The 57671-nt window shown below is 52.8% G+C and carries 59 protein-coding genes and 7 pseudogenes (1 of these 66 running past the window's edge); 46 read left to right on the top strand and 20 right to left on the bottom strand.

All coding sequences use genetic code 11. From position 1 onward, the window contains the following. Positions 1–38 precede the first annotated feature (38 nt). Positions 39–916 (top strand): annotated as a pseudogene (locus AP057_RS08185) (IS982 family transposase). On the opposite strand, the gene AP057_RS17855 reads toward AP057_RS08185, so the two are convergent. From AP057_RS17855 to AP057_RS08200, 3 genes are all read right to left on the bottom strand, one after another. Further along, complete coding sequence (locus AP057_RS17855; protein WP_235468507.1) at positions 913–1230, bottom strand: hypothetical protein; 318 nt, start codon at positions 1228–1230, stop codon at positions 913–915. The pseudogene AP057_RS08185 and the gene AP057_RS17855 sit on opposite strands and share 4 nt — an antisense overlap. A gap of 218 nt (positions 1231–1448) precedes the next feature. Beyond that, the gene (locus AP057_RS08195; RefSeq protein WP_055358489.1) at positions 1449–2300 is read right to left on the bottom strand and encodes a Cof-type HAD-IIB family hydrolase; all 852 of its coding nucleotides are present in this window, start codon (positions 2298–2300) and stop codon (positions 1449–1451) included. Positions 2301–2593: 293 nt separating this feature from the next. Next, entirely contained in the window at positions 2594–4159 is a 1566-nt protein-coding gene (locus tag AP057_RS08200; RefSeq protein WP_055358490.1) for a plasmid pRiA4b ORF-3 family protein, read from the bottom strand. A gap of 124 nt (positions 4160–4283) precedes the next feature. Here AP057_RS08200 and AP057_RS08205 point away from each other — a divergent pair, with 124 nt between their 5' ends. Further along, positions 4284–4697: an EamA family transporter gene (locus AP057_RS08205; protein WP_055358491.1), complete on the top strand. Its 414-nt coding sequence runs from the start codon at positions 4284–4286 to the stop codon at positions 4695–4697. 280 nt (positions 4698–4977) lie between these two features. Then, positions 4978–6096, top strand: a complete 1119-nt coding sequence (locus AP057_RS08210; RefSeq protein ID WP_055358492.1) for an acyl-CoA desaturase — start codon at positions 4978–4980, stop codon at positions 6094–6096. A 149-nt stretch (positions 6097–6245) separates the two neighbouring features. Here the strand turns inward: AP057_RS08210 and AP057_RS08215 are convergent. From AP057_RS08215 to AP057_RS08265, 11 genes and pseudogenes are all read right to left on the bottom strand, one after another. Continuing rightward, positions 6246–6629, bottom strand: a pseudogene (locus AP057_RS08215) (DUF302 domain-containing protein). A gap of 149 nt (positions 6630–6778) precedes the next feature. Further along, positions 6779–7561, bottom strand: coding sequence for a sulfite exporter TauE/SafE family protein (locus AP057_RS08220; RefSeq protein ID WP_055358493.1), 783 nt, complete (start codon positions 7559–7561; stop codon positions 6779–6781). A gap of 72 nt (positions 7562–7633) precedes the next feature. Beyond that, the gene (locus AP057_RS08225; protein WP_055358494.1) at positions 7634–8770 is read right to left on the bottom strand and encodes an MBL fold metallo-hydrolase; all 1137 of its coding nucleotides are present in this window, start codon (positions 8768–8770) and stop codon (positions 7634–7636) included. A gap of 48 nt (positions 8771–8818) precedes the next feature. Continuing rightward, positions 8819–9388 carry a sulfurtransferase TusA family protein gene (locus tag AP057_RS08230; RefSeq protein ID WP_055358495.1) on the bottom strand — a complete coding sequence of 190 codons (570 nt, stop codon included), beginning with the start codon at positions 9386–9388 and terminating at the stop codon, positions 8819–8821. A gap of 21 nt (positions 9389–9409) precedes the next feature. After that, positions 9410–9706 carry a rhodanese-like domain-containing protein gene (locus AP057_RS08235; protein ID WP_055358496.1) on the bottom strand — a complete coding sequence of 99 codons (297 nt, stop codon included), beginning with the start codon at positions 9704–9706 and terminating at the stop codon, positions 9410–9412. 12 nt (positions 9707–9718) lie between these two features. After that, positions 9719–10084 (bottom strand): rhodanese-like domain-containing protein, encoded by a 366-nt coding sequence (locus AP057_RS08240; RefSeq protein WP_050367406.1) that lies wholly within the window; start codon positions 10082–10084, stop codon positions 9719–9721. Positions 10085–10101: 17 nt separating this feature from the next. Next, positions 10102–10584 (bottom strand): DsrE/DsrF/DrsH-like family protein, encoded by a 483-nt coding sequence (locus AP057_RS08245; protein WP_020278578.1) that lies wholly within the window; start codon positions 10582–10584, stop codon positions 10102–10104. A gap of 51 nt (positions 10585–10635) precedes the next feature. Then, the gene (locus AP057_RS08250; protein WP_020278577.1) at positions 10636–10863 is read right to left on the bottom strand and encodes a sulfurtransferase TusA family protein; all 228 of its coding nucleotides are present in this window, start codon (positions 10861–10863) and stop codon (positions 10636–10638) included. A gap of 103 nt (positions 10864–10966) precedes the next feature. Next, positions 10967–11227, bottom strand: coding sequence for a metal-sensitive transcriptional regulator (locus AP057_RS08255; protein WP_013145015.1), 261 nt, complete (start codon positions 11225–11227; stop codon positions 10967–10969). Then, complete coding sequence (locus tag AP057_RS08260; RefSeq protein ID WP_055358497.1) at positions 11194–11586, bottom strand: hypothetical protein; 393 nt, start codon at positions 11584–11586, stop codon at positions 11194–11196. Before AP057_RS08260 ends, AP057_RS08255 begins: the two co-directional genes overlap by 34 nt. An 89-nt stretch (positions 11587–11675) precedes the next feature. Beyond that, positions 11676–12245, bottom strand: a complete 570-nt coding sequence (locus AP057_RS08265; protein WP_015375142.1) for a class I SAM-dependent methyltransferase — start codon at positions 12243–12245, stop codon at positions 11676–11678. A 439-nt stretch (positions 12246–12684) separates the two neighbouring features. Between AP057_RS08265 and AP057_RS08270 the strand changes: the two genes are divergently transcribed. From AP057_RS08270 to AP057_RS17860, 5 genes are all read left to right on the top strand, one after another. After that, complete coding sequence (locus tag AP057_RS08270) at positions 12685–13563, top strand: IS982-like element ISGsp1 family transposase (RefSeq protein WP_055358498.1); 879 nt, start codon at positions 12685–12687, stop codon at positions 13561–13563. A gap of 202 nt (positions 13564–13765) precedes the next feature. Next, positions 13766–14131 (top strand): helix-turn-helix domain-containing protein, encoded by a 366-nt coding sequence (locus AP057_RS08275; RefSeq protein WP_055358499.1) that lies wholly within the window; start codon positions 13766–13768, stop codon positions 14129–14131. Between the two features lie 501 nt (positions 14132–14632). Then, entirely contained in the window at positions 14633–15307 is a 675-nt protein-coding gene (locus AP057_RS08280; protein WP_055358500.1) for a GNAT family N-acetyltransferase, read from the top strand. A gap of 15 nt (positions 15308–15322) precedes the next feature. Then, positions 15323–15994 carry a hypothetical protein gene (locus AP057_RS08285; RefSeq protein ID WP_055358501.1) on the top strand — a complete coding sequence of 224 codons (672 nt, stop codon included), beginning with the start codon at positions 15323–15325 and terminating at the stop codon, positions 15992–15994. A 111-nt stretch (positions 15995–16105) separates the two neighbouring features. Next, a complete protein-coding gene (locus AP057_RS17860) occupies positions 16106–16426 on the top strand; it encodes a bis-aminopropyl spermidine synthase family protein (protein WP_055358502.1) in 321 nt (106 codons plus the stop codon). A gap of 396 nt (positions 16427–16822) precedes the next feature. Here AP057_RS17860 and AP057_RS08295 read toward each other — a convergent pair. The 3 pseudogenes from AP057_RS08295 to AP057_RS08300 form a co-directional block, all read right to left on the bottom strand. Beyond that, positions 16823–17113 (bottom strand): annotated as a pseudogene (locus AP057_RS08295) (6-phospho-3-hexuloisomerase); the annotation flags it as partial. Then, positions 17088–17276, bottom strand: a pseudogene (locus tag AP057_RS16260) (3-hexulose-6-phosphate synthase); the annotation flags it as partial. The pseudogenes AP057_RS16260 and AP057_RS08295, both read right to left, overlap by 26 nt. 60 nt (positions 17277–17336) lie before the next feature. Next, positions 17337–17408, bottom strand: a pseudogene (locus AP057_RS08300) (DUF4004 family protein); the annotation flags it as partial. 195 nt (positions 17409–17603) lie between these two features. On the opposite strand from AP057_RS08300, the gene ade reads away from it, so the two are divergent. The 6 genes and pseudogenes from ade to AP057_RS08330 all read left to right on the top strand — a co-directional run bounded on the left by ade (position 17604) and on the right by AP057_RS08330 (position 26346). After that, the gene (ade, locus tag AP057_RS08305) at positions 17604–19337 is read left to right on the top strand and encodes an adenine deaminase (protein WP_055358503.1); all 1734 of its coding nucleotides are present in this window, start codon (positions 17604–17606) and stop codon (positions 19335–19337) included. Positions 19338–19591: 254 nt separating this feature from the next. Continuing rightward, on the top strand, positions 19592–20698 hold the full coding sequence (locus AP057_RS08310; RefSeq protein ID WP_200910062.1) for a glycosyltransferase: 1107 nt from the start codon (positions 19592–19594) through the stop codon (positions 20696–20698). 110 nt (positions 20699–20808) lie between these two features. Then, entirely contained in the window at positions 20809–22089 is a 1281-nt protein-coding gene (locus AP057_RS08315) for an IS110 family transposase (RefSeq protein ID WP_055358505.1), read from the top strand. 379 nt (positions 22090–22468) lie between these two features. Next, positions 22469–23212: pseudogene (locus AP057_RS08320) on the top strand (PucR family transcriptional regulator); the annotation flags it as partial. A 285-nt stretch (positions 23213–23497) separates the two neighbouring features. Beyond that, on the top strand, positions 23498–24964 hold the full coding sequence (locus AP057_RS08325; RefSeq protein ID WP_055358506.1) for a CoA-acylating methylmalonate-semialdehyde dehydrogenase: 1467 nt from the start codon (positions 23498–23500) through the stop codon (positions 24962–24964). Positions 24965–24993: 29 nt separating this feature from the next. After that, on the top strand, positions 24994–26346 hold the full coding sequence (locus tag AP057_RS08330; RefSeq protein ID WP_055358507.1) for an aspartate aminotransferase family protein: 1353 nt from the start codon (positions 24994–24996) through the stop codon (positions 26344–26346). A gap of 222 nt (positions 26347–26568) precedes the next feature. Here AP057_RS08330 and AP057_RS08335 read toward each other — a convergent pair whose 3' ends face one another. After that, positions 26569–27156 carry a Uma2 family endonuclease gene (locus tag AP057_RS08335; protein WP_033011094.1) on the bottom strand — a complete coding sequence of 196 codons (588 nt, stop codon included), beginning with the start codon at positions 27154–27156 and terminating at the stop codon, positions 26569–26571. 193 nt (positions 27157–27349) lie between these two features. On the opposite strand from AP057_RS08335, the gene AP057_RS08340 reads away from it, so the two are divergent. Further along, positions 27350–28336: an acryloyl-CoA reductase gene (locus AP057_RS08340; RefSeq protein ID WP_055358508.1), complete on the top strand. Its 987-nt coding sequence runs from the start codon at positions 27350–27352 to the stop codon at positions 28334–28336. Positions 28337–28533: 197 nt separating this feature from the next. Here AP057_RS08340 and AP057_RS08345 read toward each other — a convergent pair whose 3' ends face one another. After that, positions 28534–29445 carry a LysR family transcriptional regulator gene (locus AP057_RS08345; RefSeq protein ID WP_033016617.1) on the bottom strand — a complete coding sequence of 304 codons (912 nt, stop codon included), beginning with the start codon at positions 29443–29445 and terminating at the stop codon, positions 28534–28536. A 167-nt stretch (positions 29446–29612) separates the two neighbouring features. Here AP057_RS08345 and AP057_RS08350 point away from each other — a divergent pair, with 167 nt between their 5' ends. From AP057_RS08350 to AP057_RS08365, 4 genes and pseudogenes are all read left to right on the top strand, one after another. After that, positions 29613–31049, top strand: coding sequence for a DDE-type integrase/transposase/recombinase (locus AP057_RS08350; RefSeq protein ID WP_055358509.1), 1437 nt, complete (start codon positions 29613–29615; stop codon positions 31047–31049). A gap of 517 nt (positions 31050–31566) precedes the next feature. Beyond that, positions 31567–32421: pseudogene (locus AP057_RS08355) on the top strand (methylmalonyl-CoA mutase); the annotation flags it as partial. Between the two features lie 119 nt (positions 32422–32540). Beyond that, the gene (gene rpoE / locus AP057_RS08360) at positions 32541–33101 is read left to right on the top strand and encodes a DNA-directed RNA polymerase subunit delta (RefSeq protein WP_055358511.1); all 561 of its coding nucleotides are present in this window, start codon (positions 32541–32543) and stop codon (positions 33099–33101) included. Positions 33102–33259: 158 nt separating this feature from the next. Next, a complete protein-coding gene (locus tag AP057_RS08365; RefSeq protein ID WP_044745379.1) occupies positions 33260–34891 on the top strand; it encodes a CTP synthase in 1632 nt (543 codons plus the stop codon). Positions 34892–34948: 57 nt separating this feature from the next. Here AP057_RS08365 and AP057_RS08370 read toward each other — a convergent pair whose 3' ends face one another. After that, positions 34949–35470, bottom strand: a complete 522-nt coding sequence (locus AP057_RS08370; protein WP_055358512.1) for a DUF2529 domain-containing protein — start codon at positions 35468–35470, stop codon at positions 34949–34951. 123 nt (positions 35471–35593) lie between these two features. Here AP057_RS08370 and AP057_RS08375 point away from each other — a divergent pair, with 123 nt between their 5' ends. The 27 genes from AP057_RS08375 to AP057_RS08510 all read left to right on the top strand — a co-directional run. Continuing rightward, positions 35594–35956, top strand: coding sequence for a response regulator (locus AP057_RS08375; RefSeq protein WP_033008416.1), 363 nt, complete (start codon positions 35594–35596; stop codon positions 35954–35956). 152 nt (positions 35957–36108) lie between these two features. Further along, positions 36109–36972, top strand: coding sequence for a class II fructose-bisphosphate aldolase (locus AP057_RS08380; RefSeq protein WP_055358513.1), 864 nt, complete (start codon positions 36109–36111; stop codon positions 36970–36972). 93 nt (positions 36973–37065) lie between these two features. After that, on the top strand, positions 37066–37707 hold the full coding sequence (gene fsa, locus AP057_RS08385) for a fructose-6-phosphate aldolase (RefSeq protein ID WP_033008413.1): 642 nt from the start codon (positions 37066–37068) through the stop codon (positions 37705–37707). Positions 37708–37809: 102 nt separating this feature from the next. Then, on the top strand, positions 37810–39096 hold the full coding sequence (locus AP057_RS08390; RefSeq protein WP_055358514.1) for a UDP-N-acetylglucosamine 1-carboxyvinyltransferase: 1287 nt from the start codon (positions 37810–37812) through the stop codon (positions 39094–39096). Positions 39097–39130: 34 nt separating this feature from the next. Further along, positions 39131–40093 carry a class II fructose-bisphosphatase gene (gene glpX / locus AP057_RS08395; protein ID WP_055358515.1) on the top strand — a complete coding sequence of 321 codons (963 nt, stop codon included), beginning with the start codon at positions 39131–39133 and terminating at the stop codon, positions 40091–40093. 721 nt (positions 40094–40814) lie between these two features. Continuing rightward, entirely contained in the window at positions 40815–42089 is a 1275-nt protein-coding gene (gene rho / locus AP057_RS08400) for a transcription termination factor Rho (RefSeq protein WP_049626037.1), read from the top strand. Positions 42090–42344: 255 nt separating this feature from the next. Then, positions 42345–42545, top strand: coding sequence for a 50S ribosomal protein L31 (gene rpmE, locus AP057_RS08405; protein ID WP_008880715.1), 201 nt, complete (start codon positions 42345–42347; stop codon positions 42543–42545). 158 nt (positions 42546–42703) lie between these two features. After that, the gene (locus AP057_RS08410; protein WP_055358516.1) at positions 42704–43327 is read left to right on the top strand and encodes a thymidine kinase; all 624 of its coding nucleotides are present in this window, start codon (positions 42704–42706) and stop codon (positions 43325–43327) included. Between the two features lie 54 nt (positions 43328–43381). Next, positions 43382–43822 carry a hypothetical protein gene (locus AP057_RS08415; protein ID WP_055358517.1) on the top strand — a complete coding sequence of 147 codons (441 nt, stop codon included), beginning with the start codon at positions 43382–43384 and terminating at the stop codon, positions 43820–43822. A gap of 94 nt (positions 43823–43916) precedes the next feature. Beyond that, positions 43917–44993, top strand: a complete 1077-nt coding sequence (gene prfA / locus AP057_RS08420; RefSeq protein WP_033008402.1) for a peptide chain release factor 1 — start codon at positions 43917–43919, stop codon at positions 44991–44993. After that, positions 44983–45855 (top strand): peptide chain release factor N(5)-glutamine methyltransferase, encoded by an 873-nt coding sequence (prmC, locus tag AP057_RS08425; protein WP_033017325.1) that lies wholly within the window; start codon positions 44983–44985, stop codon positions 45853–45855. The genes prfA and prmC overlap by 11 nt, the downstream gene beginning before the upstream one ends. Before the next feature lie 30 nt (positions 45856–45885). Beyond that, positions 45886–46773, top strand: coding sequence for a stage II sporulation protein R (gene spoIIR / locus AP057_RS08430; RefSeq protein WP_055358518.1), 888 nt, complete (start codon positions 45886–45888; stop codon positions 46771–46773). A 128-nt stretch (positions 46774–46901) separates the two neighbouring features. Beyond that, positions 46902–47963, top strand: a complete 1062-nt coding sequence (locus tag AP057_RS08435; protein WP_044745375.1) for an L-threonylcarbamoyladenylate synthase — start codon at positions 46902–46904, stop codon at positions 47961–47963. Positions 47964–48298: 335 nt separating this feature from the next. Then, entirely contained in the window at positions 48299–48850 is a 552-nt protein-coding gene (locus AP057_RS08445) for a manganese efflux pump MntP family protein (protein ID WP_033017319.1), read from the top strand. Positions 48851–48968: 118 nt separating this feature from the next. Next, complete coding sequence (locus AP057_RS08450; RefSeq protein WP_049626040.1) at positions 48969–49415, top strand: low molecular weight protein arginine phosphatase; 447 nt, start codon at positions 48969–48971, stop codon at positions 49413–49415. 25 nt (positions 49416–49440) lie between these two features. Beyond that, positions 49441–50730, top strand: a complete 1290-nt coding sequence (locus tag AP057_RS08455; protein WP_033008393.1) for a methyl-accepting chemotaxis protein — start codon at positions 49441–49443, stop codon at positions 50728–50730. A gap of 95 nt (positions 50731–50825) precedes the next feature. Continuing rightward, a complete protein-coding gene (rpiB, locus tag AP057_RS08460; RefSeq protein WP_033008391.1) occupies positions 50826–51269 on the top strand; it encodes a ribose 5-phosphate isomerase B in 444 nt (147 codons plus the stop codon). Between the two features lie 75 nt (positions 51270–51344). Beyond that, positions 51345–51923 (top strand): TIGR01440 family protein, encoded by a 579-nt coding sequence (locus AP057_RS08465; RefSeq protein WP_055358519.1) that lies wholly within the window; start codon positions 51345–51347, stop codon positions 51921–51923. A 92-nt stretch (positions 51924–52015) separates the two neighbouring features. Beyond that, entirely contained in the window at positions 52016–53254 is a 1239-nt protein-coding gene (gene glyA, locus AP057_RS08470) for a serine hydroxymethyltransferase (protein WP_033017313.1), read from the top strand. A 151-nt stretch (positions 53255–53405) separates the two neighbouring features. Continuing rightward, positions 53406–54035 carry a uracil phosphoribosyltransferase gene (upp, locus tag AP057_RS08475; RefSeq protein WP_033017312.1) on the top strand — a complete coding sequence of 210 codons (630 nt, stop codon included), beginning with the start codon at positions 53406–53408 and terminating at the stop codon, positions 54033–54035. 301 nt (positions 54036–54336) lie between these two features. Then, positions 54337–54549: a hypothetical protein gene (locus AP057_RS08480; protein WP_235468511.1), complete on the top strand. Its 213-nt coding sequence runs from the start codon at positions 54337–54339 to the stop codon at positions 54547–54549. A 463-nt stretch (positions 54550–55012) separates the two neighbouring features. After that, positions 55013–55231: an AtpZ/AtpI family protein gene (locus AP057_RS08485; RefSeq protein ID WP_033008425.1), complete on the top strand. Its 219-nt coding sequence runs from the start codon at positions 55013–55015 to the stop codon at positions 55229–55231. A 6-nt stretch (positions 55232–55237) separates the two neighbouring features. Next, on the top strand, positions 55238–55594 hold the full coding sequence (locus AP057_RS08490) for an ATP synthase subunit I (protein WP_033017477.1): 357 nt from the start codon (positions 55238–55240) through the stop codon (positions 55592–55594). Positions 55595–55624: 30 nt separating this feature from the next. After that, positions 55625–56338 (top strand): F0F1 ATP synthase subunit A, encoded by a 714-nt coding sequence (gene atpB / locus AP057_RS08495; protein WP_015376063.1) that lies wholly within the window; start codon positions 55625–55627, stop codon positions 56336–56338. A 67-nt stretch (positions 56339–56405) separates the two neighbouring features. Then, the gene (atpE, locus tag AP057_RS08500; RefSeq protein ID WP_011232830.1) at positions 56406–56624 is read left to right on the top strand and encodes a F0F1 ATP synthase subunit C; all 219 of its coding nucleotides are present in this window, start codon (positions 56406–56408) and stop codon (positions 56622–56624) included. Between the two features lie 120 nt (positions 56625–56744). Further along, positions 56745–57278: a F0F1 ATP synthase subunit B gene (locus AP057_RS08505; RefSeq protein WP_183084009.1), complete on the top strand. Its 534-nt coding sequence runs from the start codon at positions 56745–56747 to the stop codon at positions 57276–57278. After that, positions 57275–57671, top strand: the 5' portion of a protein-coding gene (locus AP057_RS08510; protein WP_033017479.1) for a F0F1 ATP synthase subunit delta. It continues 140 nt past the right edge of the window; only the first 397 of its 537 coding nucleotides appear in the window; its start codon is at positions 57275–57277; its stop codon lies beyond the right edge, outside the window. Before AP057_RS08505 ends, AP057_RS08510 begins: the two co-directional genes overlap by 4 nt.

Consider the following 57671-nt stretch of genomic DNA (forward strand, 5'->3'; position numbering starts at 1 on the left):
AATGAAAGTGCGACCTGCCATTCGAAAGGAGAATCCCCATGCAAGAGCACTTTCATTTTACTACAGATCGGGCCCAAGATTCAAAAGCAATATGCCGCCATTTTCGTTTTTGTTTCTGCTCAACTGTCATCGATTCAGATGTACCTACAGCGTCGCAACCGCCATTTGGTCAAACAGGAAGACGCCGTGGTCATCGCGATTCATCTTTTAGGAAAGTTGCTCGGTTTTACTTCTGAACGGGCGTGGCATCGTTTTGTCACGGGAAATTTGTTCACAAACGGCTCGTTTCTCGAACGTTCCCGGTATAACCGCCGTTGCCGGGCGCTTGGCTTCGCTATCAAATGGATCGCCGTCGTGAGCAAAACGYGGCCAACATCATGCCTATGCCGTCGTGGACAGCTTGCCGCTCCCATTGTGCCATACGGCAAGAATGCATCGCGTCAAACGGTTTCAAGAGATCGCCGACATCGGGTATTGCGCTTCCAAAAAGCAATGGTACTACGGGTTGAAGCTGCACCTTCAAGTGACCGATCAAGGGCTGCCAATGGGGTATGTGGTGACGGAAGCATCTTGCCACGATCGAATCGCAGCCGAAAGCGTGATGACCCAAATTCCCCACCCGTATAACTTTGGGGACAAAGGATTCATTAGCCGTGACTTGCAAAAAAGGCTGTACGAAGAATACCAAATGGCGCTTTGGACTCCGTCTCGAAAAAACCAGAAACATCGTGCGTCTGAGACATGGGAGCAGTGGATCCAACAAAAACGCAAAGTGATCGAGACGGTGTTCTCGGTTCTGGTTGACCACTATCGCATCACGGGGATCCGAGCCAATTCGATTATCGGATTTGAAGTGGCACTAGACGGTATATTGTTAGCTTATTCCCTGGTTACACTTGGGCTAGTTGAGCGCTAAAGCTCAACTAGCACCACGGGTATGAAAAAATAGTTTCCCAATCCCTCTGTCCGCTCTTTCCAATGGCAGAGCGCCATCACCGCATACCGCTTCACCCGGCGCACAAGCAGCGCCCATCCGAAACAAAACAATCCAACACCAAATGCAATAAACAGAGCTCCCGACACCTGGTACACCCCGCGGGCGAAAAACGCGGACACAATAAACGCTGACAGCGCTGCAGCTCCCATAGCATAGTGAACGGGGGCCGTCTCGACAAACTGGACCACCATATACAGCGCCACCGCCGCTGTATACACCGGCACCCACCACATTCCAATTCAGTCTTGAATGCGATCGTGCGTCATTGTTCTCCCCTTTCGTTGCCATACGTTGAGATGATGATGCGACTGTTGTCCATAAGCGGCGAAAACGATTCCCCTCTCCGACAGCACACATTCACGTTTCAGCAGACGGGGCAAGCACCGGAAACCTGAGCCTCTCTACATCCAAAGCGATGTGGTGAACGTCCAATCGAAAAAAACGGGTGCCGCTACACCCGTTTCGCAAGCAGCCGCTCAAGCCCCGCCGCCACCCCATCTTCTTCGTGGGAGGACGTCACCATGTCGCAGATGGCTTTCAGCTCCGGCTCGGCATTGTCCATCGCCACGCGATAGCCTGCGACCTTAAACATCGACAAATCATTATGGCTGTCGCCAAAGGCGACCGTGTCGCGCACATCGATGCCGTAATGGGCGGCGAGCTGTTTGAGCGCCTCGCCTTTTGTCGCCCGTTCGTTGTTCATCTCAATATTGTGCGGGTGCGACGAGGTGACCGTGACACCACGGAGTGCGGCGAATCGCGACGCTGCATCACGCAGCCGCTCGCGGTCGAGGGCGAAAATCAGCAGCTTATACATCACCGTCTGCGGGTCGTCCCACACCGTGCGGATGTCATCAACATACATCACCCGCGCCTGCTGGAACTGCTTGTTCACGAGCCACTTCACCTCTGGCGCCGCATCGGCCATCCCGGAAGCGAGCGCCTCCCATTGGGCGCGGTTGTGCAGGCCGACATAGACCGCATCGCCCGTGTACGTCTCGCAATACAAATCGGACTGTTCGCGCACCCACTCAAGCGTCGGACGGACGATTGTCCGCTCGAGCGGCGCCTCGCTGATGACCGTGCCGTCTTCGAGCGAAACGACCGCGCCGTTTAAGCTGGCAATCGGGCAGATAATGCCCGCCTCGCGAAGCGGGGCGAGCGCGTCTTTGCGCGCCCTCCCTGTCACGACGGCGACGATGTGGCCCTGCGCCTGCGCTGCGGTGATGGCCGCCCGGTTTCGTTCACTGATTTTTCCTTCCCTGTTTAATAGCGTTCCGTCCATATCGAGTGCAATCAACATGTTCATCCCTCTTTCTGCGTCGTGCAAAGCGCTCTTAGAAAAACGGAATCCTGGCAGAAGCAGCGGGCTAGTGGAAAGCCGGAAATTCCTGCGCTTTTCACTCCGTACCCCAGCGCCTGCCCCCATCATCTCCTGTTCGGCATCACGATCGGCTTCTTCTTAGAATTCCGGTGAAAAACAGTTGCCACGCGCAAATCAGCGGCATTTCACCAAAAAAGAAGACTGATTTCGCAAGGTTTTCTAATTAAGAAACAACCGGAACTAACAGTGTTTTCTACTAAATCACTAGACCTTTAGATCGCAAACTGTTCAAACAATTCCCTCACTTCATCGGAACGAGGGGTTGGGCCTGTGCTCATATTCACACCCAACTCGCGCAAAAGCGGGGCCAGCAGCGGACCGTGTTCCTTTGTGACGCGCACATGGCTCGGTACACGCCCGAGCGCGCGAGCAAATTCAAGAAAACTTTGTTGCAGCGTCTTCGCCTCCAGCTGGCCGCGAAACACTTGGTGATGCAAAATGACTCCGCTCGCTGCATCGGCAGCCAGCGCCAGCAGCGGAAAATACGGGCGCTCCCAGCGTCGCTCCTGAATCGGCTTGTTCACATAAGCGATCGAAAACTCCGCAAACAGCGGGGCGCGATCGAGCGCCTTGACCTTTTCCAACTCGTCCGTTCCGATTTCAAGCACCGGTGTTTCCTTTTTCTTCGCCTTCGGGCGCGACACCCAGCCGTCGCGCCAATGAAGCCCGTCTTCTCTCCGTTCGGCAATCCGGGCAAACAATCGGTTGCCGCGAGCGGACAAAGCTAGGGACAGCTCGCCATCGCGCAGCCGCTCGGCGACAACGACCGCTTGTTCCAATGCCATAGCCGCCCATGCCGCTTCCTGTTCCGAAAGAAACCATGGATAATATCCAGGGGCAAAACTGCGGAACATCGGCAACAGCTGTTTTCCACTCACAGGAATGTGATACTTCCGCAACATCGCTTTATCGTCTCTTTCCAAGTCGTTTCGGGGCGCGAACGACACGAGCAATGCGCGCTCTTTAAACACAGCGTCTTTTGGATGCAACGTTCCAGATAAAATATCTTGCAAGCATGCATACCCTTCCTCACCGATGTAAATGACAAGGTCGTACTCCTGGCCAAGCGCCCCGATCACCGTACAATACAACGATTCCCCATCAGGAGTCACCACGGCAAAAATTTGATCATCGTCCATCCATGTCCACGGGGCCAAGTCCCTGTAGGCGAGCGCTTGATCGAACAGCGTTTTCCATACATCCTGTTCCACTTCTTCGACTCTGCCTTTGCTTGCGGCTCGTTTCGTTTTTTTCGCCTCACCTTCTTCCTTCACCACTTTTCGTTGAAACGGGGCGAGCGCCACATTCACGTTCGCCGTCAGCTCCGCTGTGCTCATCTCTTCCTCTATGGCTTGCACTTCTCCCCAGCTGTCCTCTTTCAAACCCACTCGCACGGCCTTGATACAGCACGGATACAACGCGTCGGGAACTGGATCGACGATCTTTTCCAAAACGATGTCATGCTCCCACATATCTCCAAAATCATACACGTATTGGGCGCGGTCGCCTTCTTCGACAAACCATTGCCCAATCCTTTCCTCCCGCTCATCGTAATCGGCGCCGTCCCATCCAGCCGCTTCGTTGCCGATTTCAATGCCCAGCCGCGCCGTTCCGCCGACCTTTGTCATGTAAAACGTATGCAAATGTTGGTCCATCCAGCCGAATGCGGCTTGCAACACGCGATGCAGCTCGGCGAACGTCATCTCCCCCGGCACAAGCAACCGACGCCAAATGGGAGGGCGCGTATGCTTCAATTGCACTTTGAGTTGATAAATCATTCTCTTCTTCCTTTCTCATTGTCTTGTCCTCTATTATAACAGATCAACGGAAACATGATGAAATCTTCCCTCTTTTCGTAGTATAATAGATGAAAAAATTCTCAATGAAAGCGAAGGGGTGTGCATGTGGATCGTGTATGCTTTGTTGGCGGCGGTGTTTGCGTCGCTGACATCGGTGCTGGCGAAAATCGGCATTGAAAACGTCAATTCCCATCTCGCGACCGCTATTCGCACCGTTGTCGTGCTCGTGCTCGCATGGCTGATCGTCTGGATGACAGGCGCCCATCAAGGCGTCAAAGTGATCTCAACGAAAAGCTGGGTGTTTCTCTGCCTCTCAGGAGCAGCAACCGGATTGTCGTGGCTTTGTTTCTACAAAGCAATCCAAATCGGCGATGTCTCGCGCGTCACCGCCATTGACAAGTCGAGCTTGGTGCTGACGATCTTGTTTGCGGCGATGTTTCTCGGCGAACCGCTGTCCGCGAAAGTGGTAATCGGGGTGCTGCTCATTACCATCGGGACATTGATCATGATGTTTTAGCCAGCCGCCTTCTCAATCGTTTAGCCTGTTCTTCTCGAAATATTGCCGCCATACTCAATTTTGGCAGTTTTCCATCAAGCCTATAGACAGGACAATCCAAAAGATGTTACGATAAATTTTATAGTGACCTAGAGCTTTTCTCCGCCCTCCGCATCATTTCGGCATAGATGACAGCTTTTGGGATCACTTTATGAAATAAGGTCTTCGTTGCGACCAAGAGTGTGTGAATGGCTTCACCGCTGCTTGTCAAACGGAGAGTAGTTTGAAAGGAGATCACTGAATGAATGATTTTCACCCGTTCGGCTGGTACGCGGCGAAAATGGCCCCGCATTTGCCGAAAAAAGCGTTTCAACCCGTGAAGTCCCGCTTGTTTGGAGGTCTGGCTTATGTAGGGCTCGTCATCGCCGGCATCCTCGCTGTGTCCCTTTTCCACCTCCATCCTGTATGGAACCTCCTCATCTCGGTTGTGCTTGGTTTCAGTTTTGCTGCGTTAGGATTTTTAGGACATGAAATTTTGCACGGCACCGTCGTCCGTACACCATGGCTGCGCGATCTTCTCGGAGCGATCGCCTTTTGGCCGCTTTGCACCGGTCCGAAGTTGTGGAGAAAATGGCATAACGCCAGCCACCATGTGCATACCCAGCATGAAGAAAAAGACCCGGACGCGTGGCCAAGCATGGAGAAATTAGCGAAAAGCCGCCTGCTCTCTTGGGTATACCGCATCCCGTTTCCGATTCGCGCGTTTTTCTCGTTTAGCTCCTTGTCGGTGATGTTTACCCTTCATTCGGTGCGGATGCTTTTTTACTTTTTCAAAGACTTTCGCCGGAAGAACCGCGCGGTTGTCCTGTTTCAATTTTTCTTGCCTTGGGCGACATGGCTCGGGCTGTTATGGCTTGTCGGCTGGGAAAAATGGCTGTTCGCCTTTTTGCTTCCGCTGCTCGTCGCCAACACGATCGTCATGAGCTATATCGCAACCAACCATCGTCTCAATCCGTTAGTGCCGGTCAACGATCCGTTGGCGAACAGTTTGTCGGTCACCGTGCCAAAGTGGGTGGATATCCTTCACTTCCACTTTTCGCACCATACTGAACATCATCTCTTTCCAGCGATGAGCTCGAAGTACTACCCGCTCGTGAAAAAACACATCAAACAAATGTGGCCCGACCGCTACCACGAAATGCCGATGGGAAAAGCGTTGGCCGCCCTTTGGAAAACGCCGCGCGTCTACTACGAGCACAACGAGCTCATCGAGCCGAAGCAAGGCCATGTGTACGGCACGCTCGGCAATGGGCTCAACCCCGACCGGATTGTGCATCGCGAGCTGGAAACGGAAAAACAGCCGCGCGCAGCCAAAAAACGGGCAAAAACAAAAAAAGCGGCGGGGAAAGAGAATTTGTAGAAAGGATGGGCTTTGCGGCCGTCCGCCTCCTATGTGGATCAAATAGCAGCGAAGAGGGGAAAAGAGCGCTTTTCTTTCGGCAAACCTGCGTTTCCGTTTATATGTGCACAACCAAAAGGTGCCCCGTCTGCGGGACACCTTTTTCCTTTTCACTGACGGCATTGGTCAATGCAAGCGACCAACCTTTTCTCAATATCTTCCGAGATTTCCTTCAACGCCGGCTCGTTCACCATGCCAACAAGCATTGTCGGCTTCGGCATGCCGATTTTCGTTGTGCCGTTCTCTTGATAGACGAGTTTGCACGGCAAAAAGTAACCGACCAACAAGTTTTCATTTCACACCCGCGCCGCTTCTTGCGGGTTGTACACTTCGAAAATGACCATCGGCGTGGAAAAATCAAGCCCCTTTTCTTGCAGCTTTTCGGTCACGCTGAACCGCCAGAGCACGCCAAACCCTTCTTGTTTCAAGTTCTCTTCCAAACGCTCGATCGTTTCGTTCATGCCCGTTGACACGTCAACCGTGTAATGGAACATCGTTCCTTCTTCCCTTCGTTATGTTTTCCCGTTGTTTAGCATGCTCAAATCGATCGCTCACCATCACGCAGAAAACGGACGGCGACACATGATCAGTTCCAGCATTCACATGTCTTTTCCCGTGACCCGTCGCCTTTCAAGCGCTTCGATCATAAAATATCCACCCAAATTTTCACCGCCGTCGCCAAAATCAACACAGCAAGGATGACTTGCAGCACTTTCGTGTTTAGTTTTTGCCCCGCTTTCGCCCCTAGCGGAGAGGCAAGCAAGCTCGCGACGACCATGATGAGCGCCGGGATGTAATCGACTTGGCCGGTGGCGATTTTCCCGAACGTAGAGCCAATGGAGGAAATGAACGTAATGGCCAAAGACGTAGCGATCGTCATTCGCGTCGGGATTTTCAGGACCACGAGCATGACCGGCACAAGCAAAAACGCCCCCGCCGCCCCGACGATGCCGGACCCGACGCCGATCAGAAACGCCAAGGCGGCCGCCACCTCTTTGTTGAACGTCACTTGGTCAAGCGGAATGTCATCGATCCCTTTTTTCGGCACAAACATCATGATCGCGGCTAATGCCGCCAAGACGCCGTAAACGACGTTAATCGTTCCCTCGCTCATCAGCTTCGAGCCGTAACCGCCGACAAAACTGCCAACAAGAATGCTTGCGCCCATATAGAGAATGAGCGATTTGTTCAAATAGCCGCTTTTTCGATACGCCCACACGCCGCCGATCGTGGCGAAAAACACTTGCACCGCGGTGATTCCCGACACTTCATGGGCGCTGAACGCCGCCAGCCCAAACAACGGCGGAAGATACAGAAGCATCGGATATTTAATAATCGATCCGCCGATCCCCACCATCCCAGAAATAAACGAACCGACAAAACCGATGAAAAAGATGACAATGAGAAACGCGAGCGAAACATCCATCGATCATCCTCCCCTTTTCGTTTCAAAAGGGACGGGGCACGCCCCCGCCCCCTGTCAATCTGTGCCGCTTCTTTAGGCATGGGCATGATGCAGCGCGCAGCGGTTCGGGCCGATCTCAAGCTCCCGCTCTGTTTCGATATCCACGGTTTTGAGCCCGCGGTTGATGGCGACAATGTCTTCAAAGTTCGGCGGGGTTTCCGTCTTGGCGCTTTGGATGACAAGATCGATAAATTCGTCTTTCGGTTTGTTTTGCATCATCTCATTGCGGGCGCGAATGCGGCCCAACGTATCGCCGACATACCCCTCCGCGTTGATTTCTTCATCCAAGTTCGCGTAGTGCGCCGGCAAGACGATCACATCATCCGCCATGGCCGCCACTTTTTCATATACGGTGTGATACAAGTCTTCCGCCCATTCCGCCACTTTGCCGCCAAGGTCCGGCCGCCCGAGACCGCCGACAAAAATCGTGTCACCCGAGAACAGCCATTTGCCGTTGACAAAGAACGAGACGCTGCCTGGCGTATGGCCTGGCGTTTTCACGGCCAACACTTCCAAATGAACGTTTTCGAAGTCGATCGTGTCATGTTGCTCGAGCGGCTCGAAATCAAACACCGCTCCCTCGCTTTTCATCAAGTAGTACGTTGCCCCCGTTCGTTCGGCCAGCGCCTTGCCTCCGGAAAGATGGTCGGCATGCAAGTGCGAGTCCACGATATGCGTGATCTTCACCCCTTCTTGTTGGGCCACTTGTTCGTACACGTCAATAAACCGCAACGGATCGACGACAAGCGCTTCGCCGCCAGAGATGACCATATACGACAGGCATCCTTTGCCGACGCGGATGAATTGGTAAATTTTCAACTGATCATCTTCGTATACTTTCGCTTGATGGAGATGCTCGCTCCACGCCTGCATCCCGCCAGCGAGCGTATAAACGTTGTCAAACCCGGCTTCCGTCAGCTGTTCAGCGACAAACGCCGCTGATCCGCCCTTCGCGCACACGACGACGATGTCTTTGTCTTTCGGAAGACGGTCGACAATCGAGTCAACCCCATCAATCAATTCAAAATACGGCACGTTCAAATAGTCAAAGTTTTTCCCTTCGATTTTCCAATCGCGAAAATCGCTTTCGTTGCGGACGTCCAAGATGAACAGCGATTCTTTGTTGAACACCTTTTCCGTCATTTGTTGCACGGTCATTTCTTTCACCATATTAACATACCCCCTAACGTATATTTGATTGTTAAAAAAGGCCGCTCATTACGATTGAGCGGAATCAAGCGGCCCGTTCCATTGCGACATGCCGGGAACGACGTTGCGCACACGGTCAAATCCGTTTTCGGCCAGCTTTTGCGCAGCCAAATCGCTCCGTGTCCCTGTGCGGCACACGACATAAATCGTTTTGTCTTTCGGAAGTTCGGCCATCCGATTCTCGAGCTCCCCAAGCGGAATTGAAACGGCGCCCGGAATATGGCCAAACGCATACTCCGCCGGTTCGCGGACATCCAAGACAAACGAATCAGGATCGTGAAGTTTTTCTTGCAATTGTTCATTCGATACGACATGAGGGAATGCCGTTTCTTTGCGTGTTTCACTTTCTACTGCCTTGCGGATATAATGTTTCAAAACCCCATTTTCTTCAATCGTTCCTACATATTGATGCCCTGTGCTTTCCGCCCATGCTTTGATATCGGCTTTGGATCCCTTATCCGTCGCCTGCACTTCCAGCACTTGACCCGGTTGCAATTCATTGATCGCCTTTTTCGTTCGAACGATCGGCATCGGGCAGGACAGTCCTTTCGCATCAACGGTCATATCAACTTTAATCATGAACGAATCCCTCCTTACGGCTTATTCGACAGGCCCTTCCCAGGCGAGCATGCCCCCTGTCATGTTGACGACGCGGCAACCGCGGCTGTCAAGAAACTCCGCCGCACGGCCGCTGCGGCCGCCGGAACGGCAGACGAGAATGTATTCCTCATTTTTGTCCAATTCATGCATGCGAAACTCGATCAAACCGAGCGGAATGTTGACCGCTCCTGGAATTTTGCCTGCAGCGACTTCATCCGGCTCGCGCACATCGATGATATGAAGCGATTCTCCAGCTCGAAGCCGTTCTTCTACCTCTTTCGGCGTGATCGTTTTCATCATCATCCTCCTCTACTGCCAGGCGTTTAGGCCGCCTTTGACGTTCGTCACGTGCTGAAATCCCATTTTCTTTAACAGTCGGCTTGCTTTTTGGCTTCGCATCCCGCTTTGGCAAATGACAATCACTTCTTTCTCTTTCGATAGTTCGTGAGCACGGGCTGTCAATTCGTGCAGCGGGATGTTCCGAAACCCTGGCAGATGGTAAGACTGAAACTCCAAAGGGGTGCGCACATCAATATATTGCACCCCAGGTTCTTTCAACCGGCGTTTCAATTCCGCTGTTGTGATCATCCGCACCCCTTTCGGCGGGATGAAGCGGCTGGCAAAAAACCAAACAAGCAAAACAAACAGGATGATGTTGATGATGGTTTGCGACATAGGATTCCCTCATTTGATTAAATGAATAAGTTCACATTTCCTTCCGACGCATCAGCCAAATACGCGGCGACGCCAGCAAACTCAACGCCATCGATCAATTCCTCCGGCTTCAGCCCAAGCAAATCGACTGTCATTTGGCAAGCGACGAGTTTCACGCCTTGCTCTTTCGCCATCTCGATCAACTGCGGAAGCGGCATGGCGTTATGTTTTTTGATCACCTTTTTGATCAACTTCGGGCCGATGCCGGCAAAATTCATGCGCGACAGCCCCATGCGGTCCGCGCCGCGCGGCATCATTTTCGCGAACATCTTTTCAAGAAACCCTTTTTGCACGGGAACCGGCGCCTCTTTCCGCAAGGCGTTCAGCCCCCAGAACGTATGAAAGATCGTCACGTCATGGTCGTAGGCAGCGGCGCCGTTGGCGATGATGTAAGCCGCCATCGCCTTGTCATAGTCGCCGCTGAACAAAATGATCGTCGTCTTTTTCTTCGGCTGTGTCATCTGGCTGCCTCCTTCCTTTCATACCTGTATGGGTATAAAAATGTGCACACATTATCCTTTTTGGATCCAGAACATCAACACACCGTTGTCTTCTTTCATCTCAAGCACCGTATGGCCGCTCGCTTTCGCCCATGCCGGCAAATCGTTTTTCGCCCCTTTATCGGTCGTGTGCACCTCGAGCACTTGACCTGATTGCAATTCGTCCATCGCTTTTTTCGCTCTCACCACCGGCATCGGGCAGGCCAATCCTTTTGCATCCAATACTTTCGTTGCGTTCATTTTGATAACCTCCTTGATATCATACGTTTTATTACCATTACCCCTATGGGTATATTACTACGAGAAAAAGAACGTTGTCAACACCTTTTTGTTGAGCAACGCATTAACGGCTTTTCACAAGCAGTTCCACTGCTTCTTTGACAAGACTGTCTGTGCTTTCCCCTTTTTCCATGCTTTCACGAAGACAATGTTCCAAATTGGTGCTGACGATGACGGCAATGGCGCGGTCAATGGCATTGCGCGCCGCCGACAGCTGGGAAACGACGCTCTTGCAGTCTTTCCCTTGTTCCATCATGCCAAGGACGCCTTTAATTTGTCCTTCAATCCGTTTTAAGCGGTTTTTGATCTCTTTGTTATATTCCATCGGCTCGTTCGCCCCCTTTCTTGACAATCACAAGCCGTGACCGAATAGCTGTTCACCTCATAGCCATAGCGGCGCAACAGGCGGATGCCGACGTTTTTTTCGATGGCATCCTGGGCAATGATATGAAGCGGCTTTCGCGGGATATGCCGAACATGCCGTTTCAAATACGCCACCGGAATATGCAACGCTTGGCCAAATATGGAGCCGTTGCTTTCATTATAATCGCGCAAGTCAAGAAGAAGCAAGCCGTCCGGCACCTCTTCTACCGGAAGGCATGGGATATGTTTTACAGGATAGTAGCGTCGATACAACGCTGCGCCCAAAAGAATGAGAAAGAATAACAAACTGCTAACGATCAACGGTTCACCCCCTCTATTCACCCTATGCATGATCATTATATACCCTATACGGTATAATGAAAATAAGAAATATTTTCCTCAACAATTGGTTATTCCCAGCGAATCAAAAGACCATAGACAGCCGGGTGAAAACGGACAAGTTCCACGTTGCCCGCCTTTTGCTTCACATAGGAAAACAGTTCCTCCGACGGAATCCGCTCATGGAGCGGCGGCCCCATTTCGCTTTCCATCGTCTCCCATTCGATCAACAGAAACTGCCCGTTTGGCCTCATCACACGGCGAATTTCGTCAAGGGCGGCTTCTTTTTGTTCCACCTCATGAAAGACAAATGCCATGATCCCTTTGTCCACCGAATGCGAAGGCAAGGCGGTCGAAGCGACATCCGCCACCCGATATTCGATGTTGGTGACCGCTAGTTTCGCGGCTCGCTGTTTTAGCAATTCAATCATTTCTGGCTGCACATCGACCGCATACACTTTTCCGTTTGTCGCCTGCGCGAGAGGAATCGTGAAATAACCATTCCCGGCGCCAAGATCGACGACCGTGTCATCCGGTTTCACGGACAACATCGAAATGACCCGTTGCGGGTCGATCCATTCCTTGCGCTTCGGATCCAATAATCGTTCAGCATGTTCGTAATGAAAACGATGCCCTGTCATCCTTTTCCCTCCTATTCCTCACTTCCATTTCATTATACTCGCAAAGAGAGGAAAAAAGCCGGCATTGGAAAACGCCGGCTTTTCCCTACCGAACGGCGCACCGGTTTGGACCGATTTCCATCTCCCGTTGTTCCTCTTCCGTAGGATGCAATTTCCCCATGTTGGTCTGCCGAATTTCCTTGTAAGCCGGATCGATATAAGTTGCAATAAAGATTTTCCGATTGTTCGATTCTGTTTTCCTTCATAACAAGTCATTTTGATAGAATGCGGTGGGCGCTCTACTGGATGTAAAACAAAGTTTCAACTTATATAGTGTAAAAAAATATACTTAATGACCCGTGGTGCTAGATAAAACTCAGACAAGCATAAAAATAGCCCTTGCTGGCGGATCTCCAGTAGAATGAAAGTGTCACCCAACATTCGAAAGGAGAGATCCCCCATGCAAGAGCACTTTCATTTTACTACAGATCCAGCCAAACTTCAAAAACAATATGCCGCTATTTTCTGTTTTGTTTCTGCCCAACTGTCGTTGATTCAAATGTATCTTCATCGCCGCAACCGTCACTTGGTCAAGCAAGAAGACGAAGTGGTCATGGCGGTTCACCTTTTGGGGAAGCTGCTGGGCTTTTCTTCCGAACGAGCCTGGCATCGTTTTGTCACGGGAAATTTGTTCACAAACGGCTCGTTTCTTGAACGCTCCCGATACAACCGCCGCTGCCGGGCGCTTGGTTTCGCCATCAAATGGATCCGTCATGAGCTGGCGAAACGTGGCCAACACCATGCTTATGCGGTCGTCGACAGCTTGCCTCTTCCGTTGTGCCATCCCGYRAGAATGCAGCGCGTCAAGCGATTTCGAGGGATCGCGGATATGGGGTATTGTGCTTCCAAAAAGCAATGGTACTACGGTTTCAAGCTGCATCTTCAAGTGACCAATCAAGGGCTGGCCATGGGCTATGTCGTGACGGAAGCGTCCTGCCACGACGTCAAAGCCGCTGAAACGGTGATGACTCAAATCCCTCATCCCTACAACTTTGGGGACAAAGGGTACATCAGCCRCGCTCTTCGAGAAAAGCTGTACGAAGAACACCAAGCYGCGTTCTGGACACCGTCTCGACACAATCAAAAGCACGGCCCATCCAARGCATGGGAAGAATGGATCCRAAAAAAACGCAAAGTCATCGAGACGGTGTTTTCGATTCTCGTAGACCAATACCGGATCACCGACATTCGAGCGAATTCCATGGCCGGGTTTGAAGTGGCACTCGATGGCATCTTGTTGGCTTATTCCTTGGTTACACTAGGGCTGGTTGAGCGCTGACGCTCAACTAGCACCACGGGTACTTAATGATATAAAAGGCATCCAGATGCAATGAATGCACTGTATCATCCAGAAAGAATGAATACAATTTGCAATGAGTGAAAATAACAGGTATATAACATTTATTTGTAAGTATGTTCTTTATGATCATAAAGTGACAAAAAGTATACTATCGCGTTATAATCAACATGGGGGTGAAATGATGGGTCACGTTTGTGGCAAGACGTATAATTGTGAAAAAGAATTAACACTCGCTGTTATTGGCGGTAAATGGAAAATGCTTATTTTATGGCATCTAGGAAAAGGGGGAAAGAAGCGGTTTAGCGAACTAAAAGCCCTCATGCCTGGGATCACCCAAAGAATGCTTGTTAACCAGCTGCGGGAGCTGGAGCAAGATCAAATTGTTCATCGCGAAGTCTATCCGGTTGTTCCGCCAAAAGTGGAATATTCATTGACCGAACATGGGAAAAGTTTGATGCCAATTCTTGATGCGATGTATGAATGGGGCAAAAACTATATGGAGACGGTCGTAAAGGGGCAAGTAAAAATCAATGAAGCAACCAAGTAGAAAGCTTTCTCCGTTATGAAAGCTTCGAAAACGATCTGCGTGTATGTTATATGCACTTTTCTTTTTTTGCTGGTAAACAAAGAAATACATACATGAAAGATAATGAGGAAAGCAATAAGTTTTATAATTAGACGCGAAAAACCAACGGACAACCATCTTTATGAAAGAACCGCTGTCCGTTGGTTTTTCTGCATATGCGTTGATGACTGTTGATGGAGTCCCGAAAATGGCGTAAAAGAAAAACGGCAAAAAAGTGCTTTGGTTTTCCAGTGGCCCGAGTTCACTGACAATAAATAAGGACTTGGCATGGCTGTTCGAATGCGAGAAAGGTCTGGAAAAAAATATTCCGAATTTCTTTTTTTATTTTTAGGTATAATTTTTCACACTATGTAACACGAAAGTATCTACTTGTTAAATAGAATGATGTGCCTAATAATATCAGTATCGCCACATGAATGGGCGATACGTTGCTAGATGGATAATGAGAGAGGAGGGGTAAGAATGTATCGAAAGGAGTTTTATATCTTTGACCAAGATCGTCCTGTTCCAGCGGTGATCCGAAATTATGAAGAAAAGGACTTTCCTGGATTAATCCGCATTCAACAGGAAAGTTTTCCTCCGCCATTCCCGTCTGAATTATGGTGGAATACGGAACAGCTGAAAAACCATGTGACACTCTTTCCAGAGGGAGCCTTATGTGTTGAGGTGAATGGCGAAATTGCGGGGTCAATGACAGGGCTTATTGTCGACTTTGATCCCAGCCATCCGGACCATACATGGGAAGAGATCACGGATCATGGATATATCCGTAACCATAACCCAAACGGGAATACGCTTTATGTCGTTGATATTGGCGTGCGCCCTACCTACCGCAAATGGGGGCTGGGAAAATGGCTGATGCTATCCATGTATGAAGTGGTTGTTCATTTGGGACTAGAGCGGCTGTTAGGCGGAGGGAGGATGCCTGGCTATCATAAAAAAGCGCATGAGATGACAGCGGAGCAATATCTCGAAGCGGTAGTAAAAGGCAAATTGAAAGATCCTGTTATTACCTTCCTGCTTCGCTGCGGCCGCACACCTGTCAAAGTGGTGGCGAACTATTTAGAAGATGAAGAATCGTGCAATTATGCTGCACTGATGGAATGGAAAAATCCTTTTTATCGCGCAAAATCTTAAAGGAGAATGATGAAAATGGAGTATCGCAGAATTACGAGCATTGAAGACCCTTTGTTTAAGAAAATGCATCAATTGATGCAAAATGTATTTCCTCCGGAAGAAGTGTTAGCATTCGATCTGTGGAAAGAGCCTTTGGAAGATCCGGGAATTCGTGTGTGCGTTGCTGTTCACGAAGGAGAGGTAGTAGGCGCAACGGAGTACCGTTATTATGAAGATTTAAATGTCGCGATGACAGATTTCACCATTATCGGCCAAGCAGGACTGGGGATCGGCCGGTTTTTAGCCAAAAAGCGGCTGGAGGATTTGCAAAATTGGGCCGCTGCAAATGGAAAGCAGTTGTATGGCATGTTCGCCGAGATTTATGATCCTTATCGGGTGAAGCATTATGAATTTGGCGGGATTAAGCCGATGGATCCATATGTTCGTCGTGAGGTATTATCTCATTTGGGATATAAGCGGCTTGACTTCCCTTATGTCCATCCATCTTGGAACAATGATGGAGAAGCCGTAACCGGGCTTGATCTTTGTTTCCTTCCGATGGACGATAGCGTGAATGAACTTCCAGCGGATCTTGTTGTGAAGTTTTTGAAACGTTATTATTCTGTCTTATCGAACAAACCAAGGGATTGGTATGAAATGATGGAAAAACTAGAGACGAAAAACACCATACCGCTATTACCGATTTAATAAAAACACCATGCTTATGGAACCTTAAAAAAATTCTTCCAACTTCAGTGCGTCTTTTATCGTTTCCCTATCGAAAGCAGCAAAAATGCTATTTCGATGCTGGAAAGGGGTATGGGCCTAGAACGGGTGGCCGAACAGCGCTGTGAGGTTTGCGCGGGGCGCGGCATTGTTCTGAGGCCGCCTTTTGACAGCGTCCTTGCTGCTTTTCAAGATATCGCAGCCATGCGGCCCAAGGCGACGCCCGACTTTGACCAAAGGTATGTGACGCCCGAGACAACCGTTCAGCGGCTGGCACTGATGGCCCAACAGGGAGATCTGATGGGGCGAGACTGCCCGCCTTCTGCAGCGGGAATACCCGTTACCGAGGGCGGGCGTTTTGTTCGCCGTTTCCTGACATCTGCATGCGGAGTTGCGTTCTTCAAGGTTTGCTGAATGACATTTGCCACCATCGCACGATTTTACCGATGGATTATGGAAGGCAACAGACTTTTGAGAGTTTTTGACGCCGCGTGCAACCATGAAAGGAGTGGTCATCGATTTTGCAAAAAGTCTTGGCACCCCCCGCGTTCTGACTGATAACCGATTTGATTTGTAATGATCATCGAGGGAATGCTGATAGTGGGAGAGCGGCTGATGTGCACGAAAGGAATGAACGATCATGGATCGATCACAAGAATCCAATCTCCCGATTAAAAAAAGACCGCAAAGCGTTTCTTAAAGAAAGCTTTGCGACCTTTTCTCCTTTCCCCCGTGATTAAGTTGAAAATTTCGTTTAAATAGCTTAAAATTTCGAATGGTTAAAGATGTCTGCGCAACATTCCTTATACTCTATTCCAGATTGGCGTGTCTTTTGAACATGGTATTGGAGTCCAATCCTTTTTTCTCCATGCATCTTAATATGATCGCATCATAAAACAGCAAGAGGGTTTGCTCAAAAAGCGATCCCATCGGCTGTATCGTTTTGTATCCGTTATCTGACTGGTCTTTAGGCGAGCCAGGCAATTTGACCGTGATATCAGCCAATTGTCCAATGGTCGATTCAGGGAAAATGGTCACTAACGCTACGGTTGCCCCTAAGCTTTTCGCTTTTTCAGCCATGGAAAGCAGTTTTTGCGTTTTTCACGACACGTTTGATTGTGGCAAGGTCTTCAAGAGAGTTTTTGCCGACTGCTTGAAGATCATAACCTGTGTGTACGCAAATATAGTCGACTCCAAACCCATCTACTTCTTTCGCTCGTTCTTCTAAATTTTTAACCCCGATCATGTCCACCAATATTTTCCTGAGTTCGACAGTTTTGAGGCCATTTCAGGCAAATGAACATGGCCAAAATGCTGTGATATCGCGGTAAAGCTGGCCGTACGAAATGCCCGTCAGCTCAAGCAGTCCTTTTTTCGAGATCAATTCTTGTTCCATGAGCCGCACACCCCCTTCCTTTTGTTAATTGCAGCATAACATTGTTACGTTATAAAGAGAGGCGAAAACAACAGCGCCATACGCATGGCAAAAAACGAACCAAAGCGGTTGACAACTTGTCAGCTCGCTCATTACAATGAAACCAATTTCCGCCGATGATCAGGCGATGGACATGAGGAAAGGAGAGTCAGCAGCATGAATTCGATCTTACAAAAACAGCTAGCCACCGCAGCGAAACAAACCGAAGCGGATCTCGTTGTCAAAAACGGGAAAATCGTCAACGTGTTTACACGCGAAATCATCGAAGGGGATCTCGCCATTGCGGAAGGGATGATCGTCGGCATCGGCCGCTATGAGGGAAGGAAAACGATCGATGCCGAAGGGCGTTATATATGCCCGGGGCTGATTGACGGACACGTGCATATCGAATCGTCGATGGTGCCCCCGAGCGAATTCGCCCGCGTCGTTCTCCCGCATGGCGTGACGACCGTCATTGCCGATCCGCACGAAATCGCCAATGTCGCTGGCGTCCGCGGCATACAATTTATGCTCGACGATGCGAAACGGACGCCGCTCGATGTGTATATGATGCTGCCGTCGTGCGTGCCCGCCACTTCGTTCGAACATGCCGGAGCCTCCTTATCCGCGGCGGAACTGGCGCCGTTTTTCAACGATGAACGCGTTCTCGGATTGGCGGAAGTGATGGACTATCCGTCATTAAGGGAACAACAACCATCGATGCTTGACAAACTGGCGCTCGCGGCAAACGCCAACCGCCTCATCGACGGCCACTTGGCCGGCCTTGATGCCAACGCCATCAACGTCTACCGAAGCGCCCGCATCCATACGGACCATGAATGCGTCACCGCCGACGAAGCGCTTGAACGCGTTCGCCGCGGCATGTACGTGCTCATTCGCCAAGGATCGGTCGCCAAAGACCTCGAAAAACTTCTTCCTGCCGTCACGGAGCACAACGCGCGCCGCTTTTTGTTTTGCACGGATGACAAACATCTTGATGACTTATGGTTCGAAGGCAGCGTCGACCACAACGTGCGGCTCGCCATTCGCGCCGGGCTCGACCCGCTTCTGGCCATCCAGATGGCCACGTTAAACGCCGCCGAGTGCTACCGGTTGTCGACGAAGGGCGCTGTCGCCCCGGGGTATGACGCCGACTTTTTGTTCGTTGAGGATTTGGAAACGCTGAAAATCACCCATGTCTTCAAACAAGGGGCGCTCGTCGCCGAACATGGAAGGGCAACGCTTTCCTTCCATCCGGCATCCAGTGAAACCGAACCGAAATTGCTTCAATCCATTCGTTGCCGACCCGTCACCGAATCGGATCTTCGCATCCCGATGACGAAAGGAAACAAAGCCCATGTCATTGAGATCATCCCAAACCATTTGCATACGAACCATCTTGTCACCGAAGTCGATGTCCGCGACGGGGCCTTTTCCCCTTCGGTCGAACGGGATTTGCTGAAGCTTGTGGTCGTCGAACGCCATCGCGGCCTCGGCATCGGCCTTGGCATCGTCCGCGGTTTCGGATTCAAAGCAGGCGCCATCGCTGCTTCGATTGCGCACGATTCGCATCACACCATCGCCGTCGGCACAAACGACCGCGACCTCATCGTCGCCATTGAACAGCTCCGCCAACAACAAGGCGGGCTTGCCGTCGCCAAAGACGGAGCGGTGCTCGCTGGATTACCGCTTGAGATCGGCGGATTGATGACAAGAAAAGATTATACTGAAGTGTTAAATGGATTGAAACAGATCCATGAAGCGCTGGACTCGCTCGGCTCAAGCCATGCCTTCAACCCGTTTATCACACTGTCCTTCCTCGCCTTGCCGGTCATCCCGGAGCTCAAGCTGACCGACCAAGGGTTATTTGATGTGAACAAATGGGAATTCATTCCTATTGAAGCGGTTTAAACCCTCCTATTTGCGCTGACGCTTCGAAGCGATAAGATTTGGCGAGCACCCGCCTTACAGAAAGCTGCCACTTAAAGCCGACCCGCCAAAAAAACAAGTCCCTTCATCTCCTCCATTTATCAGCCAAGGGGATGAAGGGATTTTCTTCGCCCCGCCTATTTTTCTCTTTTTTACAGCGCCATGCGGCATTGGCATAAGCACATTCCTGCATGATTGTAAAGCAGCAACATGGTCGAAAGGAAGGTGCAAGGAAATTGATCACCATCAGCCTTTGCATGATCGTCAAAAATGAAGAAGACGTCCTTGCCCGCTGTTTGGACAGCGTCCGACATCTCGTAGACGAGATCGTGATTGTGGATACAGGGTCGACCGATCGCACGAAAGAAATCGCCCGATCCTACACCGCACGAGTCATCGACTTTCCTTGGAGCGATGATTTCTCTGTGGCGAGAAATTTCTCCTTTTCCCACGCCGCAATGGACTATATTTTTTGGCTGGACGCAGACGATATCCTGCCGGCAGAAGAGCAAACAAAATTTCTCACACTGAAGCACACCCTTTCTCCTGACATCGACTCCGTCACCATGATTTACAGCCTTGCCCAAGATGAAGATGGAAAAACGATTTCCAGCGTCCGCCGCAACCGCCTCATCAAACGAGCCAACCGCTTCCGATGGCATGGGGTCGTTTACGAATATTTGGAAGTATGGGGAACCATTCTCAATAGCGACATTACCATCATTCATCAACCTACTCATCACGCTTCAGACCGAAATTTAAAAATTTACGAGAGGCAGCTAGCACAAGGAATAGAACTTTCGCCAAGAGATCTATTTTACTTTGCCAACGAATTGTTTGACCATCAACAATACGAACAAGCCATTCAGTATTACGAACAGTTTTTGCAGACAAAAAAAGGATGGGTGGAAGATTGTATTGCCGCCTGCGGAAAGGTAGCGGATGGTTTTGATGCGCTCGGTGATGAAGAACAGGCATTGCGATATGCGTTCCGATCGTTCGAATACGATACCCCTCGGGCTGAATGCTGCTGCCGGCTCGGCTATTACTTTCTTCAGCGCAAGCAATATCGGCTTGCCGCATTTTGGTACCATTTAGCCACTCAGCTCACAATGCCTTCCGACAGCTGGGGATTTGTTCATCATGCTTGTTGGACTTGGCTTTCCCACTTGCAGCTTTGTGTATGTTACTTTTACATGGGCGAGTACGAGTTAGCATACCAACATAACGAAAAAGCCAAACAATACGTTCCTCAGCATCATGCAGTGTTGCACAACGAATGCTTGCTGCAATCCATTCTCGCCGCCGAAAGCACGTTCCACCAAGCCGATGAATCGCGATGAAAGGAGCATTCCCGTTAGGAGCTTTTCCGGGGACTTGATCAAAAAAAGCCCTCTTGGTATGATGCAGGGGTGTCAAACAATACCTACCATCATGCCAAGGAGGACTTCAGATGAATTGTACACAAAACTATAAAATTGATCAAGTTACGGAACAAACGCTTGTCGTGGGCATCGATATCGCGAAACGAACCCACTACGCCTGCTTCGYGGATGACCGGGGGCGCGTGCTTCGCAAGTCGTTCCCGATCTTCCAGTCGAAAGAGGGGTTTCAGCAGCTGTATAAAGCGATTCAGGAGGCGATGCAAGCGTTTGGGAAGTCAGAGGTGATCGTCGCGGTGGAGCCGACCGGGCACTACTGGTTGAACCTGGCCTACTTCCTCGAGGAGCACGGGATCCCGTTGGTCATGGTCAACCCGGCGCATGTGTGCCGGTCGAAAGAACTYGATGACAACCTGCCGACGAAACACGACGCCAAAGACGCCCTGGTCATTGCCAGACTGGCAAAAGACGGACGATTCCTCGTTCCCCGGCTGCTGCACGAGATYGAAGCCGATTTGCGCGTGGGRAGCACGCTCAAAGAGAAGCTCCGCAAGGAACAGACGGCGGTGAAAAACGCGATCGTCCGCTGGACGGATCGGTATTTTCCAGAGTTTTGGACCGTGTTTCGTGACTTGGGGAAAACGGCGCTTTCGGTGTTGGAGTGGACGCCGCTTCCGGCTGATATGGCCGGCCGGACGGTGGAGGAGCTTCTTGAGGTGTACCGGCAAAGCGAAGGGATGAAATGCCCGCAGAAGGCCAAAATTCAGGCGTTGATCAACACCGCGAAGGACTCGATTGGGGTGACGGAAGGGACAGCGATGGCCCGGTTTGAGATCGCCGCGCTCGTCCGCCGATACCGCCAATTGGAGGCGGAGATCGCTGCACTGGACGCCGAGTTGAAGGCATTGGTTCAAACGACGATGGAGTACCAATGGTTGAAAACGGTCGACGGGTTGGGAGACGCCACGATCATCGATCTGCTGGCGGAGATCGGCAGCTTCGCCCATTATCGGGACCCGCGCCAATTGGTGAAGTTGGCGGGCCTGACGCTCAAGGAGAACTCCTCCGGCCAGCGCAAAGGGCAAAAGCACATCTCCAAACGGGGACGGAAACGGCTGCGCTCGGTGCTGTTTCGGGCGATGATTCCGCTGATTCGGCACAACGAGGCGTTTCGCGAGCTGCATGAGTATTATACGACCCGATCCGTCAATCCGCTGACCGGAAAGCAGTCCATCGTCGCCTTGTGCCGGAAGCTGTTGAATGTGCTGTTTGCGATTTGTACGAAGAAACAAGCGTTTGACGCGGAGCGAATGAAACAGGACGTCTTGTCCCAGGTGCAACGGGCGGCCTAAGGCCTCCCCCTGCGAACGGAAGAATCGTTGGACAACGAGATGACACCGGAGAAGCTGGCGTGATTTTATCCATTCGACCTTGAGTCCCCAAAGGAGCTTGGCCGGCCTCCGCCTGATGACGAGACCGAACGAGGGAATGTTGGCGCGAAGACGCCCGGAGACATGGGAGGGTTCGTCCTCATCAGCGACGCGGAGATCCAAAGGGTGCATCGAATACGCTTCCCCCACGGCAGGAAAATATAACCATCCGTGGCCGCGAAGCGCACCCTAGGTCTGTAAGATATCCACAAAACTGAAAAAGGATGTAAGAGATTTTGTCGAAAAATATTTTTTGGACACCCCTGAGGGGCCGAAAAGCCTTGATAAATCAACATTTCTAGAGGGAGGGACAGTGCTTGTTGTCCGTTTTAAATCTTCAATGAAGCAATGCTCGAATTTAGACATGATTTACTTTAAAATGCTATGCCGGACGATTTTTGAACAACAAGGTTTTTCAACATTTCCTGTCGATTTTCACAGCAGCATCGTATTTATTATGATCAATAACAGGGAAATGAAAACATGGAAAAGTCGAATGAAAATAGGACTGAATTCTTTGCTTGAATCGGATTATATTCAAAAGAAGAAATTACCTCAATTTGTTGTCGGGGTCGGAAAATTTATCGAAAATGTTTCTCATATGGACAAAAGTTATCGGACAGCTTTAGAGACGATCAAAATTCAACATCATCTTGGCGGCAGGGCCAATAGCTGTTTTTATGAGGATTTGCATATTTATCGAATTATTTCCCTTATTCATAAATACAATGATTTGTATGAAGTTGTCATGGAATACTTAGAGCCTGTTCTTCAATACGATGAAAAATATAATGGAAACTTGTTGGAAACGTTAAAGGTATATTTGGCGTGTAACGGTTCAAAAAAAGAAACCGCACAAAGACTATTTGTCGTTAGGCAAACGCTATATCATCGAATCCAAAAACTAGAATCGCTTTTAGGAGAGGATTTTATGAATCCGGAAAAGCGGCTCGCTATTGAGTTTATGATCAAGGCATATGAATATTTACAATTGCAAAGTATGGAAAACAAATATGTACAGCATGATCGGTTGCGAAGATTGTAAGTAAGAAGTCTCCCCCCCTGAGAAGCGAAAAGCAGAAGATGCCGTAGGCTTCTAGGGGGATTTCTTTCGTAAAAACATCCATGAGCAATTTTTTGCTCTCCACCGACATGAAAATCTCAGTCCAAGACGCGCACATTTTCAAAATTTGGTCACATTGTGGAATAAATAGGCTAATCTCTTTTACGCTTTGTCTAGTGAAGGTAATCAAAAACTGGAGGATAATTTTGTGTAACAATACAAAATATTTAGATCATGAACAAAGATAGGAATAAGGAGGAGAATCTGATGTCCATCACCAAACCGGAAACAACGGTTCTCAAAAACTATATCGGCGGACAGTGGGTGGCATCGAGTGGCACAGAAACGCTAGAAGTCCCGAACCCGGCGACTGGGGAAGTGTTGGCGCGTGTTCCGATCTCAACCAAAGAGGATGTCGATCAAGCGGTGCAAGCAGCCAAGAAAGCGTTTGCGACGTGGAAAGATGTCCCTGTTCCCAAACGAGCGCGGATTATGTTTTCATTTCACCATTTGTTAAACCAGCATCATGAGGAATTAGCGGAGCTTGTCGTACAGGAAAATGGCAAAGCGTATAAAGAAGCGTACGGAGAAATTCAACGGGGGATTGAATGCGTGGAGTTTGCGGCCGGCGCTCCGACTTTGCTGATGGGGGAATCGCTGTCGAATATTGCCGAAGAGATTGACTCGGAAATGTTTCGTTATCCGTTGGGAGTTGTGGCAGGGATCACTCCGTTCAACTTCCCCATGATGGTGCCGCTTTGGATGTTCCCGTTGGCGATTGTGTGCGGCAATACGTTTGTATTGAAGCCATCGGAACGGACGCCCATTTTGGCCAATAAGTTAGCAGAACTGTTTACGGAGGCAGGTGCCCCTCCTGGAGTGCTCAATGTCGTTCATGGATCGCATGAGGTGGTCAATGCCTTGATTGATCATGAGGATATTCGTGCGATTTCATTTGTCGGTTCACAGCCAGTGGCCAAGTACGTGTATGAACGGACAGCAGCGCAAGGCAAACGAGTGCAGGCGTTGTCGGGGGCGAAAAATCATCATATTGTCATGCCAGATGCGGATGTAGAGACGGCCGTACAACATGTGATCAGCTCAGCGTTTGGCAGCGCGGGCCAGCGTTGCATGGCTTGCAGTGCAGTCATGATTGTCGGGGAAAACGAAACGTTCGTCCGTCGGTTGAAACAAAAAGCAGATGAGTTGATTATTGGGAATGGCATGGATCCGGAAGTGTTATTAACCCCGGTCATTCGGCAGTCTCATCGTGAAAAGGTGCTAGGCTACATTCAAAAGGGGATTGAAGAGGGCGCGGTATTGCTGCGCGATGGGCGAAAGGAAATGGATGATAGACCCGAAGGCAATTTTTTAGGTCCCACGATTTTTGATTATGTCACTCCGGATATGACGATCGCGAAAGAAGAGATCTTCGCACCTGTATTAAGTTTGCTGAGGGCCAATGATTTAGATGAAGCGCTCAGCTATATTCGGAAGTCTCGGTATGGGAACGGGGCGACGATTTATACAAAGGATGCGAAGGCCGTCCGGAAATTCCGTGAAGAGGCCGATGCGGGGATGTTGGGCATTAACGTCGGCGTGCCGGCGACGATGGCGTTTTTCCCGTTCTCTGGCTGGAAAGATTCGTTTTACGGTGATCTTCATGTGAATGGAAAAGATGGCGTGAATTTTTACACGCGCAAAAAGATGATTACTTCCCGGTTTGATTTTTAACCTGTGTTGGATGAAAGGGGCAGAGAATCATGCAAACTGAACAACCCCACCAACTGTGGCTCGACAAAGACGACCGATATATCTGGCATTCGATGAAGCCGTATAACCCACAAGCAACGCTGATTGCGGCCGAAGCGAAAGGCTGCTGGGTGACGGATGCAGCTGGACACCAGTATTTGGATGCGATGGCTGGGCTCTGGTGCGTCAACGTCGGCTATGGGCGCGAGGAGCTTGCCGAAGCGGCGTATGAGCAGCTGAAGACGCTGGCGTATTTCCCGCTCACGCAAAGCCATCGTCCGGCGATCGAGCTCGGGGAAAAACTCAACGAACTGTTAGGCGATGAGTATGTGATTTTCTTTTCCAACAGCGGGTCGGAAGCGAACGAAACGGCGTTTAAAATCGCTCGCCAATACCATCAGCAGCGCGGGGAGCATCACCGGTACAAAATCATTTCCCGCTACCGGGCGTACCATGGGAATTCGATGGGGGCGCTCTCAGCGACCGGGCAGGCGCAACGGAAATACAAATACGAACCGCTCGCGCCAGGGTTCCTCCACGTGCCGCCGCCGGATGTGTACCGCGACCCGGATGCGGCGGATGACCCGCGCCGGTTGCGGGCGGTCAAGGCCATTGATGATGTCATGACGTGGGAGTTGAGTGAAACGATTGCGGCCGTCATTATGGAGCCGATCATTACTGGGGGCGGTGTACTCATTCCTCCGGACGGGTATATGAAAGCGGTCAAAGACGTGTGTGAAAAACACGGGGCTTTGCTGATTGTTGATGAAGTCATCTGCGGCTTCGGCCGGACAGGAGCGGCGTTTGGATTTCAACACTACGGCGTTAAGCCGGACATCATCACGATGGCAAAAGGCATCACGAGCGCCTACTTGCCGCTGGCGGCAACGGCAGTGCGAAAAGAGATTTATGAAGCGTTCAAAGGAACGGATGAATACGACTACTTCCGCCATGTCAATACGTTTGGCGGCCACCCGGCTTCGTGCGCGGTGGCGCTGAAAAACATTGAGATCATGGAGACGGAGCGGCTGTTTGATCGCTCGCGCGAGGCAGGGGAACGGCTGCTTGATGAGCTCAAAACGAACCTAGCCGGCCACCCGTATGTCGGCGATGTGCGCGGCAAAGGGCTGCTTGTCGGCATTGAGCTTGTCGCTGACAAAGCGACGAAAGAGCCGCTCGATGTGTCGCTTGTCAATCAAGTGATCCATCGATGCAAAGAAAACGGCCTCCTCATCGGCAAAAACGGAACGACGGTCGCCGGGTACAACAACGTGCTCACCTTGTCGCCGCCGCTTTGCATCACGGATGATGAACTTTCGTTTGTGGTCCGCGTCTTGAGCGGGGCGCTAGCGGCCATTCAATAAGAAGAACAAACGCCAGCTTGGGTCGACAGGCTGGTGTTTTGTTTGCCTTCGTGCAGACATTCGGCAAAACATAGAAGCAGGCCGCTGTCGCTAGGGTTGGACGTTCTCCCGGTTTCGAGATGGGAGATTTTTAGACATCTGCCTTAGGGCAGGCTGCCCGATCATCGATTCCTGTGCGTTTGACGAAAGATCGATCATGAACACTGAATGGTCAGAACCGTTTTAACTCCATCCAAATACATACGTTAGTGGAATAGCTAAGTCCTCAAATTGTGCGGAATGCAGCGTGTCTTGTTGCCCGTATGTGGCATGCCGTTGATAGGCTCCTTCGTGCAAATGGTATACATGAATCATTTTGTTAGCCGTATCGACGATCCAATATTCTGCAATGCCATAGTGTTGGTACGTGTAAAATTTTTCGTTGTAATCTTTTAAAGCGGTTGAAGGTGACAAAACTTCAACAACTAGCGCAGGCGCCCCGTAACATCCTTTTTGGACAATCTGTTTTTTATTGCAGATCACGGCAATATCGGGTTGGACAATGTCATCAGGGGTTTCATACGTTTCATTTTTGCTAAGGAATACATCAAACGGCGCCATAAAGACGTAACAATGTTGGTTTTGGAAAAAATGGCGCAAAGCAAAATACAATTCTCCGACGGCAAATTGATGTTCCGAAGATGGAGCAGGTGTCATATTATAGGCTTTTCCATTTATCAGTTCCCAGCGGCCTTCCCATGTTTTCCAGTCAGCGTACGTGTAAATTTTGTTCAAGTCAGGGGTATTGCCCACTGTTTCACCTTCTTTCATCTTAAAGATATGTTTGTTTACAGTTTAACATAACGAAGTCAAGGAAGTGTAGGAAGGACTTTTATGAGACATTTATTCATCACCCGCCTACGCTGACAACCGGAAGCGAGGGTTTTCTTGGTTCAGAAAGGAATCTGGCGTTTGGTTGTCGAATGACATGAGAGAAGAATGCATGAAGAAAGGAAGAGGAATGATGTCCGCATTTCAAGCGTTTGTCGTCAACAAAACCGAAACAGAATTTACCGCCGGCGTGCAGACGATATCCATGGATGATTTGCCGGAAGGAGACGTCGTTGTCCGCGTCCATTATTCAAGCGTCAACTACAAAGATGGATTGGCGTCCATTCCGGACGGCAAAATTGTGAAAACGTATCCGTTCGTGCCGGGAATTGATTTGGCCGGGGTGGTTGTCTCGTCGCAACATCCGCGCTTCCGCGAAGGGGACGAGGTGATCGCGACCGGTTATGAAATCGGTGTGACGCATTTCGGGGGCTACAGTGAATATGCTCGCCTGCACGGCGATTGGCTCGTGCCGCTGCCAAAAGGGTTGACGTTGAAAGAAGCGATGGCGATTGGGACGGCTGGGTTTACAGCGGCGCTGTCCATTCACCGTCTTGAGGAGCATGGGTTGACGCCGGAACGCGGACCGGTGCTTGTCACGGGGGCGACGGGCGGCGTCGGGAGTCTGGCCGTGTCGATGCTCGCCAAGCGCGGCTATACGGTGGAAGCGAGCACAGGCAAAACGGCGGAGCACGACTATTTGCGCGCCCTCGGCGCCAAGGAAGTGTTGACGCGCGAAGACGTCACGGCTGAACGCATTCGTCCGCTTGATAAGCAGCGCTGGGCCGCGGCGGTCGACCCGGTCGGCGGCCGGACGCTGGCGACGGTGTTAAGCCGCATCCGCTACGGCGGAGCGGTGGCGGTGAGTGGGTTGACAGGCGGCGTCGAGGTGCCGACAACCGTCCATCCATTCATTTTGCGCGGCGTCAGCTTGTTTGGCGTTGATTCCGTCTATTGTCCAATGGATGTGCGCCTCCGCATTTGGGAGCGGCTCGCTGGCGACTTAAAGCCGGATTTGGAGCGGATTGCTCAAGAGATTTCGCTCGCTGAATTGCCGCAAGCGCTTAAGCGCATTTTGCGCGGCGAACTGCGCGGCCGGACGGTCGTGCGGTTAGGATGACGTTCGGACGCAATCGAACGGAAGCAGCGTCCGAACTTGGTGCTCTCCACATCTTCTTTTGAATGATCCTTGATGAGTGAAGGCGATGGAAAGGGGAAGTGTGCAGAAGAAGAAAGGAAAGACGCAGGGGGAAGCACCTGCGTCTTTTTTTGTGATCTCGAATCCGTTTTTCGACGTGAGCGTAGGCGGGGGAGCGTTCACCCCCGCAATTGATACCGCTCGAGCTCCGCGAAAAAGTCTTTCACAAACCGGTAAAACACTTTTACCGACGGAGCGAGTTCGTGGTGGTCGGAAATGATAATGCCGACGTTGCGCTTTACTTGCGGCATCTCGATTGGCACTTTGGCGGCGTAGCGAAGAAGGCTTTCCGACAAGGCGCTTTCCGGCAGGAGGGTCACGCCGATGCCAGCGGAGACAAGCCCTTTAATGGCATCGAGATCTTCGCCTTCCGATGAAATGTTGGGCGAAAATCCGGCTTGGTGGCAAGCGTCAATAACGATTTGATGCAAAATGTATCCTTTTGGAAACGTTACAAATGGATCATGGCGCAGTTCGTTCAATACGATCCGGTCGCGGCGGGCGAGCGGATGGCTGTTCGGCAGGAGGGCGGCAAACGGTTCGGAAAACAAAATTTCTCCTTTAATGCCGATTTCATGAACCGGAATCGGTCCGAGAAAGGCAAGGTCGATCTCCCGTTTTTTCACCGCTTCGATTAAATAATAGTACGACCCTTGGCGGAGATGGAACGAGACGTTTGGGTGCTCCGCTTTAAAGGCGGAGATGACCATCGGCATCATGTGGCTTGCCAGGCTTGTTGGAAACCCGATTTTAATCGTTCCGCGTTCCGGGTCCAAATACTCTTCGATTTGTTGCTTTGCATCCTCGACCGCCTTTAACACCGCTTCGGCGTGCGACAAAAAATGGCGGCCGATCGGGGTGAGCTTCACGTTTCGCCCTTCCCGTTCAAACAGCTGCACGCCAAGCTCCGCTTCGAGGTTGGCAATTTGCCGGCTGATCGCCGACTGCGCGACATGGAGGGCGTCGGCGGCTTCGGAGACGTGTTCGCGCCGGGCGACTTCCACGAAATATTGCAGTTGCCGCAGCTCCATTTTTCTCCCTCCTTTTGATTGATGGTATTGTCAAAAGTTTATCCTCCACACTCACGGTTTTCCCTTGAGTTTCAACGGTTGGAAGAAAAAAAGCTTGCCACCCCCGTTGTTTTCGGCCATCATTGAGGTAACGACACCCAACAGCCAAAACAAAGGAGTGACAAGCTTTGTTACCTCAATTATTAGCCTATTTGCTCGAAATAATCAAGACCCAATATCAAATCATTGTGTATTTGATGGGTGTGATCGTGGGAAAATCCTTGAATCTCGAGGACTTGGACGAACCCATCCAAAAGCCGTACCGGAAACTTCAGGTCGATGACCTTCCGATCATCGATGTGCCGGAAACCCTTGATTACCGGAAGCTGTTGGCAGACTATGAAGCCCAGCACGGACGTCCTTTACGGCCCATCCAGCGCCGCGCGAATGCGAAACACCGTGTTCCGGATTCGTTGACCTGCCCTCGCTGCCAGGCTCCCTCTTCTTACCTGTACGCCAATAACGGCGGAAAMGGGCAATACCAATGCAAAGTGTGCCAGTGCCGGTTCAACCACCGAAATCGGTTCACCAAGCAAGCGGTCTTTCGCTGCCCGCACTGCAAAAAGACGCTGGAAAARATCAAGGAACGCAAAGAATACMACATCTATAAGTGCAAGAACAACGMTTGCCCGTTTTACCAGGCCAACCTTCGCCGGATGACSAAGAAGGAGCGCCAACAGTTTCAACAGGATCCTCAAGCCTTCAAGGTGCGGTATTTGTTTCGAGAGTTCTTGTTTGACTTTCTCCCGTTGGCTTCCTCGTCGCYCATCMARCCGAAGGTCGATTTGTCCCGGCTGGCTGCGTCGCCGCACGTGTTGGGGCTCGTGTTGACGTACTACGTCAACTTTGGGATGTCCTCGAGGGAGACCGCCGCCGCCATGAAGGACATCCATGGCGTCTCGATCTCCCATCAGACGGTGCTCAACTACGCCAACAGCGTCGCGCTTTGGATCAAGCCCTTTGTCGACCGGTTCCCGTATGAGCTGTCCGGTTCGTTTTGCGGGGACGAGACGTATATTCGCGTCAAAGGGCGCTGGCATTACCTGTTCTTTATGTTTGACGCCGTCAAAAAGATCGTGCTGTCGTATCGCGTCTCGCCCAACCGGGACACGCTCTCGGCCATCAAGGCCATCGATGATGTCCTCAGGAAGCTAGCGTCCCTCCCAGACGACTTGTCGTTCGTCGTGGATGGCAACCCGATTTACCTGCTGGCGCAACACTTCTTCGCCCAACACGGGATTTCATTTGACGTCCGCCAAGTGATCGGGCTGACCAATGAGGATCCGGTCTCGGAAGAGTTTCGCCCTCTCAAGCAGATCATCGAGCGATTCAACCGGACCTTTAAAGGCAACTACCGCCCGACCCATGGGTTTGGTGCGGAAGAAGGCTCGGTGTCCTTTGTGACGCTGTTTGTGGCGTATTTCAACTTTCTGCGCCCACACAGCGCGCTCGAAGGCCGGGTGCCGGTCGTCATCCCGGAACTGGCGGATCTTCCGCATATGCCGGCCCGGTGGACGAAGCTGATCGCCATGGCACAAGCGTTTCTCCAACAAGAGGCGGCCTGACTTTTTTGTCCTCCGGAGCCCGTTGAACAGAACTCCTGCCGGATTCGGCGAAGCGAACCCTTGACCAACCGAACACCGCCAAAGGTAAAATTCGGTCATGGCAAGGGCGGCTTTCTTATTGCCTTCTTTTTTGTCCCCGTCGCCCTTGACGACTCTTCCGCACCTTTGGCGGGTGTTGGTCAAGGGCGAATCCGGCCCTCCGCATGCCCCACGATGCTCAATGGGATGATCTGTGTGGAGTTTTCATAGAACTTTTGACGCTACCGCGTCGCTTCAGTACTTATTAATGTGTCCTACAACGCGCAAAAATAGCAGAGCGAACACCCGCTTCCGACCTGTCCGCGTTCTTCGCTGCTTGACGTTCCGCTGCACGGGCCCGGCAACGGCATGAGCATGATTTGGCATGGCGAGGAAGCGACATGGAGCGAACCGGTCGCCTCGCTCATCGCTGGCGCGTTTTCCTGGGTTGGGGAAACCAGCCATTTTTGAGCATATTTTGCGCACCTGCGTGGAAAGCGGGGCGCTGTTAGGCGACCGGATCCGGATGAATGCCATCCATTCGCCGCGCGTCTATATGCGGAGCCTTGCGACGCGCCATTCCCGCTCTGAGCTGTCGCCGGCGATCCGCGACGCCATTTCGGTCGTCAAAGCGGCCGGTTTTGATCTCGTCATTGTCGAAACGAGCGGGATCGGCCAGGGCGATGCCGCCATTACCGAAGTATGCGATGTTTCGATGTATGTGATGACAAGCGAATTCGGAGCGCCAACGCAGCTTGAGAAAATCGATATGACCGATTACGCCGATTTGATCGCCATTAACAAGTTTGAACGCAAAGGCTCGGAAGATGCAAAACGGCAAGTGCAGAAGCAGTATCAACGAAGCCATCAGCTGTTTGACCGTGATCTATCGGAAATGCCGGTATACGGCACGATCGCCAGCCAGTTTAACGACCCGGGCACGAATACGCTTTTTGTCGCACTTGTCGATACGAGCAACCGGAAAACGGGAACGAACTGGAAGACGAATTTGAAAACCGTTGCCAACGTTGAAAAGCATAACGTCATCATCCCGAATGAGCGCCGCTACTATTTGCGCGAAATCGCGGAGACGGTCCGCTCGTACCACCGCCGCGCCGAGCAGCAAGTCGAGGTGGCCCGACGCCTCTTCCAAATCGAAGGGGCCATCGAAGCGGCGAAGGAACGGGACGAAGCTGAAGACGTGATCCGCGCGCTCGAAACGCTCAAAGCCGATTACGAAGCGAAGCTGACGCCCGAATCGAAGCGCATTTTGGCGACATGGGAAGAGACGAAAGCGAAATATGCGGCGAAGACATTCGTGACAAAAGTGCGGGACAAAGAAATTGTCACCGAACCTCTCTTTTGCTTTTTTCGCCAAATATGTAGCATAAACCCCGACAATTTGTTTATAATGAATGGTATGTATTCCACTTGCATTCATTTGTTTCATTATATAGAAGGGGAGTGCTGAACTTGAGCCTGCAGCAGCAATACTCGCCAGAGGAATTGCAGGAGATGTCGTTCGTCGAACTGGCGAACCTCATTTTGCTTGACAAGCGCGAGGCGCTGCCGTTCGACCAAATCGTCCGCGAAGCCGCGGCATTAACCGGCATGGCGGAAGACGACATCGCCGCGCGGCTTGCCCAATATTATACCGATTTAAACATCGACGGGCGGTTTATTTGCGTTGGGGAAAACGTCTGGGGGCTGCGTGCGTGGTATCCGTTTGACCAGACGGAAGACGAAACGGTGACGATCGTCAAGCCGAAGAAGAAGAAAAAAGCGCTTGATGATGAATACGATGATTACGAAGAGCTGCTTGACGAAGAGGATCTCGATTACGACGATCTTGATGACTACGATGAGGAAGAGCTCGAGCTTGACGACGAAGAGCTGCTCGAAGACGAGGAATTCGATCTGGACGAAGACGTTGCTTTTGACGATGAGGACATTCTCGACGAAGAACCGTTTGATTTGGACGATGAACCGCTTGACGAAGAGCTGGATCTCGAGGAAGCGGAGGAAGACGAATAACCGCTTGACTTTGTTTGAGGAACTCAGTACAATGTGTGTTGGGCTCTTGAAAAATGGACGAATTCATCAGTCGCTCCCTTACATATGGTAAGTGGAGCATTTTTTATTTGCCCTTTCGCAAACACTGTTATTGTAACTTCGGCAAGGGGGAAGACAAAATGACGAAATACATTTTTGTGACGGGCGGTGTCGTTTCTTCGCTCGGAAAAGGGATCACAGCTGCGTCGCTCGGGCGGCTCTTGAAAAATCGCGGCCTGAACGTGACGATTCAAAAGTTCGACCCGTACATTAACGTCGACCCGGGAACGATGAGCCCGTATCAGCACGGCGAAGTGTTCGTCACCGATGACGGCGCGGAAACGGATTTGGACTTAGGCCATTATGAGCGGTTCATCGATATTAATTTGAACAAATACAGCAACGTCACGACCGGGAAAATCTACTCCGCCGTCATCCGCAAAGAGCGGCGCGGCGATTACCTCGGCGGCACGGTGCAAGTCATTCCGCACATCACGAACGAAATCAAAGAGCGCGTCTTCCGCGCCGGCCGGGAAACGAACGCCGATGTCGTCATTACGGAAATCGGCGGCACGGTCGGCGACATTGAATCGTTGCCGTTTTTGGAAGCCATCCGCCAAATCAAAAGCGACGTCGGCCGCGAAAATGTCATGTACATTCATTGCACGCTTGTGCCATACATCAAGGCAGCCGGGGAAATGAAAACGAAGCCGACGCAGCACAGCGTGAAAGAACTGCGCAGCCTCGGCATCCAGCCGAACGTCATCGTCGTCCGTACAGAAATGCCGATGCCGCAAGAGATGAAAGACAAAATCGCTCTCTTTTGCGACATCGACCCGAAGGCAGTCATTGAGTGCCGCGATGCGGACACGCTCTATGCGGTGCCGCTTATGCTTCAAGAACAAAAGCTCGATCAAATCGTCTGTGAACATTTGCGCCTCAACTGCCGTGAAGCAGATATGACGGAGTGGAAAGCGCTCGTCGAGAAAGTGCGAAACTTGTCGAAAACGACGAAAATCGCCCTCGTCGGCAAGTATGTTGAACTGCCGGACGCCTACATTTCGGTCGTCGAGGCCCTTCGCCATGCCGGCTATGCATTTGATACGGACATTGAGATCCAATGGGTGAATGCGGAGCACGTCACGCGCGACAATGTGGCGGAGTTGCTGAAAGACGCGGACGGCATTTTGGTTCCGGGCGGGTTTGGCGACCGCGGCGTGGAAGGGAAAATCGAGGCGATCCGCTACGCCCGCGAGCAGCGCGTGCCGTTTTTGGGCATTTGCTTAGGAATGCAGCTCGCCTCGATTGAATTTGCCCGCCATGTTGTCGGGTTGTCTGGCGCCCATTCGTCCGAGTTTGACCCGAATACGCCGCATCCGATCATCGACTTGCTTCCAGAGCAAAAGGATGTCGAAGATTTAGGCGGCACGCTTCGCCTCGGCCTGTATCCGTGCAAGCTGCAGGAAGGAACGCTCGCCTACGCTGCGTACGGCGATGAAGTCATTTACGAACGCCATCGCCATCGGTATGAATTCAACAATCAATACCGCCATCTATTAGAAGAGCATGGCTTCGTCTTCTCCGGCACGAGCCCGGATGGACGGCTTGTGGAAATTATCGAGCTGAAAGACCATCCGTGGTTTGTCGCCGCGCAGTTCCATCCTGAATTCACCTCGCGCCCGACGCGGCCGCAGCCGCTCTTCCGCGAGTTTGTCAAAGCGGCGCTTCAATCAAAAGAAGGATATGCCGCCCTAGGCAAGGGGACGGTATAGCCTCCGGCGGCGCAGCAAGAAAGAGGGTGTCCCAACGCAACGGGACACCCTCTCTTTTTAGGCATATTCTTGCAAAATGTCATCAAGCAACACGACAAGCCCATAGTAGATGAACGAAGCGGCGGTCACGGTCGGCATGGCGATGCGACGCCCGTCTTCCGTCGGCACGAGCGGGCGGGACAGTTTGCTGTCGATATGGACAGCGGCCAGCTCCGCCAAGCCCGGCTCGTCTTTGACGAGCGCTGAGACGGCAACCGTATCAACGCCGTGCCCCTGCAGCTGTTCCACGAGGCGGATCGCTTCGTTGTCGTTGGAAAAACGGGCGAATACGAGCGCCCGGTCCGTTTCGTTCCAATCGCCCACTTCCCTTGATTCGATGCGGGCCGCCTTTGGCAGCCGATCCGGACCGAGAAGCGCGGCGGTGACAACCGCGTCCAATTCGCCTGCTCCGTACAGCCAGATGCGCCCGTCGCCGACGACCGCCTGGGCGAGCAGACGCGCCCCGTCCTCAAGCGCCCACTCCTCGTCCGCCGCGATTTTTTGCAGCAACCCGATCGTTTGCGTCGCCAAAATTTTCATCATTTGGCCTCCTTTCTCCGCTATTATACAAAATCCGTAAATGATCCGAAAAGCAAGCAGGAAATACGTTCGGGAAATGCGAAACATTAATAGGGAGAAAACAGGGAATAGAGGTGCATAAATGTGGGAAACAAAATTTTAATCGTCGACGACCAGTACGGCATCCGCATCTTGTTAAATGAAGTGTTTCAGCGGGAAGGGTACGTGACTTATCAGGCGGCCAACGGCATGCAGGCGTTGGAAATCGTCCGCAAACACCATCCCGACCTCGTGCTTCTCGATATGAAAATTCCCGGCATGGACGGCATTGAAATTTTAAAGCGGCTCAAAGACATCGACCCGGACATCAAAGTGATCATTATGACCGCGTACGGCGAGCTGGATATGATTCAGGAAACGAAAGAGCTTGGGGCGCTCATGCATTTTGCCAAGCCATTTGACATCGACGACTTGCGCGCCGCCGTCAAAAGCCATCTTTCTTCGTAAAGCTCTTTTTTGTGTCAGCTGCACTAACGAAGGGAATGGTTGCTGTTTTGCCGGCAAGTTGGTATGCTTATTAACGTAGATGCATTTTGCGCCTGTCGGCCTATGTTTCGCCATGGCGACAAAGACGATAATCAATTAAGGAGGATGGAACCATGCTGTTAGTATCGATGAAAGAGATGCTCAACGAGGCGCTGCGCGGCAAATATGCGGTCGGCCAATTCAACATCAACAACTTGGAATGGACGCAAGCGATTTTAGCGGCCGCCGAAGAAGAAAAATCGCCGGTCATTCTCGGCGTCTCCGAAGGGGCGGCTCGTTACATGGGCGGGTTTAAAACGGTCGTCAACATGGTAAAAGGCTTAATGGAAGACATGAACATCACCGTTCCGGTCGCCATCCATCTTGACCATGGTTCGAGCTTTGAAAAATGCAAAGCGGCGATCGATGCTGGGTTCACCTCGGTCATGATTGACGCCTCCCATCATCCGTTTGAGGAAAACGTCCGCATTACCTCACAAGTCGTAGAGTACGCCCATGCGCGCGGCGTCTCGGTTGAAGCCGAGCTCGGCATTGTCGGCGGACAGGAAGATGACGTCGTCGGCGAAGGCGTCATTTACGCCGATCCGAAAGAATGTGAAGAACTTGTCAAACGGACAGGCATCGACTGCCTTGCTCCGGCGCTCGGTTCGGTGCACGGCCCGTACAAAGGGGAGCCGAAGCTCGGGTTTGCCGAAATGGAGAAAATCCGCGATTTGACCGGCATTCCGCTCGTTTTGCACGGCGGCACCGGCATTCCAACTGAACAAATTCAGCGCGCCATTTCCCTTGGCACATCGAAAATCAACGTCAATACGGAAAACCAAATCGCCTTTACCAAAGCGGTCCGTGAACTGCTTGCCAAAGACCCGAACGTCTACGATCCGCGCAAAATTATCGGTCCGGGCCGCGACGCGATCAAAGCGACGGTCATCGGCAAAATGCGCGAATTCGGCTCGTCCGGAAAAGCGGCGCAATAACGAGCAAACGGCAAGATCGGCCTGGCAGGCAGCTTTCGGTCGTCACCCGGGCTTGCCTGCCTGCGTCCAAATAATGACAAGGAGGGATACGTAGTGAAATTTTTCATTGATACCGCCAATTTGGAAGAAATTAAACACGCCCATGAGCTCGGCATTTTGGCCGGCGTCACGACCAACCCGAGCTTAGTGGCGAAAGAAAACGTTTCGTTCCATGACCGGCTGCGCGAAATTACATCCATCGTCTCCGGTTCGGTGAGCGCCGAGGTCATTTCGACCGATGCGGCCGGCATGATTGAGGAAGGAGAAGAGCTGGCGAAAATCGCTCCGAACATTACCATTAAAGTGCCGATGACGCCGGAAGGGTTAAAAGCGGTAAAAACGTTCAGCGAAAAAGGCATTAAAACGAATGTGACGCTCGTGTTTACCGCCAACCAGGCGCTATTGGCGGCGCGCGCCGGCGCGACATACGTTTCTCCGTTCCTCGGCCGCCTCGATGACATCGGCCATAATGGCTTAGAGCTCATTTCCACGATTGCGGACATTTTCAACATTCACGGCATCGAAACGGAAATCATCGCAGCTTCGATCCGCCACCCGCACCATGTGACGGAAGCAGCGTTGCGCGGGGCGCACATCGCCACCGTCCCGTACAAAGTGCTGATGCAATTGTTCCACCATCCGCTCACCGATCAAGGAATCGAGAAGTTTCTTGCCGACTGGAATCGGCAACAATGAAAATAAGGCGTTTGCCTCTAAAGGCAAGCGGGCTCACCCCGCCCGGCCTTGTCTTCTCATCCGAAAGGTGAAGCCACTTCCGAGCAAAGAAGGGAGACGACGATGGATAAAATCAAAATCATCGGCGGGGATCGGCTGCAGGGAACAATCAAAGTGAGCGGCGCGAAAAACAGCGCGGTCGCCTTGATTCCGGCAGCGATTTTGGCCGAGTCGCCGGTGACGATCGAAGGATTGCCGGACATTTCCGATGTGCGCATTTTAGGAAGCTTGATCGAAGAAATCGGTGGTTCGTTTTCATTTGACGGCAAGAAGGCGGTCATCGACCCGACGAACATGGTTTCCATGCCGCTTCCGAACGGAAAGGTGAAAAAGCTGCGCGCCTCCTACTATTTGATGGGCGCGATGCTCGGACGCTTCAAAAAAGCGGTCGTCGGCCTGCCGGGCGGTTGCCACCTCGGACCGCGCCCGATCGATCAGCACATTAAAGGGTTTGAAGCGCTCGGCGCCACCGTCACGAACGAGCAGGGCGCCATCTATTTGCGCGCTGAGGAGCTTCGCGGAGCCCGCATTTTTTTGGACGTCGTCAGCGTCGGCGCGACGATCAACATCATGCTGGCGGCGGTGCGCGCCAAAGGACGGACGATTATCGAAAACGCGGCAAAAGAGCCGGAAATCATTGATGTGGCAACGCTGCTCTCCAACATGGGCGCGAAAATTAAAGGCGCAGGCACCGATGTCATCCGCATCGACGGCGTCGAAAAATTATCGGGCTGCCGCCACGCCATCATTCCGGACCGGATTGAAGCCGGCACGTACATGATTGCCGCTGCAGCGATGGGCAATGAAGTCGTCGTCGACAACGTCATCCCGCAGCACGTCGAATCGCTGACGGCCAAACTGCGCGAAATGGGCGTGCGCGTCGAGAAGGGAGAAGACCAAATTCTCGTCTGCGGCTCTGATGTTTTGAAAGCGGTTGACGTCAAGACGCTCGTCTACCCCGGTTTCCCAACCGATTTGCAGCAGCCGTTTACCGCCTTATTGACAAAAGCGAACGGCACAAGCATCGTCACGGATACCATTTACAGCGCCCGCTTCAAACACGTCGATGAGCTGCGGCGCATGAACGCCAACGTAAAAGTGGAAGGCCGCTCGGCCATTGTCACCGGACCGGTCCAATTGCAAGGGGCGAAAGTGAAGGCGAGCGATTTGCGCGCCGGGGCCGCGCTTGTGATTGCCGGACTGATGGCTGATGGGGTGACGGAAATTAACGGCGTCGAGCATATCGACCGCGGCTACAGCGGCTTAGTCGAGAAGCTGTCCGCACTCGGCGCCGTCATTTGGCGCGAAAAAATGACCGATGAAGAAATCGAGCAAGTGAAAAACGCGTAACGTCCAGTCGACAAAGGGGAAAGGGAGAACGACGATGGAACGAAGCTTATCGATGGAACTCGTGCGCGTCACCGAAGCGGCGGCGCTTGCCGCCGCCCGCTGGATGGGGCGCGGGAAAAAGAATGAGGCTGATGACGCTGCGACGTCGGCGATGCGCGATGTGTTTGACACCGTGCCGATGAAAGGGACGGTCGTCATCGGCGAAGGGGAGATGGACGAAGCGCCGATGCTGTATATCGGGGAGAAGCTCGGCAACGGCTACGGCCCGCGCGTTGACGTCGCCGTTGACCCGCTCGAAGGGACGAACATCGTCGCGTCCGGGGGCTGGAACGCCTTGGCGGTCGTCGCGGTCGCCGACCACGGCCATTTGCTTCATGCGCCCGATATGTACATGGAGAAAATCGCGGTCGGCCCGGAAGCGGTCGGCATGATTGATATTGAGGCGCCGATCATCGACAATTTAAAAGCGGTGGCGAAGGCGAAAAACAAAGATATTGAAGACGTCGTCGCGGTTGTTCTCAACCGTCCGCGCCATGAGCGTCTCATTCATGAGCTGCGTGAAGCCGGCGCCCGCATTAAGCTCATCAATGACGGCGATGTCGCCGCCGCCATTAACACGGCGTTCGACCATACCGGCGTTGACATTTTGTTCGGCTCGGGCGGCGCGCCGGAAGGAGTGCTCGCGGCGGTTGCGTTAAAATGCCTCGGCGGCGAGCTGCAAGGAAAACTACTGCCGCAAAACGAGGCCGAGCTCGAGCGCTGCAAGAAAATGGGCATTGACGTCAACAAAGTGCTGTGCATGGACGACCTGGTGAAAGGGGACGACGCCATTTTTGCCGCCACCGGCGTCACGGACGGCGAACTGTTGCGCGGCGTTCAGCTCAAGGGGGCGTACGGCCTCACCCACTCGGTCGTCATGCGCGCCAAATCCGGCACCGTCCGCTTTATCGAAGGGCGGCACAGCTTGAAGAAAAAACCGAATTTGGTCTTTAAGTGAGACGTTCCGCCGACGGGCCGGAGCGCCTACACCGCTCATTGGAATCAAACGACAACAATCCCGCGGCTTTCCTTTCCATCCGTCTTGGCGGCGCCGGCATCGAGAGGCGCCGCTTTGCCCGGAACGAAAAAAAGATTGATTAAAAAGCGGAAAAAAGGGTAAAATAGTCGTGTTGCTTATGCAAAAATAAGCTCTGCCATTCTACTTCATTTCAGCCTTCATCCTATTTCGCGCAGGAGACTCCCACTTCAACGACCAAAGGGAGTAAGTGGGAGAGGAATGCGCGTTCCCCCTTTCTTTTGTGTATGATAGAATAAAGGCGTGGAGAAAACCGTTCAATAAAGGCACTCCAATCACGGCTACTCGATGTATGGAGTTGGTTACAGAAAACGTTGTAACCGTAAAACATCGAGCGTAGGTCCGTCTGTTGTGTGTGGAAGCCAAGTACTGCCAACAGACACACCGAGAGAATCGGTAACGATGCAGGCATGACCTGCGTCGTTGGRTAGTCGTCAACCTGCCCCCTGATGCAACCCCAAGTCAAGGAAGGAGGACGAAGTCCGTTTGCACTTCTGGGGAGTTGCAAGCCCCCACTTCAAGCGTTCGCGAAGTGGGGGTAGTTGACTATCTTCTTATACGAAATGAGATCCCTTCGCCTGTCGAACGATGCCCGAACAAACACGATGGGAGAATAGGAAACTTTGCAAAGTGTGGTGTCAAAATGGAATTAACGTTAGCGGCTTTAGAAAACATGAAGCTCAAAGAGCTGTATGAGCTCGCCAAGCAATACAAAATTTCTTATTACAGCAAGTTGACGAAAAAAGAGCTTATTTTTGCCATTTTGAAAGCACGTGCCGAACAAGACGGCCTCTCGTTCATGGAAGGCGTTCTCGAAATCATTCCGTCGGAAGGATTCGGTTTTTTGCGTCCGGTCGGCTATTCCCCGAGCTCGGAAGACATTTACATTTCCGCTTCCCAAATCCGTCGTTTTGATCTGCGCAATGGAGACAAAGTATCCGGCAAGGTGCGGCCGCCGAAAGAGAACGAACGCTACTTCGGCTTGCTTCATGTCGAAGCGGTCAACGGCGAAGACCCGGAAACCGCCAAGGAACGCGTCCACTTTCCGGCGTTGACACCGCTTTATCCGAACCGGCAAATGAAGCTCGAAACGACCCCGGACAAGCTGTCGACCCGCATCATCGACTTGATCGCGCCGGTCGGCTTCGGCCAGCGCGGATTGATCGTCGCGCCGCCAAAAGCTGGGAAAACGATGCTGCTGAAAGAAATCGCCAACAGCATTACGACGAACCATCCAGATGTCGAGTTGATCGTCTTGCTCATTGACGAGCGGCCGGAAGAAGTGACCGACATTGAGCGGTCGGTGCAAGGAGAAGTCGTCAGCTCGACGTTTGACGAGGTGCCGGAAAACCATATCCGGGTGTCTGAACTCGTCCTGGAGCGGGCGATGCGGCTTGTTGAACATAAGCGCGATGTCGTCATTTTGATGGACAGCATCACGCGCCTCGCCCGCGCGTACAACCTGGTCATTCCGCCGAGCGGGCGCACGCTCTCGGGCGGGATCGATCCGGCGGCGTTTCATCGGCCGAAGCGCTTTTTCGGCGCGGCGCGCAACATTGAAGAAGGCGGCAGCTTGACGATTTTGGCGACCGCCCTCATCGACACCGGGTCACGAATGGATGACGTCATTTACGAAGAGTTCAAGGGGACGGGCAACATGGAGCTCCATCTCGACCGCTCGCTCGCCGAGCGCCGCATTTTCCCGGCCATCGACATTCGCCGCTCCGGGACGCGCAAAGAGGAGCTGCTCATCCCGAAAGAACATTTAGAAAAACTGTGGGCGATTCGCAAAACGATGGCCGACTCGCCGGATTTTATCGAGCGGTTTTTGAACAAACTGCGCCGCACAAAATCAAACGAAGAGTTTTTCGCGCTGCTTGAGCAAGAATGGAGAAACGGCGGCCCGCTTCGCCTATAACAAGCTGGTGGAATTTGTCGGGAATCGCCCGTTGCAAATGAGCGGAAAAGCTGTTATAATCTTAACATGTGTGTTTGGACCATCATCGATGTGTTCATACGATGAACCGTCTGCACCGGCCGGGCCGCTTCCGCGAAGCCCCGGCCGTTCCATGCGCGGCGCCCGGCCAAACCGGGAGAAGTCTTGGCTTGGCTGAGCCCGCGCGAACGAATAACTCTGTTTCGATGAGATACAGGGCGGAAGGAGATGAAAACGATGAAACAAGGGATCCATCCAGCGTACAAAAAAGTAATCGTCCGCTGCGCATGCGGAAACGAGTTCGAAAGCGGTTCGGTCAAAGACGAACTGCGCGTTGAGATTTGCTCGGAATGCCATCCGTTCTTCACGGGCAAACAAAAATTCGTTTCGGCAGCGGGCCGCGTCGATAAATTCAATAAAAAATACGGCCTTAAGTAATCAAGGACGGACGAAAGCAGGCAAGCGGTGCGCTTGCCTGCTTTTTCGTGAAACTAGATGGACGGCCCCTGTCGCCAGGGCGCTCCGGCCGTTTTGGCCTGGCCTGGCAGGGGCGCTCATCGTTTCGATGACAGTGTGGAGCGAAAGGAGAGGGCCCGATGTACGTGATGACGCAGTCCGGCTGGCTCGAAGTCATTTGCGGCAGCATGTTTTCCGGCAAATCGGAAGAGCTGATCCGCCGCATCCGCCGCGCTCAGTTTGCCAAACAGGAAGTGAAGGTATTCAAACCAACGATCGACAACCGTTACCGCGAAGATGCCGTCGTGTCGCATAACGGCAATTCGGTGATCGCCATTCCGGTCGCGACGCCTGCGGAAATGTTTCGTTACATTTCCGCCGCCACCGATGTCGTCGCCATCGATGAAGTGCAATTTTTTTCTGATGACATTATCGACGTCGTCCAAACGCTCGCCGACCGCGGCTATCGCGTCATCGCCGCCGGGTTGGATCAAGATTTCCGCGGCGAACCGTTTGGGCCGGTGCCAGCGCTGATGGCGATCGCCGAGTCGGTGACGAAGCTGCAAGCGGTATGCACGGTGTGCGGCTCCCCGGCCAGCCGGACGCAGCGGCTCATTAACGGGGTGCCTGCCTCTTATGATGATCCGGTCATTTTGGTCGGCGCCAGCGAAGCGTACGAACCGCGCTGCCGCCATCACCATGAAGTGCCGGGCAAACCGAACAAATGGTACGGCCGCCCGCTTTCCGAACGGGCAGGCGAATGAAGGCGTACATATTCTTGCCTGTTGCGGACATCCTAACAGCAGGGAGGCGAAATGATGAAACGCATCTGGCTGTTAGGGGTTGTTTTGCTTCTTTCTGCCTGTTCGCTCAACCCGGATCACCCGTCCTACCGTCAGCAAAGCGAAGACAAAAACGGCACGCGGCTGATGACGGATGGACGGCCGAAAATCGATGCCGACCGCGACTTGTACAACAACTTTGACGATCCGGAAAAAACGCGGCAAAATCCGAACTTCATCAGTTTGACCGAAGGAAGCGAAAATCAGCGCGCCGATACGCGCAAAGCAATGCAGCTGATCGAGCGGCGCACCGACTATCGCCCCGTTTCCGTTTGGTTTCACGGCGGCAATATGTATGTCACCGTCGATGTGCCGGATGAGTTGTCTGCTGCAGAGCGGCGGCGCGAGGCGAGCCGCATCGACAAATTGTTGACAAAAGCGATTCCGACATACGAAATTGTTGTGCGCTTGAACTAAAAGCTCCCGCTTGCGAACAGCGGGAGTTTTTGTTTGGCCTTTTTTCATGATATAATTTGAAATTAGACTGTGTGGAAAAACAGAGGTGAGTGATGTGTTTGACCGGTTGGAAGCTGTCGAACAACGGTATGAGAAGCTGAATGAACTTTTAATGGATCCGGAAGTCATCAATGATCCGAAAAAACTGCGCGATTATTCGAAAGAGCAGGCTGATTTGGCGGAAACGGTGCAAACGTACCGTGAATACAAATCGGTTCGCGACCAACTCGCGGAAGCGAAGGCGATGCTTGAGGAAAAGCTCGATCCGGAGCTGCGGGAGATGGTGAAAGAGGAAATTGACGAGCTGGAAGAACGGGAAGAGGCGCTTGTTGAAAAGCTGAAAGTGCTGCTTTTGCCGAAAGACCCGAACGATGAGAAAAACGTCATTATGGAAATCCGCGCGGCCGCCGGCGGTGAAGAGGCAGCGCTGTTTGCCGGCGACTTGTACCGGATGTATACGCGCTATGCGGAATCGCAAGGGTGGAAGACGGAAGTGATCGAAGCGAGCCCGACCGGCCTCGGCGGCTATAAAGAAATCATTTTTATGGTCAACGGAAAAGGCGCATATTCGAAGCTCAAGTTTGAAAACGGCGCGCATCGCGTCCAGCGCGTCCCGGAAACGGAGTCAGGCGGGCGCATCCATACGTCGACGGCGACGGTCGCCTGCCTGCCGGAGATGGAAGAAATCGAAGTCGAAATCAATGAAAAAGACATTCGCGTCGACACGTTCGCCTCAAGCGGACCGGGTGGGCAAAGCGTCAACACGACAATGTCGGCCGTGCGCCTCACCCATATTCCGACCGGCATTGTTGTCACGTGCCAAGACGAAAAATCGCAAATCAAAAACAAAGAAAAAGCGATGAAAGTATTGCGCGCCCGCATTTATGACAAGTACCAGCAAGAAGCGCGCGCCGAATATGACCAAACGCGCAAGCAGGCAGTCGGCACCGGCGACCGTTCCGAGCGCATCCGGACGTACAACTTCCCGCAAAACCGCGTCACGGACCACCGCATCGGATTGACGATCCAAAAGCTCGATCAAGTGCTCGATGGCCACCTCGACGAAATTATCGAGGCGCTCATTTTGGACGATCAGGCGAAAAAATTGGAGCAAGCGAACGATGCGTCGTAACGTCCACGAAGTCCTCGCCTGGGCTTCTTCTTTTTTGCGCGCCCATGGAAAAGAAGAACGGGCGGCGGAGTGGCTGCTGTGCCATCATTTGGCCGTCGATCGGGCCGGGCTGTTCGCCCGCTGGCGGGAGCCGGTTGAGGAAGCGTTGTACGAACGGTTTGCGGCCGATGTGCGTCGCCATGCGATGGAGCATGTGCCGATTCAATATTTGATTGGCTATGAATGGTTTTATGGCCGGCCGTTTCTCGTCAACCGCCACGTGTTGATCCCACGTCCGGAAACGGAAGAGCTTGTACTCGGGGTGCTCGAGCGCCTTCCCCGCCTGTTTGCCGGCCGCCGACGGATCGATGTCGTTGATGTCGGCACCGGCAGCGGGGCGATCGCCATCACGCTGGCGCTTGAAAACGAGCGGCTGTCCGTGACCGCCACCGACATTTCCAAAGAAGCGCTCGCTGTCGCCAAGGAAAACGCCGAACGGCTTGGCGCGCGCGTCGCATTTCGATGCGGCGATTTGCTGCAGCCGTTTATACAAGGCGGACAGACGGTTGATGTTGTCGTGTCCAACCCGCCGTACATCCCGGAGATGGATGCGGCGGTCCTTTCGCCTGTCGTAAAAGAGCATGAGCCGCATACGGCGCTGTTTGGCGGCCGCGATGGGCTTGACTTTTACCGCCGCTTTGCCCGCGAGCTCCCGCTTGTGCTCGGTGTCCCTTCGCTCGCGGCATTTGAAATCGGCGCCGGGCAGGGAAAAGCGGTGGCGGCGCTCTTGGCTGCAGCGTTTCCAGATGCTGAGATTGAGGTCGCCGTTGATTTGAACGGCAAAGAGCGGATGGTATATATGACAAGAAAAAAATTAGATTGATAGGTTTAAAATGAAGCGGCGCCGTCCACAATGGAAGATGAAAGGACGGTGCCGATCATGGTGATCAAGGGACATTCGCTCGCGATTTGTTTATATATCACTCTATTAATCACAGGTGTGCTCATTAACTTGTACGGCCAGCAGACGAACGCCGGGGCAAACGCCGTTGTCGCCATTCCCGATGAGGCGATTCGCCTGCGCATCTTGGCGAACAGTGACGCCGACAAAGATCAACAGCTAAAGCGAAAAGTGCGCGATGCGGTCAATGCGCAAATCAACGGCTGGGTGGCGGAGCTTACGTCGGTGGACGAAGCGAAGCGCGTCATCCGCTCGCACTTGCCGGAGATCGAGCAAACAGTCGCCCGCGTGCTTCGCCAAGAGCAAAGCAGCCAGTCGTACCATGTGCAGTTTGGCTCAGTTCAGTTTCCGACGAAAGTGTACGGCAATTATGTGTATCCAGCCGGCACGTATGATGCCCTTCTCATTACGCTCGGGGAAGGAAAAGGGGCAAACTGGTGGTGCGTCTTGTTTCCACCGCTTTGTTTTCTCGATTTTTCCAACGGCGATGCGGTCATGATGGCGGCGAACCGATCGCCTGCCGGAAAGAATGAACCGGTGTCGGCTGAGAGCGCCCGGTCAATGGAAGCCGGGTCGACGCAAAACAGCGAGGCCGTCGAAGCGGAAGCTGAGGCGATGCGAAGCGGAGAGCAGGCCATCGAGCAGGACGAACCGAAAGAGGAGAGGGATGCGATGGCGGAAACCGAAGATCGCGCCGTTCCGTCCATCCATGCGGATGGCGAGAAGGACAAAGGGGACACGGATGGTCAAGAATCGTCCTTCGTCGTCATGGCCGAGCCGGAACAGCAGGTGGAAGTCAAATTTTTCTTCAAAGAATGGTTCAGCCATCTCATTCCATAAGCATCTATCCACAAAGTTATCCACAAAAACAACAAGTTTATTCACAATTTGTGAATAACTGTGGGAAGAAATCGGGCGGCGATCTGACGCTTGTAAAAAATCCGCCATTTTCAAGATGAATCACGGCGATGGAGAAGGTGAAACGAGTGAAAACACGTGTTTGGATTGTGGATAATATTGTGGATAAACAGCAAGTTTATCCACAAATACGAGAGGCGGCCGAATGGCTGCGGGCGGGGGAAGTAGTCGCGTTTCCGACCGAAACGGTGTACGGTTTAGGAGCGGATGCCGCCAATACGGCGGCAGTGGAGAAAATTTTTGAAGCCAAAGGGCGGCCAAGCGACAACCCGCTCATCGTCCACGTCGCCAGTCGTGCGCAAGCGGAGGCGGTCGCCACGCCGCTTCCGCCAGTGGCTGAGACGTTAATGGAGCGGTTTTGGCCGGGGCCGCTCACCCTCGTTTTGCCGAAACGAGCGGGGGCCGTGTCCGAGCGAGTGACGGCCGGGCTGCCGACGGTGGCGGTGCGCATGCCGGACCATCCGCTCGCCCTCGCCTTGATTGAAGCGAGCGGTCTGGCGCTTGCCGCTCCAAGCGCGAACCGCTCCGGCAGGCCGAGCCCGACGACAGCCGCGCATGTGCTCGCGGACTTAAACGGGCGAATCGCTGGGGTGATTGACGGCGGTCCGACGGGCATTGGCGTGGAATCGACCGTGCTCGACTGCAGCGGGGACGTGCCGGTGATTTTGCGTCCGGGCGGGGTGACAAAAGAAATGTTAAGCGAAGTGATTGGTCATGTCGCCGAGGCGGCCGGCGGCGGGGACGAACAGGCAGCGCCGAAAGCGCCCGGCATGAAATATACGCATTATGCCCCGAAAGCGCCGCTTTGGATTGTCGCCGGCCCACCGGCGTTTTTGCAGCAGCTCGTGGACGAAAGCCGGGCGGAAGGGAAAACGGTCGGCGTGTTGACGACCGAGGAAAACAAGGACCGGTATGCGGCCGATGTCGTGCTGCCGTGCGGAACGCGCCGCGAGCTGACGACCGTCGCCCATCGCCTGTACGACACGCTGCGTCGGTTTGATGAAACGAATGTCGATCTCATTTACAGCGAGGCATTTCCGGAAGAAGGCCTCGGCGCGGCGATTATGAACCGGCTGCGCAAAGCGGCCGGGGGGCGCGTGATCAGCGGCTAGATGATGGATGACGCGGCCGGCAGGCGAGAAAAAGCGACGCCGCCGGGCTGAACCGGCAACAAAACGGAGACGGTTTGGGGCGGTCTATCTTTCATCCGCGCGGCTCGCAACAAAATGGAGACGGTTTTCAAGGGCGGTTGCAACGGCCTTTGGAAATCGTCGTTTTTTTGTCCATCGCTGCTTTGCCGGGCTGCGGCCGTTCCGTGGGCGTGCAGGGCGGGACAACGCCGTCATTCGCCTTTGGGTTGGCAGGAAGCGGCTGGGCCACGCGCCGCTTCTAAAGAGCTCCGGACGCGCATATGCTAGCAGTAAGGCCAGTCCGGGAGGGAAGAGAAATGGGCGCGTTAATCGGCGAGATCATCGCCCTGTCGCTGATGGCGCTGGCGTTAGGGATGGATGCTTTTTCGGTTGCCCTAGGGATGGGGCTGCTGCGCCTTCGGCTCCGGCAAATTTTTTATATCGGGGTGACGATCGGGTTATTTCATATTGTAATGCCGCTAATCGGCATGTTGGTCGGCCGTTTGTTGTCGCGCGAGTTTGGAAGCATCGCGACATATGCGGGCGGGGTGCTGTTGCTATGGCTGGGCGCGCAGATGATTATGGCTTCGTTCCAGCGGGAGGACGGGTCGCAACTATTTCCGCACGGCGCCGGGCTGCTTTTTTTTGCGTTCAGCGTCAGCCTCGACAGCTTTTCCGTCGGGCTGAGCCTCGGCATTTTCGGAGCGCGGACGATGGTGACGATTTTGCTGTTTGGCCTGTTCAGCACGGTGCTGACATGGCTTGGGCTTTTTGTCGGCCGCCATTTTCAACAATGGCTCGGCTCGTACAGCGAAGCGCTCGGCGGCAGCATTTTGCTCGCGTTCGGGCTGAAGCTGCTTTTTTCTTAACAAACGGGGCGGACCGGTTTTTTCTTCCCAGTCGGAGAAAAAGCGGGATGCCTGCTTTTTTTTGCTCTTTTCCCTATGGTATATTGATGGTAAGTCATTGATGTGAAGAGGTGGTTGTATGCCATATCGCATTTTGTTCGTTTGCACGGGCAATACATGCCGGAGCCCGATGGCCGCTGCGCTGCTGGAGAATAAGCAGCTGCCAGGCGTCGAGGTGAAATCGGCTGGCGTGTTTGCGTCGGAAGGGAGCGAGGCGTCGGTTCATGCCAAGATGGTGTTGAAGGAAAAAGGAATCGAAGCGGCCCACCGCTCCTCGCAGCTGAAAAAAGAGCATATCGACTGGGCGACGCACGTGCTGGCGATGACATCCGGCCATAAAGACATGATCGTCGAGCGTTTCCCAGAAGCGAAGGACAAAACGTTTACGTTGAAGCAGTTCGTCTCGGGAACAGACGGCGACATCGCCGATCCGTTCGGCGGGCCGATTGAAGTGTACCGGGCGGCGCGCGATGAGCTGGAGACGCTCATTGACCGCTTGGCGGAAAAGTTGCAAACAGAACAATGAGGTAAAGAAGTGAGGGGAAACACAAATGGGGGGGACAAGTCGTAAGTTCAGTTTGCGCCTGAAGCTCATCGTTTTTACGACAGCGTTGGCGCTGATCACGTATTCAACGAGCGCCTTTTTCTTGTACGTTTTGTATGATCAGTGGTTCGCCTCATGGAACAAAAGCGTGTTCACGATGATCGTGCTGCTCCTTGGCATCTTTTGGTCCGGAGTGCTTGCCTATTTGGCCGCTGGCTGGATTACAAGGCCGCTGCAACGGCTCGAGGAAGCGGCGGCAAAGGCGACAGAAGGGCATATCGATGAGGATGTTCCGCTGCCCTCTTCCCATGATGAAATCCGCTCGCTGGCTGTCGCGTTCAACCGGATGCTCGGCCATTTGCGCGCCGTCGTCGCCAATGTGGAAGAGAGCGCAGCGCGCACGACGGAAAAGACAGCGGAAATGAGGCAGGCGTCCGAAACAGCGTCAAGCCGTGCACGCGATATTGCAGCGACGATTGACGACATTTCCAAAGGGGCGGCGTCTTCGGCCGAGGCGATCCAAGAAGCGGCTGCGGCGGCCGAGGATGTGCTTGCTATCGCCGTGCAAGTCAAAGAAACAGCCGAGCGAGCGGAACAGTCGGTATATGGGATGGCCGAAACGTTGAAGGCAAGCCGCGATATCACCGATTCGCTCATTAGCGGCATCGATCAGCTGGCTGACGATCAAGAACGGTCGCGGGCGGCTGTCAAGCAGCTCGAAGCACACGCCAATCAAATCGGCAACATTACGTTGCTTGTCGCGGACATCGCCGAACAGACGAACTTGCTTGCGCTCAATGCTTCCATTGAGGCAGCCCGCGCCGGCGAGCACGGCCGGGGGTTTGCCGTTGTCGCCGAGGAAGTGCGCAAGCTGGCGGATGAGAGCGCCAAGGCGGTCAAGAAAATCGCGGAACTGGTCGGCAACATTCAAAATGAAGTCGCCCGTGTGGTGGCGCAAATGGACAAGCAGGTGGCTGCTGCCAACGCTGAGGCGGCGAAAGGGGAGCGCACGAATGAGGCCATTGCGGCCATGGCGGCCTCAGCTGATGAAGTGATCCGCGCCGTCCATGACATCGCTGAGCTGGCGAAGCGTCAAATGGGGCATATGGAGCGGGCCGCGGCGCAAACGCAAGAAGTGGCGGCGATTGCTGAGCAGACGTCCGCCGGCGCGCTCGAAGTGGCGGCGGCGACCGAGGAGCAGGCTGCATCGATCAACGATGTGCATAAACTGGCTGGCGAGTTGGTGGAACAGGCCGAACAATTGCAGGCGGCTGTCGCCCGGTTTCGCACCCGTTGATGTACAGGCAAATATGATTTGTCGAAAGGAGGAAGGGCGATTCCTCCCTGGCTTTCGCTATCACGGCGAAGCCTAGGGTTCCTCGTCCGAATGTGATGAAAGTTGCGATTGCTTCTGACCATGGTGGAGTTCGCATTCGTGAGGAAATTAAAGCGCTGTTGGATGAAATGGGAATCGAGTACACCGATTTCGGCTGCGATTGTGAAACATCGGTCGATTATCCGGATTACGCGCTCCCTGTCGCGGAAAAAGTGGCGCGCGGCGAATTTGACCGCGGCATTTTGATTTGCGGCACCGGCATCGGCATGACGATTGCCGCCAACAAAGTGAAAGGGGTGCGCTGCGCCCTTTGCCACGACGTCTACAGCGCCAAGCTGACGCGCATGCATAATGACAGCAACATTCTCGCGATGGGGGAGCGCGTCATCGGCCCCGGCCTGGCGCGCGAAATCGCCAAGGCATGGCTTGAGACCGAATTTGAAGGCGGACGCCATGCGCGGCGAATCGGCAAAATCGCCGAGTATGAAAACGGACGCTAAGAAACGGTCGAGGCTTGGCTGTTTGGGCGGAATGAGCGGGCGTTTGCAGCGCGCCCGAAGAGAAGGAGGGGGAACATGGACGCACGATTGACCGAATGGCAGCAGCAATGGCAAACGATTTTGCGCGAATTTCGCCGGCAGGCGCCGCTTGGCCGCGGCCAGATCGTGGTGGTCGGCTGCAGCACGAGCGAAGTGCTCGGTGAACGAATCGGCACCGCCGGGTCGACGGATGTGGCAGCCATGTTGTTTGCTGAACTTGATGCATGGCGGCGCGAAACGGGGATCGAGCTCGCCTTTCAATGTTGCGAACATTTGAACCGGGCGCTCGTCGTCGAACGGGAAACGGCGCGTGTCCATGGCCTCGAGATCGTGTCCGTCATCCCAGTGCCGCAAGCGGGCGGAGCGATGGCCGCCTACGCCTATCGAAAGTTCGCTGACCCGGTCGTTGTCGAGGCGATTCGCGCCGATGCCGGCATTGACATCGGCCATACGCTCATCGGTATGCATTTGAAGCCGGTTGCCGTCCCAGTGCGTGTTTCGGTGAAACATGTCGGCCATGCGTACGTCACGCTGGCGAAGACGCGGCCAAAGCTGATCGGCGGCGCCCGCGCCGTCTATACGTTAGAAAACCCGAACGATTTCTGTTCTTTCTAACAATTTCATTCATTTTTCCTTTGAACTTGCCTAGCTGAAGCTGATAAAATAAAAACGAATATTCACTGATTTCGCATAAGGGGGAGCTATTGATGAACTACTTGCCACAACAAGATCCGCAAGTGTTTGCGGCCATTGAGCAAGAGCGGAAACGGCAGCATGCCAAGATTGAGCTCATCGCCTCGGAAAACTTTGTCAGCCGCGCGGTGATGGAAGCGCAAGGATCGGTGCTGACGAACAAATACGCGGAAGGCTATCCGGGCCGCCGCTATTATGGCGGCTGCGAGTACGTAGACATCGTCGAAGAGTTGGCGCGCGAGCGGGCGAAGCAATTGTTCGGGGCGGAGCATGCGAACGTCCAGCCGCATTCGGGGGCGCAGGCGAACATGGCCGTTTATTTCACCGTTCTTGAGCACGGCGACACGGTGCTTGGCATGAATTTGTCGCACGGCGGCCATTTGACGCACGGCAGTCCAGTCAACTTCAGCGGTGTGCAATACAACTTTGTCGCATACGGCGTCGACCCGGAAACCCATGTCATCGATTATGACGACGTGCGCGAGAAAGCGCGCCTTCATCGGCCGAAGCTGATCGTCGCCGGCGCGAGCGCCTATCCGCGCATTATCGATTTCGCCAAATTCCGGGAAATCGCTGATGAAGTCGGCGCCTATTTAATGGTTGACATGGCCCATATTGCCGGTCTTGTTGCGGCAGGTCTCCATCCGAACCCGGTGCCGTACGCCCATTTCGTCACGACGACGACGCATAAAACGTTGCGCGGCCCGCGCGGCGGGATGATTTTATGCCAGGAGCAGTTCGCCAAACAGATCGACAAAGCCATTTTCCCTGGCATTCAAGGCGGGCCGCTGATGCATGTCATTGCCGCCAAGGCGGTGGCGTTCGGCGAAGCGTTGCAGGACGACTTTAAAGCGTACGCGAAGCGCGTTGTCGATAACGCCAAACGGCTTGCCTCCGCCCTGCAAAACGAAGGGTTCACCCTCGTATCCGGCGGCACGGACAACCATTTATTGCTTGTCGATTTGCGCCCGCAGCAGCTGACCGGAAAAACGGCGGAAAAAGTGTTGGATGAAGTTGGCATTACAGTGAATAAAAACACCATTCCGTACGATCCGGAAAGCCCGTTTGTCACGAGCGGCATTCGCATCGGCACGGCTGCGGTGACGACGCGCGGCTTCGGATTGGAAGAGATGGACGAAATCGCCGCGATCATCGGCCTTGTGCTGAAAAACGTCGGCAGCGAACAAGCGCTTGAGGAAGCGCGCCAACGCGTCGCCGCTTTGACGGAAAAGTTTCCGCTCTATCAAGACTAAGCGCCGCCGCTTCGTCCGAAACCGTACGGTGCACCGCCTCCGGATTTGGCGGTGCGCCTTTTTCCGTTCGTTCGGCAGTTGAATAGGCGCTCGTTTTCCAGTAGAATGTATAGAAGTGTAGTGCATACATACGGAAGAGGAGAGTTGACCCATGGGAAAAGTGTACGTCTTTGATCATCCGCTCATCCAGCATAAATTGACCTACATTCGCGACAAGAATACGGGCACGAAAGAATTTCGAGAGCTTGTCGACGAAGTGGCGACGTTGATGGCGTTTGAAATTACACGTGATCTGCCGCTTGAGGAAGTCGAGATCGAAACCCCCGTCAGCAAAGCGAAAGCGAAAGTAATTGCCGGCAAAAAGCTCGGCGTCATCCCGATTTTGCGCGCCGGCATCGGCATGGTTGACGGCATCCTGAAGCTCATCCCGGCGGCGAAAGTCGGCCATATCGGCTTGTATCGCGATCCGGAAACGTTAAAGCCGGTCGAATATTACGTCAAGCTGCCGAGCGATGTCGAAGAGCGCGATTTTATCATCGTCGACCCGATGCTCGCAACCGGCGGATCAGCGGTGGCGGCGATCGATGCGCTGAAAAAGCGGGGTGCGAAAAGCATTAAATTTATGTGCCTGATCGCGGCGCCGGAAGGAGTCAAAGCGGTGGAAACCGCGCACCCGGATGTGGACATTTACATCGCTGCCCTTGATGAGCGGTTGAACGACCACGGCTATATTGTCCCTGGTCTTGGCGACGCCGGCGATCGGCTGTTTGGCACGAAATAACCCGAAGCAGGCCGTTGCCCGTACGGTCGAAAGAGGGGGCCGTGTCCATACCCATCAAGTTAAGAATTTTGGTCTTTGTGCATCGTCAAAAACACGGTATCCTTTCTAACGAACACTCCACGTTAGAAAGGATTTTTTTCATGGAAAAACAAATGAAAGCATGGATTCAAACCATTCGTCAACTCTTTTCTCCCGAAGAATGAACCCGTCTCGCACGGAAAACAGGCTTTATCCGGCGGCAGCGTTCGTTAACGGCGGAAGCCTTTCTGACTCTCTGTGCATGGGGATGTTTCAAGCTCGGATGTATTGGCATCAAAAGGAAGACATTGAAATCAGTGAACGGAAAGCGCTCGATCTTCTCCAATCGTATTGGCACCAGTTGCTTTTGCGTTCGCATATGGCGGAAATCAACCTTTTCTCTCTCCTTTCCCTGTTACGAAAACATGCCAAGAAAGGTCGAAGGAAAGGGGAAGAAACGGCATCAGATATCGTAACGAAATTAGAGATATGGTAGAATTAGATATGGATATAAATACCAAACACCCCTCTTCTGGAGGGGGATTTGGTATGCCCAATAATGGATGTGATCCCCATCATTCACTGCGGGGATGAACACGAGTATCGTCTTAAAAATTTTATACCGCTAAACTTGACGGGTGTGGGGGCCGCGTCCAAACGGGTCCCCCTCTTTCGACATCGAAACAGGGACGCGTCCAGAGTGAGTCGGTTGCTGTAGGCAGGGAAGTGTCCAAAAAAATATATCATTATACACCATTTTTGTGAAAAGAAAATGAGGAATTGTCCCAAATTATTAATATTTACTCTGTGTGAATGATGTTTTATGTGGGAACACATTGACATTGACCAAGCGGTATTGTATGCTTACAATAGGTAGATGCTTACAATTAGGTAGATTGAGAAGGTTTTCACTGTCGGAAATGATCTCTGGTCTAAACGGGCGAGGTATGGTAACCATTATGAAAAAAAATAACCGTCATCCTTTTCGGGCCATCGGCTTGATGTCAGCGATCACATCACAGCTAGTCGGCTGTACATTAGTTGGTTTATTTGGCGGCAGATGGGTTGACCGACAATTGGACAGTGAACCGCTTTTCCTTGTTATTGGTTTGTTGCTCGGCTTAGCAGCGGGGGTGTTCGCCACGCTGAAAACAATTCGGCGTTTTTTTGGGGAATAAGAAACAATGATTGATAGGATCATAAAACGAATACAAAAGCAATCGTCGGTGCTAATGGTGGGTTATGCGGTAGGATGGATATTGACCAGTTATGAAGCGTGGTTTTTTAGTTTGCTCATTGGAACAGCAACAGGGCTGTACAGCATTCGCTTGCTGGCCCGGCGTGTCATAAAAGCAGGAGAAGCGATGGCCGAGGGACGGCGCCCTCCTTCGCTTGGGACCATGATTCGATTTGCGCTGGCTGCCGCCGTTGCGCTGTTTGTGTCCCGGTATCCCCAACATTTGTCCGTTATGCCGGTCGTCCTCGGCTTGGCCACCCCATATATCCTATTGGTAGCAAATCATTTTTTACATAATGACTAATCAGCTGTGTAGAAAGCGAGGTGAGAGAGGATGGAGCATAAAGCGCCGCTTGTCGAATTTTTAGGCCTTACGTTTAATTTATCTGATATGTTGATGATTACGATCACCTGTTTGATCGTTTTCATCATTGCTGTTGCGGCTACTCGCTCGCTTCAGTTGCGCCCGACGGGGATGCAAAACTTTATGGAGTGGGTCTTTGACTTTGTTAGAGGCATCATTAACAGCACAATGGATTGGCAAACGGGCGGCCGCTTTTTGACGCTGGGGGTCACGCTCATCATGTATGTGTTTGTGGCCAATATGCTTGGACTGCCGTTTTCCGTCCATGTCAACGGCGAACTTTGGTGGAAATCGCCAACCGCGGATGCGACCGTTACGTTGACGCTGGCGGTGATGGTCGTCGCCCTCACCCACTACTATGGGGTGAAAATGAAAGGGGCATCCGACTATTTGCGCGATTACACCCGTCCAGTCGCCTGGTTGTTCCCACTTAAAATCATCGAAGAGTTTGCCAACACGCTGACGCTCGGTTTGCGTCTTTTCGGGAACATTTACGCCGGGGAAATTTTGCTTGGCTTGCTCGCCAGCCTTGGCACGCATTACGGTGTGCTTGGCGCTGTTGGCGCAGCCATTCCGATGATGGTGTGGCAAGCGTTCAGTATTTTTGTCGGAACGATTCAGGCGTTCATTTTTACGATGTTAACCATGGTTTATATGGCTCATAAGGTCAGTCATGACCATTGAGCATTCCTTATCATTTCATTAAGGACTTGAAACATTACTTTAACATGGTGAAGGAGGATCTATCAACATGAGTTTGGGTGTACTTGCAGCTGCGATTGCGGTAGGTTTAGGGGCGTTAGGCGCCGGCATCGGCAACGGATTGATCGTCAGCCGTACCATCGAAGGGATTGCTCGTCAACCAGAATTGCGTCCGGTTTTGCAAACGACGATGTTCATCGGGGTCGCGTTGGTTGAGGCGCTTCCGATCATCGGTGTCGTCTTCTCGTTCATTTACTTAGGTCGATAAGAAATCGATATGGAAAGTGATGGCGAAGTTCGTGTCAACGACCACCTTCGCCATTCCTTTATGTGCGGTTTTGCGAGACCGCGTCGGTGCGATAGCTGTCGAAAGGAGTGAAACGCGGTGTTGTGGAAGGCAAACGTATTGGTGCTCGGCGAAGCGGCGCATGGCATCAGCGGCGGCACGATTATTTACCAATTGCTGATGTTCATTATTTTGCTGGCCTTGTTGCGCAAATTCGCTTGGCAGCCGTTAATGAATATCATGAAACAACGTGAAGAACATATCGCGAACGAAATCGACCAAGCGGAAAAACGCCGCCAAGAAGCGGAAAAACTGCTGGCAGAGCAGCGTGAACTGATGAAGCAATCGCGTCAAGAAGCGCAAGCGCTCATCGAAAATGCGCGCAAGTTTGCCGAAGAGCAGAAAGAACAAATCGTCGCCTCGGCCCGTGCGGAAGCGGAACGGGTGAAAGAAACGGCGAAACAAGAAATCGAGCGCGAAAAAGAACAGGCAATGGCCGCGCTCCGCGAACAAGTGGCGTCGTTGTCTGTCTTCATCGCCTCGAAAGTGATTGAAAAAGAGTTGACCGAGCAAGATCAACGCAAGCTGATCGAAGCGTACATCAAAGACGTTCAAGAGGCAGGAGGAGCGCGATGAACCAAGAAGTGATCGCCAAACGGTATGCATCCGCTTTGTTCCAAATCGCGCTCGAACAACAGCAGCTTGACTGGATCGAGGAAGACGTCCGCGCCGTACGCCAAGCGTTGGCGGAAAACGGCGAGTTTTTATCTCTTCTTTCCAACCCGAATCTTTCTTTAGAAAAGAAAAAAGCGCTTGTTCGTGAAGTGTTCGCCGGCGTTTCTGCTCCGGTGAAAAACACGCTTTTGCTTCTTCTTGAGCGCCATCGCTTCGGCCTTGTGCCTGAACTGGCCGATCAGTTTATCGCCCTTGCCAACGATGCGCGCGGCATCGCTGAAGCGATCGCCTATTCGGCGCGCCCGTTGACGGACGAAGAACTGCAGGCGCTTTCTGACGTGTTTGCCAAAAAGG

Origin of the sequence: Geobacillus sp. Sah69 (assembly GCF_001414205.1) — a bacterium.
In the GTDB taxonomy this organism is placed as follows: Bacteria; Bacillota; Bacilli; order Bacillales; family Anoxybacillaceae; genus Geobacillus; species Geobacillus stearothermophilus.

Coding starts and splice junctions, on each gene's coding strand:
- AP057_RS17855 (WP_235468507.1), bottom strand. CDS start 1,230: ATGTGGTGGGTGCCGGTGTATACAGCGGCGGTGGCGCTGTATATGGTG.
- AP057_RS08195 (WP_055358489.1), bottom strand. CDS start 2,300: ATGTTGATTGCACTCGATATGGACGGAACGCTATTAAACAGGGAAGGA.
- AP057_RS08200 (WP_055358490.1), bottom strand. CDS start 4,159: ATGATTTATCAACTCAAAGTGCAATTGAAGCATACGCGCCCTCCCATT.
- AP057_RS08205 (WP_055358491.1), top strand. CDS start 4,284: ATGTGGATCGTGTATGCTTTGTTGGCGGCGGTGTTTGCGTCGCTGACA.
- AP057_RS08210 (WP_055358492.1), top strand. CDS start 4,978: ATGAATGATTTTCACCCGTTCGGCTGGTACGCGGCGAAAATGGCCCCG.
- AP057_RS08220 (WP_055358493.1), bottom strand. CDS start 7,561: ATGGATGTTTCGCTCGCGTTTCTCATTGTCATCTTTTTCATCGGTTTT.
- AP057_RS08225 (WP_055358494.1), bottom strand. CDS start 8,770: ATGGTGAAAGAAATGACCGTGCAACAAATGACGGAAAAGGTGTTCAAC.
- AP057_RS08230 (WP_055358495.1), bottom strand. CDS start 9,388: ATGATTAAAGTTGATATGACCGTTGATGCGAAAGGACTGTCCTGCCCG.
- AP057_RS08235 (WP_055358496.1), bottom strand. CDS start 9,706: ATGAAAACGATCACGCCGAAAGAGGTAGAAGAACGGCTTCGAGCTGGA.
- AP057_RS08240 (WP_050367406.1), bottom strand. CDS start 10,084: ATGTCGCAAACCATCATCAACATCATCCTGTTTGTTTTGCTTGTTTGG.
- AP057_RS08245 (WP_020278578.1), bottom strand. CDS start 10,584: ATGACACAGCCGAAGAAAAAGACGACGATCATTTTGTTCAGCGGCGAC.
- AP057_RS08250 (WP_020278577.1), bottom strand. CDS start 10,863: ATGAACGCAACGAAAGTATTGGATGCAAAAGGATTGGCCTGCCCGATG.
- AP057_RS08255 (WP_013145015.1), bottom strand. CDS start 11,227: ATGGAATATAACAAAGAGATCAAAAACCGCTTAAAACGGATTGAAGGA.
- AP057_RS08265 (WP_015375142.1), bottom strand. CDS start 12,245: ATGACAGGGCATCGTTTTCATTACGAACATGCTGAACGATTATTGGAT.
- AP057_RS08275 (WP_055358499.1), top strand. CDS start 13,766: ATGGGTCACGTTTGTGGCAAGACGTATAATTGTGAAAAAGAATTAACA.
- AP057_RS08280 (WP_055358500.1), top strand. CDS start 14,633: ATGTATCGAAAGGAGTTTTATATCTTTGACCAAGATCGTCCTGTTCCA.
- AP057_RS08285 (WP_055358501.1), top strand. CDS start 15,323: ATGGAGTATCGCAGAATTACGAGCATTGAAGACCCTTTGTTTAAGAAA.
- AP057_RS17860 (WP_055358502.1), top strand. CDS start 16,106: ATGGGCCTAGAACGGGTGGCCGAACAGCGCTGTGAGGTTTGCGCGGGG.
- ade (WP_055358503.1), top strand. CDS start 17,604: ATGAATTCGATCTTACAAAAACAGCTAGCCACCGCAGCGAAACAAACC.
- AP057_RS08325 (WP_055358506.1), top strand. CDS start 23,498: ATGTCCATCACCAAACCGGAAACAACGGTTCTCAAAAACTATATCGGC.
- AP057_RS08330 (WP_055358507.1), top strand. CDS start 24,994: ATGCAAACTGAACAACCCCACCAACTGTGGCTCGACAAAGACGACCGA.
- AP057_RS08335 (WP_033011094.1), bottom strand. CDS start 27,156: ATGAAAGAAGGTGAAACAGTGGGCAATACCCCTGACTTGAACAAAATT.
- AP057_RS08340 (WP_055358508.1), top strand. CDS start 27,350: ATGTCCGCATTTCAAGCGTTTGTCGTCAACAAAACCGAAACAGAATTT.
- AP057_RS08345 (WP_033016617.1), bottom strand. CDS start 29,445: ATGGAGCTGCGGCAACTGCAATATTTCGTGGAAGTCGCCCGGCGCGAA.
- AP057_RS08365 (WP_044745379.1), top strand. CDS start 33,260: ATGACGAAATACATTTTTGTGACGGGCGGTGTCGTTTCTTCGCTCGGA.
- AP057_RS08370 (WP_055358512.1), bottom strand. CDS start 35,470: ATGAAAATTTTGGCGACGCAAACGATCGGGTTGCTGCAAAAAATCGCG.
- AP057_RS08380 (WP_055358513.1), top strand. CDS start 36,109: ATGCTGTTAGTATCGATGAAAGAGATGCTCAACGAGGCGCTGCGCGGC.
- AP057_RS08390 (WP_055358514.1), top strand. CDS start 37,810: ATGGATAAAATCAAAATCATCGGCGGGGATCGGCTGCAGGGAACAATC.
- glpX (WP_055358515.1), top strand. CDS start 39,131: ATGGAACGAAGCTTATCGATGGAACTCGTGCGCGTCACCGAAGCGGCG.
- rho (WP_049626037.1), top strand. CDS start 40,815: ATGGAATTAACGTTAGCGGCTTTAGAAAACATGAAGCTCAAAGAGCTG.
- rpmE (WP_008880715.1), top strand. CDS start 42,345: ATGAAACAAGGGATCCATCCAGCGTACAAAAAAGTAATCGTCCGCTGC.
- AP057_RS08410 (WP_055358516.1), top strand. CDS start 42,704: ATGTACGTGATGACGCAGTCCGGCTGGCTCGAAGTCATTTGCGGCAGC.
- AP057_RS08415 (WP_055358517.1), top strand. CDS start 43,382: ATGAAACGCATCTGGCTGTTAGGGGTTGTTTTGCTTCTTTCTGCCTGT.
- prmC (WP_033017325.1), top strand. CDS start 44,983: ATGCGTCGTAACGTCCACGAAGTCCTCGCCTGGGCTTCTTCTTTTTTG.
- spoIIR (WP_055358518.1), top strand. CDS start 45,886: ATGGAAGATGAAAGGACGGTGCCGATCATGGTGATCAAGGGACATTCG.
- AP057_RS08435 (WP_044745375.1), top strand. CDS start 46,902: ATGGAGAAGGTGAAACGAGTGAAAACACGTGTTTGGATTGTGGATAAT.
- AP057_RS08445 (WP_033017319.1), top strand. CDS start 48,299: ATGGGCGCGTTAATCGGCGAGATCATCGCCCTGTCGCTGATGGCGCTG.
- AP057_RS08450 (WP_049626040.1), top strand. CDS start 48,969: ATGCCATATCGCATTTTGTTCGTTTGCACGGGCAATACATGCCGGAGC.
- AP057_RS08455 (WP_033008393.1), top strand. CDS start 49,441: ATGGGGGGGACAAGTCGTAAGTTCAGTTTGCGCCTGAAGCTCATCGTT.
- rpiB (WP_033008391.1), top strand. CDS start 50,826: ATGAAAGTTGCGATTGCTTCTGACCATGGTGGAGTTCGCATTCGTGAG.
- AP057_RS08465 (WP_055358519.1), top strand. CDS start 51,345: ATGGACGCACGATTGACCGAATGGCAGCAGCAATGGCAAACGATTTTG.
- glyA (WP_033017313.1), top strand. CDS start 52,016: ATGAACTACTTGCCACAACAAGATCCGCAAGTGTTTGCGGCCATTGAG.
- upp (WP_033017312.1), top strand. CDS start 53,406: ATGGGAAAAGTGTACGTCTTTGATCATCCGCTCATCCAGCATAAATTG.
- AP057_RS08480 (WP_235468511.1), top strand. CDS start 54,337: ATGTATTGGCATCAAAAGGAAGACATTGAAATCAGTGAACGGAAAGCG.
- AP057_RS08485 (WP_033008425.1), top strand. CDS start 55,013: ATGAAAAAAAATAACCGTCATCCTTTTCGGGCCATCGGCTTGATGTCA.
- AP057_RS08490 (WP_033017477.1), top strand. CDS start 55,238: ATGATTGATAGGATCATAAAACGAATACAAAAGCAATCGTCGGTGCTA.
- atpB (WP_015376063.1), top strand. CDS start 55,625: ATGGAGCATAAAGCGCCGCTTGTCGAATTTTTAGGCCTTACGTTTAAT.
- atpE (WP_011232830.1), top strand. CDS start 56,406: ATGAGTTTGGGTGTACTTGCAGCTGCGATTGCGGTAGGTTTAGGGGCG.